The following is a 53,532-nucleotide window of genomic DNA, read 5'->3' on the forward strand; positions in this document are numbered from 1 at the left end:
GTGGTCCCACTACGCCGGGAAGCACTCACCTGGACCCCCTGCCAGCCGCTCACTCACCATCAATTCAACTCGAACGTGACGCAGCACACACCGGGTTCCCGCAAGATTGAGGGAATCGTTGTACGCCGGAAACGTGCCGAATCCCCCTAAGGTGCCCACCTGCCCTGCTCCAGCCGCAGGTCGACCCACTCGTCGCTCTCGCCGTCCAGTACATACCGGTCGACCTCGACGAACCCGCGCGCCCGCGCGAACCGGGTGCCGTCCTCGTTGACGGCGAGCACGCATGTCTCGATCACCCGGGCGCCGAGCAAACGCGCATGATCAAGACCCTTCTCGTAGAGGGCGGTCCCGAAACCCCGCCCCCGGAAATCGGGCAGCACGCGCGCGATGACGGTCGCGACGGCGTCGTCCCCCTGCGGCGGCCGCACGGTGGAACACCCCACGAGCGTGTCCCCGAGGTAGGCGTTCTCCAGCCGATTACGCCCGACCCGCTCTCGCACCTCCGCGATCCCCATGGCAGCAGGCGGAACGATCACGTTGTGCACATACCGCCACTCCTCGGCCATAGCGTCCCCGACAACGGGCTCGATCCGCAGGTCAGTCATGAGTCCCCCTCCGCGCGGCCAGCCGCTCCACCCGCTCCGACTCCATGCGCAAAACGCTACCTGGACACCCGCTCGAAGATCCCGAAAAACTGTTCGCCCTGATCACCGGTGCCATAGCGGCAAGATCGGCTGAATGTTCGACTATTCCGGGTTTTTAGCACCTATGAGCGCCTTCTGGTGATTCGACGGATCAGCCGCAGCTCGATCGCTAGCGTCTCAGGCAACCCGGACGCGCGAGGTCAGTCGCTCCCCGACCGCGAGGTCGTCGGCTGACCAGCCCCAGTCATCACGATCCGAGGATCAAGGAGGTGCCCTTGATGACTACGTTTCCTGTAGGTGAGCAGACCCACCTGGCTGTGCTTCCTCAGCAGCCCGCTCTGGAATCCGTGGGAGCAGACACCCCTGGGAGCAGGGACGAAACGGCTCACGGACACCCCGCCGCTGTGCGGGGCACCGGCAGGGAACATGGGCGAGGGGAGACCGGCGGGCTCGGCACCGGAGTCCGCCGGCGTCACGCCAAGAACGTTGCCCCGGCAGCGAAGGCGGCAGAGAACAGGAGCGGTGACGCTCCTCCGCATGATCAGTCCTACGCGGGCGGCGTCGGAGCGGGTCGGGTCTTCGTCATCTCCAGGGACGGGCACCCCCTCATGCCCTGTCATCCCGCCCGCGCCCGGGAACTCCTTGGCAAGGGCAGGGCGGTGGTCGCTCGGCAGGTGCCCTTCGTGATCCGGTTGAAGTACCGCACGCTCGCCGAGTCGGAGGTCGACGGCCTGTGCTTGCGTATCGATCCGGGCTCCAAAGGGACAGGCCTCGCTCTCACGGACGAGAAACAGGAGACCGACGCGCAGGGAGGATCGTTCACCGGCAGGCGAGGGTTGGTGTCGGTCGAGTTGCGGCACCGTGGTGAACAGATCCGGCTGTGCATGAGGCAGCGTGCGGGCTACCGGCGAAGACGCCGCTCCGCCAACCGCCGCTACCGAGCGCCGCGGCCGGACAACCGGTCCCGTCCGGCGGGTTGGTTGCCGCCCTCTCTGCGCCACCGTGTCGACACCACATACGCCGTGGCATCCCGTCTCTGCCGCTATGCGCCGGTCAACGAAATCCATGTGGAAAGCGTGGCTTTCGACGTCCACGCCATGAGCGTCGGCAGACCCCTCGCCGACGTGGAGTACCAACGAGGAACCCTGGCCGGGATCGAGGCCCGGTCCTACCTGCGCTCCAGGTGGGAAAACGCGTGCGCCTACTGCGACGCCACGGATGTGCCCCTGAACATCGAGCACCTCACCCCTCGCAGCCGAGGGGGCTCGGACCGTATCTCCAACCTCGTCCTAGCCTGTGTCCCCTGCAACAGAGCCAAGGGCAGCATGCCCGTCGAGGGTTTCCTCGCCGACCGCCCCGACCGCCTCGCGAAGATCCTCCGGCAAGCCAGGACACCGCTCGACGACGCTGCCGCGATGAACGCGACCCGCTGGCAGCTCCTGGAGAGGGTGAGGGTCCTCGGCAGACCGGTGAACCCCTGTTCAGGTGCGCAAACGCACTGGAATCGCGATGCGATGGGGTTGGGCAAGACGCACACGGTGGACGCGCTGTGCGTCGGAGCCATGGACCACGAACGCGGTGACGCGATCGTTCGGCTCCCCGACCGGGTGCTGGTCGTCAGAGCCACTGGGCGCGGCTCGTACGCACGCACCACTCCGGATCGGTTCGGGTTTCCGCGGTTGCGCCGGTCCCGCGTCAAGCGCCACTTCGGATTCGCCACCGGCGATCTCGTACGGGCCGTCGTGCCCCTCGGCAAGTGGGCAGGCGTGTGGACAGGGCGGGTCTCGGTCCGCGCCACAGGACGGCACAGCCTCACCGCGACGGAGGGCAGGATCGATGTCTCCCACCGGAATCTGCGACTGCTGCAGCGGGCCGACGGCTACGGCTACGCCTTCCGGCCCGAGGGGGCCCGTCAACATCTGGGAAAACCGGTTGAGCCGTGACCCATGGGTTCTTAGGGTGGGTCGTACCGAAGAAGGGAGGTGGTTCGGAGCATGTATGCACACCGGACGTCGGAGGTGGCTGCGGGCTAGGCCCGTCACCCACCGAGTGCGGTGCCGGACCAGCGTGTACTAGATGCACGCAGCCGGCCAATTCAACGCAGTCACCCGACCCGCGAGCTCGCCGGTAACGTCCGGCCGGCTCCCCCGCCGCAAGGTGGAGGGACCCGAGCTCGCGGGTCGTCTGCGTGTGGGGGATACCTGTCGAGCCCCGCTACAGGCTGGGGTCCACGTTCCATGCCTCGGGCAGATCGCCGCCGCAGAAGACGCAGACGAAGTAGTCCTCGCGCACGATGTTGTGCTCCTGGCAGTCGGGGCACCGTCGGAACACCACTTCATGGGTGAAGCCGGAGGGGCGGCCGAGTCCCGCACGGTCCAGGGCGCGAGCGACCCCGGGCCAGGAGGTGACGTCCGGGCAGTAACCGGTGGACTGGTTGCTGACCTCGCTCACCGTCCACCGCACCGCCCCTCGCGCGAACTCGCGCACGAAGCCCATCTCGCCTGCGCTCAGCACCACGGCACCGCCGGCGCAGGCCACATGCTCGCTGCGTCGTGGTGCCAGCCGGAGCACGCCGTCCGTGCCGACCACGTAGGTGAAGGGTTCTGCCAGCTCCGCAGCCGATCGCTCGGCGACCCAGTCGCCGAACTCGGCCGCCGAGCCGACCCGGCGCCCGCCATCGCCGTGCCGGACCCCGGCCTTCAGCTCGGCAGGTCCGACGTACCGGTAACTCCGCTCCCGCGCGCCCACGTCCGACCCGGCCTTCAGCGCCGGTAGAAGATCCGGTCCCCGTACTCCTCGAAGACCCGGTCGTTCCACTCCAGGCCGCCGTCCACGTTGCCCGAGCGCAGCAGCGGGGGGTCGATGCCGCGGGCCGTGAGGGCGGCCGCCGTCGTGGCCATGACCGCCTGGAGCAGGGCCGAGGTCACCACCGTGGAGGCCGGGGCGAAGGGGGCCGGGACGGCGTCCAGGGTGAGTTCCGCGTCGCCGACCGAGATCTTGGAGTCGAGGACGACGTCGCAGTGGTCCTTGAGGAAGGTGCCCGAGCTGTGGCGAGGCTTCGTCGCGGTGGTGTAGGCGAGGGACGTGACGCCGATGACCTTCACGCCGAGGGAGCGCGCGGTCAGGGCCATCTCCACGGGGAGCGCGTTGCGGCCGGACAGGGAGATGATCACCAGGGCGTCGCCCGCGCGGAGCGGGGAGCAGTCCAGGACCGCGCTCGCGAGGCCGTCCACCCGTTCCAGCGCGGAGCCGAGCGTGGCGGGCATGACGTCGACGCCCACCACCCCCGGCACGGTGAGCAGGTTCATGAGGGCGAGCCCGCCGGCCCGGTAGACCAGGTCCTGCGCGGCGAGCGAGGAGTGCCCCGCGCCGAAGGCGAAGAGGCGGCCCCCGTCGGCGACGGTGTCGGCGAGCAGCTCACCGGCGGCCGCGACGGACTCGCCCTCCTCGTCCCGGACCCGTTCCAGGAGTCCGATCGCGGCGTCGAAGAACCGTCCGGACAGTGTGCCGTGGCCGCCCGCGGAGCCCGTGCCGCCCATGCCTCATCCACCCTTCGTCGCCGTGTCGCGGATCACCGTGCGGTCTGGACCAGTGGGATGTCAATACGGCCCGCGCGGGATGTCGTACGGTCCGGGCGGGAGGTCGGCACGGCGCGGGTGAGGGGTCGGTAGGGCCCGCGTGCGATGTCGGCACGGCCCGCGTGCGGTTTTGTCGGCACGGCCGGATCCCGTTCGCCGCGGCCCGGTCTCACCGGCGCGGCACGCTTGTCAGTGGTATCCGGCAGAATTGAGGCCAGGGCCAGCGCACGCGCCGGGAAGCCGTCGTGCTTCCGGCAGATCTCATCGAGGGGCACGTATGTCCGGACTGATCGACACCACGGAGATGTATCTCCGCACCATCCTCGAGCTGGAGGAGGAAGGTGTGGTCCCCATGCGCGCCCGGATCGCCGAGCGGCTGGACCAGAGCGGGCCCACGGTGAGCCAGACCGTGGCGCGGATGGAGCGTGACGGCCTGGTGTCCGTCGCCACCGACCGGCACCTGGAGCTGACGGACGAGGGCCGCCGGCTGGCCACGCGCGTGATGCGCAAGCACCGTCTCGCGGAGTGTCTGCTGGTCGACGTGATCGGCCTGGAGTGGGAGCAGGTCCACGCGGAGGCGTGTCGCTGGGAGCACGTGATGAGCGAGGCGGTGGAGCGCCGGGTGCTGGAGCTGCTGCGCCACCCGACCGAGTCGCCGTACGGCAACCCGATCCCGGGCCTGGAGGAGCTGGGCGAGAAGGACGGCGCCGACCCCTTCCTGGACGAGGGCATGGTCTCGCTGGCCGAGCTGGACCCGGGTGTCGACGGCAAGACGGTCGTCGTACGGCGTATCGGCGAGCCCATCCAGACGGACGCGCAGCTGATGTACACGCTGCGCCGCGCGGGTGTGCAGCCCGGTTCGGTGGTGAGCGTGACGGAGTCGGCCGGCGGGGTGCTGGTGGGCAGCGGCGGGGAGGCGGCCGAGCTGGAGTCGGACGTCGCCTCGCATGTGTTCGTGGCCAAGCGCTGAGCGGGACCGGGTCAACTTCCAGGCTCTGCCGGGTAATTGTGGTCTCGGTTGGGGTTTCCCCGGACCGGTGCCCGGCGCCGTCCGCGGCCTCGTCGATCCGGGATTCACTGTGCGGAATCGCAGCGCTTCGACGCTTCCCGTGCGAGGCTGTCGCGTGAGGCATATGACCTGAGGGGGCGGGCGGATGTGCCGTAGACATGGGGATGGCCCCGGCACCTTGCGGCGCCGGGGCCTGTCCTCCCCTGTGCTGACCCGGAGCCCCGAGCTCCCAGGGTCATTCCCGTCGGACCGATGTCCCCGAGCGGTCCGCCTCCCGCTGCAAATCTCCCCTCGGCCGCGGCGATCATTCCTTGAGGGCGGTCACTCGAACGAGGGGTGTTGTCGCGCGAGAACCCATTTTCGAATACGCATTCGATAGTCTGCGAGTGACGGGGCGCGCGTGGCGTGCGCTGCACAGATGTACGACAGGACAGCGGCGGACAGGACAGACACCACAGGCACGGCAGGCCAAGGGGGGTGCCGATGGCGCGGCGCATCGACGTGACCGGGGCGGGCGGCGTACGTCTCGCCGCCTGGGAGTTCGGAGATCCTCCCAAGAGCGATCCGACGGACCCGACCGACCCGGCGAAGGCCGCCTCCCCACCCCCGGAGAAACGATCACCCGGGGTCCTCTTACTCCACGGCCTGATGGGCCGCGCCTCCCACTGGGCGTCCACCGCCCGCTGGCTCTCCGAGCGGTACCGGGCCGTCGCGCTCGACCAGCGCGGTCACGGCCAGAGCGACAAGCCCCCTCGGGCCGCCTTCACCCGCGACGCGTACGTCGAGGACGCCGAGGCCGCCCTCGAACAGCTCGACCTCGCCCCCGTCGTCCTCATCGGCCACGCCATGGGCGCCCTGACCGCCTGGCAGCTCGCCGCCCGCCGCCCCGACCTGGTCCGCGCAGTGATCATCTGCGACATGCGGGCCTCCGCCCTCGGCGCCGCCTCGCAACGGGAGTGGGGCGAGTGGTTCAAGGCCTGGCCGGTGCCCTTCGCCACCCTCGCCGACGTACGCAAGTGGTTCGGCGAGGACGACCCCTGGGTCGAGCGGCCCAACCCGGCGCGCGGCGAGTTCTACGCCGAGGTGATGGCCGAGTCCCCCGACGGCTGGCGCCCCGTCTTCGAACCCGAGCAGATGCTCCAGTCCCGCGAGACCTGGGTCTACGACGCCCACTGGGAGGAACTCGCGCAGGTCAGGTGCCCCACGCTGGTCGTCCGCGGCCTGGACGGCGAACTGGGCCGCGCCGAGGCCCAGGAGATGGTCCGCGTCCTGCCCCGTGGCCGCTACGCCGAGGTCGCCGACGCCGGCCACCTCGTGCACTACGACCAGCCGGAGGCGTGGCGGGCCGCGATAGAGCCGTTCCTGGACGGACTGGAGGGCCTGGAGGGCCTGGAGGGCCTGGAGTCTCCGGACGGCACGGAAAGCGACTGACACCCTGGACGGGTGGGTGCAAAGGGGCGGCTCGGGCACCTGAGCCGCTCCCCGCGCTCGGGGCGGCCCGCCGCAACCGGAGCCCGCGCCGGGTCGGACCCCTCCGTACGGCAGGGCATGCGCCCCTCCCCGCGCCCCGCGAACCACCGCGACACCGGCCCCGGTCACCCAGCCCGCGGTCGGCGCCTTCAGCCGGGCAGCGGGCCCCCGGGGCGGCGCCCTCACCCGGCCACCCGGCCCCTCGGCGGCGCCTTCAGCCGGGCAGCAGGCCTCCTGGCGGCGCCCTCACCCGGTCACCCAGCCCCGTGCAGCGCCCCTCACCCGGTAACCCAGCCCCGCGCCCCCACCCGCCATCGACCCAGCGGCGCGCTCACCCCGGTCACCCGCCCCGGCTCGGCGCCCCCATCCGCTCACCCCTTGCTGACCGCCGCAAGGATCTCCGGCAGCTGCCGTGCCGTGCGCGGGGCCGCCAGGCGCAGACCCGCGACCGTGATCATCCCGCCGTACACCGCCCCCACCGGCAGTAGCACCCAGCTCCACTCGTCGCCGCCCGCGCTGACGTTGGCCCAGATGGCCAGGGCGATCACCGGCGCGCAGAGCAGCGCGGCCGAGACCATGCCGCCGACCACGGCGGCCGCGGCGAGCCCCGACTGTCCCGGGGCCACGTTCTTGTAGCCCTCCTGCGGGATCGAGTACGGGAAACGCGCCGACGTCCACGCCCCGGTCGCCAGCATCGCGCCGAGCAGCGCGAAGGACATGCCGAGCACCTCGGGCAGCTTCGGCCAGTCACCGATCAGCGCGGTCGTCACCACGGTGACGAGGGTGGCGTACGGCAGGGTGATCACCAGCAGTGCCAGCGCACGCGCGCGCAGCTCGACGTAGGCGTCCCGCGTGGAGGAGATGGTGAGCGCGACCATCCAGAACGCCGAGGTGTCCTGCCCGAACTGGTTGTACATCTGCACACCGAGCATCCCGGCGGCGAAGCAGGAGAAGTAGATCGACCCGGTGCCCTGGAGTGCGTTGAACACCGGCACGATCAGTCCGATGGCCAGCGAGGTCACCCACGCGGCCTTGGTCTTGGGGTCGCGCCACACATAGCGCAGGCTGCGTTCCATCACGGTGCCGGTGCGCCCGCCGGGCAGCAGCCGCGCGAGCCCGGTCGAGGTCCGCTCCTTGGCGGCCCCCTGGGCGGACGGCAGGGTGGAGCCGTCGGGCGAGGTCATCAGCCGGGTGAGGTGACGCGACCAGAGGGCGAGCAGACCCGCCAACGCGGCGGCGGACAGGGCGAGTTGCAGGACGGCGGTGCCGTACGAACCCTCACTCGCCGAGTGGACCGCCCCGATCGCCGAGGCGGGCGGGATCCAGCCCAGCACCTCGGCCGGCCCGTCCAGCTGCCCGAGACCGCCCGAACCGAGGCGCTGGGCGCCGAAGTTGACGACCTGCGCGCCGACCGCGACGACCAGTCCGCTCAGCACCGCCAGATCGCGGCCCTTGCGACTGCTCAGCAGCCGGAGGTTGGCCGCGGCGACCGCCCGTGCGAGGGCCACGCACACCAGCAGCGCGAGCGGCACGGCGAGTACGGAGAGGACGTACGCCGTCCCGCCGTGCGCGACGGCGACCACCGAGCCGACGAGCACGCAGAGCGTGAACACCGGCCCGATGCCGACCAGGGAGGCCACGAGCAGCGCCCGCACCAGGGGCCGCGGCCGCAGCGGCAGCATCACCAGCCGGGTGGGGTCCAGGGTCTCGTCGCCGCCGGGGAAGAACAGCGGCATCACGGCCCATCCGACCGCGAGGACGGCGACCAGCGGGACGGCGACGGACTCCGCGTGCGCGTTGCCGCGCAGAGCGACCAGTCCGAGCAACTGGAGGGCCGAGAAGAGCAGCACGGCGACGGCCGAGCCGATCCAGGCGGCCCGTCGCCCGCCGGACTGCCGCAGACCGTTGCGCAGCAGGGACAGCTTCAGCCGTACGACGACCGGGGTGACGTCCTGCGCCACGGGGCGCGAAACCGGAACCCGGCCCGGACCCTGCCCCGAGACCAGGCCCGGACCCTGATCCGCAACCTGACCCGTACCCGGAGCGCCCTCGCCCGCAGTACCCCCGCCCGCAGAGCCGGCCGCCGTCATCGGGCCCCGCCGCCCAGCCAGTCGAGGTTCGCCCCGGCGTCCTGCCCCTGCGCGCCCACGAGTTCGAGGAACGCCCGCTGGAGGGAGGGCGCGGCACCGCGCACCTCGTCGAGCGGACCGTGCGCGCGGATGCGGCCGGCGGCCATGACGGCCACCCAGTCGCACAGGGACTCCACGAGCTCCATCACGTGTGAGGAGAAGACGACGGTGGCGCCGGAGCCGGTGTACCGCTCCAGCACCCCGCGGATGGTCTGCGCCGAGACCGGGTCGACCCCCTCGAAGGGCTCGTCGAGGAACAGCACTTCGGGATTGTGGAGCAGGGCGGCCGCGAGCCCGATCTTCTTCCGCATCCCGGTCGAGTAGTCCACGACCAGCTTGTGCTGGGCCCCCGCGAGGTCCAGCACGTCGAGCAGCTGCGAGGCCCGCCGGTCCACCTCACCCCCGGGCAGCCCCCGCAACCGCCCGGAGTAGGCGAGCAGTTCCCGCCCGGAGAGCCGCTCGAACAGCCGCAGTCCCTCGGGCAGCACCCCGATCCGGGCCTTCACCGCGACCGGGTCCCGCCACACGTCGTGCCCGACGACGGAGACGGACCCCTGATCGGGCCGCAGGAGCCCGGTCACCATGGAGAGAGTCGTGGTCTTCCCGGCCCCGTTGGGTCCGACGAGCCCGATGAACTTCCCTGCGGGAAGCTCAAGATCGATCCCGGCTACGGCAACCTGCTGCCCGAACCGCTTCCAGAGCCCCCGCACACTCACAGCCGACGTCATGGACGCCCACTCTAGGCGTGCGTCTCACCTGTCCCGACCGCACGCGTAGGCGAGCGGGGAGATCAGCTCCTCGGCGTCCGGCAGCCAGCGGTTCGCGGCGGTGGGACGGCAGGCCCACTGCACGGCTCCGGACGAGCCGTACCGGGTCGGGGGAGCGGCGACGAACGACCCCTCGCCCAGCACCACGAGGTCGAGGGACGAGGGAGCCCACCCCAGCCGGCGCACGAGGTCCGGCACCTTCGCCGTCGCGCCCGGCAGCACGAAGAAGTGCATCCGGCGGTCGGGCGTCAGCGTCACGGGACCGAGGGTCAGCTCCATGCGCTCCATGCGGGCCAGCGCGAGGAAGCCGGCCGTGTCCCGGACGGAGATCGCGTCGAAGGTCCGCCCCGTCGGCAGCAGGATCGACGCCGCCGGCTGCTTCTGCCACATCCGGCGCGCGACGGTCGCACTGCCCGTGGCCTGCGTCGCCCAGTCCTCGCGCGAGGGGTGCGCCCCGGGGGCGGCGCACGCGGTGTCGCCGCAGGAGCAGCGCTGCACCCCGTCGACTGCTTCCAGCCAGGTGCCGGGAAAGACGTCCCAGTGGCGCTCCTCGGCGTATCGTACGGCTGTCTCCAGCAGCGATTCCCCGCGCTGCTTCGGAATCTGAGCGGCCTCGGGGCCCGCGATCGTCTCTTCCACGCTCAACACAACTCCCGCGCCCACCTCGGGTTACGGCTGTAGCGCGCGCGGGGGAGGAGCATTGATTCGGCATCTGGGGCGCATGGATGCACGTGTGGGGGCGCGCGGGAGGGGCCGGGGCGTGAGCTGGGTAGCCACGAACGGGGCAGGCTTCCGCCTTTACCCCGGCAATCCTCGCATGCCTCGCATTTTAGCTGTCTCTGCGGGGCATTGATCTTCACGGCCGGATCCTTTCGTTCACACCGACGGGGCCCGGGAGTGGAAGACACGTCAACTCGGTGCGTGGGCAGGCACCGCAGCCACAGGGGGTACGCCATGGCCGCAAGGCCACTTGTCGCGCGGCAGCCGAACGAACGGCTGCAAGCGCTCATCCAGGAGGCGGGGTGCTCGAACGCCGGGCTCGCCCGCCGGGTCAACATGTGCGGTGCCGAGCACGGCCTCGACCTGCGCTACGACAAGACGTCCGTGGCCCGTTGGCTACGGGGACAGCAGCCGCGGGGCAAGGCGCCCGCGATCATCGCGGAGGCGCTCGGGCGCAAGCTCGGCCGTACGGTCACGATCGACGAGATCGGCATGGCCAACGGCAAGAACCTCGCCTCCGGCGTCGGTCTCCAGTTCTCGCCGACGGTACTGGGCGCCATCGAGCAGGTGTGTGAGCTGTGGCGCAGTGACGTGGGGCGCCGGGACTTCCTGTCCGGCTCCTCGGTCGCCGCGTCCGCGCTGGTCGAGCCGAGCCGGGACTGGCTGATCTCCTCACCCGACGCACAGGTGGCACGCCAGGCGGGCCCGCGGGTGGGCCAGTCCGACGTGGCGGCCGTGCGAGCGATGACCCAGGCCCTCGTCGACCTCGACCACCAGTACGGCAGCGGGCACGTCCGCCCGGTCGTCGTGCACTACCTCAACAGCGTGGTCTCCGGGCTGCTCGCGGGCTCGTACCGGGAGGCCGTCGGGCGCGACCTGTTCGCCGCGCTGGCCCGACTGACCGAGCTCGCCGGGTACATGGCGATCGACACCGGTCAACCGGGCCTGGCCCAGCGGTACTACATCCAGGCGCTGCGGCTCGCGCAGGCGGCCGGCGACCGCGGATACGGCGGCTATGTGCTCGCCGCGTCCATGAGCCACCTCGCCGCACAGCTCGGGAACCCGCGCGAGATCGCCCAGTTGGCGCGGGCGGCGCAGGAAGGGGCGCGGGGCCGGGTGACACCGCGCGCGGAGGCCATGTTCCTCGCGGCGGAGGCGCGCGGGCACGCGCTCATGGGTGACGTGCGCGCGACCCAGGCGGCGTCGGCGCGGGCCGTGACCGCGCTGGAGGCGGCGGATCCCTCCTCGGGCGACGACCCGGCGTGGATCGCGCACTTCGACGAGGCCTATCTGGCCGACGAGTTGGCACACTGCCACCGTGACCTCGGCCAGGCCGACGCGGCGGCGCGGTGTGCCCAGGAGTCCCTGGACGGGCTCCCGGAGAACAAGGCGCGCCGCAGGGCGATCGGTTACGTCCTGCTCGCCACCGCGCAGGTGCAGCAGCGCGAGATCGAGCAGGCCTGCAACACCGGCCTGAAAGCGGTGGAGTTGCTGGAGACCGTCCGCTCCAACCGGGGTGCGGAGTACCTCGACGACTTCCAGCAGCGCCTGGAGCCGTTCCGGGACGAGGCCGTCGTCCGGGAGTTCGGGGCCCGGCTCGACCTTCAGGCGGCCGCATAGGGAGGACGAGTACAGCGGTCAAGGGCCCGGAATCGTCACACGATCACCGGAGAACTGTTACTGCGGTCACAGGGGCGCAGGTCACGTCCTGTGCTACGTGGCACCGGGCTCGGGGGACCCGGTAGCGTTACACGACGATTCCGAAGTTCCCCCATAAGTAGGAGTCCCGGTGACGCAGAGTGGACAGGGCGAGCAGCCCTCGGCGCGCGAAGCGCGCGAAGGCATCGTGCTGCCCTCCGACGGCGGGGAACCCCTGCTGCCGGGACAGACGGGCGCCTACGGTGCCCCGCAGCCCGGTTACGGCGCCCCGCCGCAGTCGTCCGGCTACGGCGGTCCGCCGCACGGCGGGTACGGCTCTCCGCAGGCGGACCCGTCCCCTCCGGCGTCCGACGGGGCGTACGGCGGGTCCTCCGCGGGCACGGCCTACGGTCAGCCGCCCGGCGCTCAGGCCTGGGGCTCCCCGTGGGGCCCCGACCAGCAGGGGCAGACCCAGCCGCCCGCCCAGGACTGGTCGCAGCCGAGCACCCAGACCTGGAACGTCCCCCACCAGCCCGCCGACACCTCCCAGCAGCCCGGCGGCACGCCGTCCCCGTCCCAGCCGCTGCCGCAGCAGCAGCCCGCGCCGGGCTACGACACCGACGAGCCGACGTCCTACTACCTCCCGCCGGTCGGCCAGCCCCTCCCGTCGGCGCCCGCCGCGCAGTCCCAGCCGCTGCCCCCGCAGCAGGGCCAGGTAGCGCCCTACGAGGCCCCCGGCACCGCGCAGCAGCAGCCCAGGCCCGGCTACGACACCGACGAGCCGACCTCCTACTACCTGCCGCCGGTCGGCCAACCCCTCCCGGCCGGCTCGGGCCCGCCCGCCCACGAGGGCGCCACGCAGTTCATCCCGCCCGTCCCGGCCGCCGCCGACGAGGGGGCGACCCAGTTCATCCCACCGGTCCCGGCAGGTGCCGACGAAGGCGCCACGCAGTTCATCCCGCCGGTGCGCCCCGGCGCCCTCCCGCCCGAAGCGGGGCAGCACCCCCAGGCGGCCTACGGCGCCCAGCCCGGCTACGGCCCCGACGCCCAGGCCACCCAGTACATCCCGCCCGTGCCCGGTCAGGCCGGCGGCGCCGACCGGCAGCCGCCCTCCGACTTCGACAACCTCTTCCGCGCCCAAGGCACGGACGGCGGCGCCTCCTCCACCCAGCAGCTGCCGCGCTTCGACGGGCAGCAGGCCGCACCACCCGCCTACGGGGCCCCGCAGCCGTCGTACGGGGCCCCGCAGCCGCCGTACGTCCCGCCGGGCGGTGACGCGTACGACGACGGCGCAGGTGGTCGCCGCCGGTCGCGGGTGCCCGTTCTCGCCGCCGTGGGCGTCGGCATCGTCGTGCTCGGCATCGGCGCGGGCGCGCTGCTCGCCGGCGGCGGAGGCGGCGGGGGCGGGGGCGACAAGAACCAGACCGTGTCGGCGACGGCCCCGGCCGGCGAGGGCTCGTCCGCGCCGGCCGCCGACCCGGCGAAGGCGCAGGCCGTGGAGCTGGACAAGCTGCTCGCCGACAGCGGCAACAGCCGTTCCTCGGTGATCAACGCGGTGGCGAACGTCAAGTCCTGCAAGGACCTCGGCCAGGCGGCCCAGGACCTGCGGGCGGCGGCGGGTCAGCGCACCGGTCTGGTGACCCGGCTCAAGGGGCTCGCGGTCGACCAGCTCCCGAGCCACGCCGAGCTGACCGAGGCCCTCACCAACGCCTGGCGGGCGTCCGCGTCCGCGGACAACCACTACGCGGCCTGGGCCGACCAGGCGGCCGGCCGGAAGGGCTGCAAGAAGGGTCAGGCCCGCATCACGCGAGAGACCGCGGCCGGCAACCGGGACAGCGGCACCGCCAGCACCGAGAAGGCCCGGGCGGCCCGGCTGTGGAACGCCATCGCGAAGAAGTACAGCCTGACGGAGCGCTCGTCGACCCAGCTGTGAGAGGCAGGGCGGGGGCGCCTTCCGCACCCCCGCCCGGCAGTCCCGCCGGCCGCCTCAGTCGATGTCGGCGTGCCGCAGGGTCTGCGTCACGTCGGTGAAGCCCTCGTGGGCCGCCACGAGCCGGCCCTGGCGCACCACCTGGAGCGTCACGTTGGCGTTGACCATGCGGGGGAAGCCGATGGACGCGAGGTGGTTCGTGGCGTTCCAGGTGTCCCGGGGCCACCGGAGCGTCGGCGTCAGCCCACCGGTCGGCACGCTCAGGCCGTCGTTGAGCGTGCCGCGCACGCTGTCGGCGGTCACCTCGCCGCCGCCGAGCGACTCGACGGCCTTCCGGAACACCGTGTAGGCGATCCAGGTGGTCTGCACGCCCGCGTCCGCCGAGTCGATGCGGTTGTCGTCGAAGGCCTCCTCCTTGATGACCTTCTTCATCCCGTCCCAGCGGGCGTCGCTCGCCACCGGGTACCAGCCGGTGATGTACGACCCCTCGTAGGGCCCCGACGCCCCGCCGGACGCGTCGATCTCCGTCTGGTCGACGCTGCCCATCGCCATGGCCGTCCGCACCCGCGGGTACTCGGCGCGGGCGCGCCGGAAGGAGTCCATGAAGGTGCTGGTGCGGTCGCCCAGCGCGGGCACGACGCACCCCTCCTTCTCCTTCGCAGCACCGGAGCCGGCCGCCGAACCGGAGCCGGCCGCCGCACCGGAGCCCGCGAGCGCCTTCGTGGACTGCGCCGAGTACTCGCTGGCGTCGTCCGCGGCCCGCACGTCGGCGGCGGCCCGGTGCCCGCCGGTCGTCAGCCCGGAGTCCAGCAGCACCGGCAGCTCGTCGCCCGCGATGGTGTCGGGCCGTACGAGGGTCACGTTGCCGCAGTCCCGGGCGAGCTCCTTGCCGAGCCCGGCGAGCAGGGTGGGCTGGCCGCCGTTGATCGGGTAGGAGAGCGGGCTGGTGAACTCGGCGTTGGTGACGCCGTAGCCGCCGATGTAGGGGATGCCCGCGCCCTCCAGGGGCGGGAAGAAGGAGTCGGCGTACTGGCTGTAGGAGCCGACGACCGCGACGACGTGCTCCTTGACCGCGCGCCGGGCGCACTTCGCGGCGCCCACGCCGTTGTTCTTGTCGTTGCAGGTCAGGACGGTCAGTTTGCGGCCGTTGAGGCCGCCCCTGGCGTTGATCCAGCGGGCGTAGGCCTCGGCGAAGGCGGGCATGCCGGGCTTGTTGGTCGCCTCGGTGTCCGAGGGGGCCCAGGTCATGACCTTGATCGGGTCGTCCCCGGAACCCCCCGTGGTACCGGGGACCACCCCGCAACCGGTGACGAGCGAGGCACCGGCGGCCAGGGCCCCCGCCACGAGGGCGAGGGCTCGGACGGGACGGTGGTGCCGGGGGAGGAAGGTGCTGCGGATGCGTCGCCTGCCGGTCATGGGCCTACACGCTTCCGTCACACCGCCAACTCGAAAGTGACCCTGGGTCAATGAACGGTGACGTAAAGGTGAACAGCGGGGGCCTGGTGGGCACGTTCGGGCGAGAACGTACGATCGGTGACCGTGCAAGGTTCGGAGAACTCTTCCCGTCGCGGCCGTCGCTCCTCCACCATGGGCGGCATGCCACTGAACGACATGCCGTGGTGGCGCTGGCGCAGCAATGTGCGCTCCGCGCTGCACATGCTCTCCGACCCCGCGTTCCAGCAGAACGTCTGGCTGACCGGCGTCGAGGGGTACGGGGACGTCACCGACGCCGTGTACCGCCTCGTCGAGGACACCTGGCTGGACAACTGGTCCGCCGAGAAGTACGTCGGCACGATCTTCCGGGACTCCCAGGAGGCGGCCCTCGTCGACACCGCCGTGCTGCGCGTGCTGCGGATCATGCACCAGGTCGGCCCCGACGCCCCCGTCTCCGTGTACATGGAGAACCCGGGCTGGCCGGACGCGGTGCGGGCGGCGCGGGACGCGCACGTGCGGATGGCGGCGGCCGACGGGGAGGACCCGGACGCACCGCCGCGCACGCTCCAGGTGCTCCAGATCATGACCCGGTCCGCGTGACGGACGCGGTGTCTGCGGCGGCGAGGGATATGCGACCCTGTCCTGCATGAACGCGCAGTCCCCCCGGGCCGAGGCCCCGGCCGAGCAGTACGTCCTGACCCTGTCCTGCCCCGACAAGCAGGGCATCGTGCACGCCGTGTCGAGCTACCTCTTCATGACCGGCTGCAACATCGAGGACAGCCAGCAGTTCGGCGACCACGACACGGGTCTGTTCTTCATGCGCGTCCACTTCTCGGCGGAGGCCCCGGTCACCGTGGACAAGCTGCGGGCGTCCTTCGCGGCGATCGGTGACTCCTTCCACATGGACTGGCAGATCAACCGGGCCGAGGACCGGATGCGGATCGTGCTCATGGTCAGCAAGTTCGGGCACTGCCTGAACGACCTGCTGTTCCGGGCGCGGATCGGTGCCCTCCCGGTGGACATCGCCGCCGTGGTCTCCAACCACACCGACTTCGCCGAGCTCGTGGGGTCGTACAACCTTCCCTTCCACCACATTCCGGTGACACGGGAGAACAAGGCCGAGGCGGAGGCGCGGCTGCTGGAGCTGGTGCGGGAGCAGGACGTCGAACTGGTCGTCCTCGCCCGGTACATGCAGGTCCTCTCCGACGACCTGTGCAAGCAGCTGAGCGGCCGGATCATCAACATCCACCACTCCTTCCTGCCGAGCTTCAAGGGCGCGAAGCCCTATCACCAGGCTCATGCGCGGGGTGTGAAGCTGATCGGGGCGACGGCGCACTACGTGACCGCCGACCTCGACGAGGGGCCGATCATCGAGCAGGAGGTCGAGCGGGTGGGGCACGACGTGACGCCGGACCAGCTGGTGGCGATCGGGCGGGACGTGGAGTGCCAGGCGCTGGCGCGGGCGGTCAAGTGGCATGCCGAGCGTCGGATTCTGCTCAACGGGCGGCGGACGGTCGTTTTCGCCTAGGAGCTCGGGGCTGGTTGTCGTGGGGCGGCTGCGGGTCGTCTGTGGCTGGTCGCGCAGTTCCCCGCGCCCCTGAGGTACGTCCAGCTGAACTTCTTCAGGGGCGCGGGGAACTGCGCGACCGGCCCCCACCGGCCGGCAGCCGCCCACGAGACCGCAACCCGCCCCTACATACGGCTCATGCTCGCCGCCGCGTACAGGACGTCCCTGATCGCCTCCCGGTCGCCCACCTGCCCCGCCGCCGCCTCCGCCGGAGGCACATGGCCCGCGGCCAGCTGGCAGAACTCCACGCCGTCGAGGGCGACATGGGCCACCTCATGCTCCGCCGAGCCCAGTGCCGCGGGGGAGTCGAGAGGGATCAGCCACTCTCCGCCCCCGTGGCCCTCGATCTCCAGACGCAGGGTGCGGCCGGGCATGCCCGCGGGGACCAGGTGCCGTCCGTGGGCCGGTGCCGCCAACCCCTTCTGGCGCCGGTCCGCCAGCACCGCGGGAAGCATCCGCGCGGCCAGGTCGATCATGCGGTTCAGGTGGCGGGGGGACGGCGGCTCGTAGGGGTAGTCCACCGCGTCCGCGATGTCCTCCGCGTGGACCCAGCACTCGAAGGCCCGGTCCAGCATCGCGTCGTGCAGCGGCAGCGAGAAGTCGCCGTAGGGCACGGCGAGTTTGCCGGTGGTGCCGCCGGTGAAGGACACCGTGCGCACGAGGTCGTGGCTCTGCTCGCGCCAGGGGGTGCGGACCGAGCGGGTCGGCGGGAAGTGCGAGGCGCGCCAGTAGGCCTCGGTGCGGCCGGCCGGGGTGGGCGCGTCCGCGGGGGTCTCGCCCATGGGGTCGTCCAGGCCCAGCGCGACCGCGACGAGGCCGTCGACCGACAGCAGGTGGGCCATCACCCCGGCGACCGTCGTACGGCGGCTCGTGGCCTCGTCGGCGTCGAACCAGCGCAGCCGCACCGGGGCGTGCCACTCGGCGTCGCCGAAGTCCTGGAGCAGGGCGTCGAGACGGGCGGTCTCGGCGTCGTAGGGCAGGGCCCACTTGGGGATCGGGATGCGCGGTGGGCGGCGCTCCAGGCAGCTGTCCAGGACGCGGGTGCGCAGACCGGGGTCCAGGTCGAGGCTCTCCGGGCGCTGGAGCAGCCCGACGGCCCCGCGCAGCCGCAGTGCCTCCTCGGCGCAGGAGCCGCAGTCGCCGAGGTGGTCCTCCACGGCTGCGGTCTCCTCCGCGGAGCACGCGGCCAGCGCCCACGCCCCGAGCAGCGACTTCAGCACCTGGTGCTCCAGCACGAGGGGCGCGGGCGGCGGGAGCTCGTCCAGCTCGGGCAGCGGGCGGCCGGTGTCCTCGACGGAGGCACGGGGCAGGGGTATGCGGGGCGGCTGGTCCGGCCGGCCGGAGGGGTTGTCGCCGTCGTCGGTGCCGTCGCCCGAGCCGCCTTCGCTGCCGTGGCCTGAGCTGCCCACGGGTGTGCTCCGCTCCTCGATGTCGTCGCCGGTCCCCTTGTCGGGATCCTCGTCGTGCTCGTCGTACGCCTCGAAACGGTCGCTCACGCCGCGCCCCCGTATCCCGGCGGAGCACCGGGCGCCCCGGTGTCGTGGGCGGTCGACAGGAGTTGCAGGCCGAGGCGCAGGCGGCGGCGGGCCTCGTCCTCGGTGATGCTGAGGTCGGCGGCGGCCTGGCGGTAGTCGCGGCGCTGGAAGTAGGCGAGCTCCAGGGCGGCCCGCAGCGGGGTGGGCATGGCCTGGACGATGTAGTCGGCGCGGGCGGCGACGGAGGCGCGGTGCACCTTGCGCTCGAGCTCCTCGGTGTCGGCGACCGCGCCCTCACCGCCCTGGGTGAGTGCGGCGGTCTCGGTGGCGCGCAGCCGCTGCACGGCCAGGCGGTGGGTCAGTCCGGCGACCCAGGAGCGCAGCGGGCCCTGCTGGGGGTCGTAGGTCTCGGGGTGCTCCCAGACGTGGGCGAAGACGTCCCGGGTGATGCCGTCGGCGGCGCGTTCGTCGCCGAGCACGCGGTGGGCGAGACCGTGCACAAGTGAAGCGAAACGGTCGTAGAACTCGCCCAGGGCGGCCGCCTCACCGCGTGCGAGCCGCTGCTGCATCTTGCGGTCCCAGCGGGGTGGTGCGTCCTTCTTCGCCATACGGCCCCCTCACCCCTGGAGTGTCCGAGTCAAGCCTGAGCCCACCGTCTCCTCGAATGTAGTCGGCACCCCCGACAGCGCACGCCCCTTTGTTCCAATGCGCGCCCCCCGAGGGCCCGCGAGTGGTAGTGGACCTTGCCTACCCTGTCGCCCTCTGATCAGACACGATCGAACAGGATCGAAGTCGACTAAAACAAGCCTCTTTCAAACGATTTCTGTTTCTCGGTCTGTGTTTCAGGGAACGGCCGCTGGGCAGCAGCGCTGCACGGAAGCGTAGGTGTGGCCTCCGTTTGTTTACCGGCGGATGAAGGGCATGGTGGTGGCGTTCAAGGTGACCGGCGACGAGCAGGGCGACTGGGCCGTGCTCAGGGTGTCGGGCGAGCTGGACCTGGTGACCTCACCGGTGCTCCGCCAGCACGTCCACGACGTGGTGGCCGAGGGCCGTCACAGTCTCGTCCTCGACCTCTCCGACGTGTACTTCTGTGACTCCAGCGGTGTGGGTGTCCTCATAGCCTCCCGCCGCCTGATCCGCTCCTGCCAGGGCGAACTGCGCCTGATCCTGCCGGCCGAGGGCGCCCCCGACGGCTCCCACGTCAACCGCGTCCTCGGGGCGCTGGGCGTGCGCCGCCTGTTCGACGTCCACCCGGACGTGGACTCGGCGACCGACGAGGAGGCGGGACCACTGTCCGCATGAGGTCCCCCTCTGCCGCACGGTTGTCCCTCTGCCACACGGTTGTCCCGAAATTCCCCCGGTCCTGGCACAACGGCCCCCTTCCGGCCCCCGGGGCGTCACGCGCGTCGTACGCTCCGAGCGAGATGCCCCCGATGCGATGTGAGGCGGTCCGAGAAGACATGGTCAGCAGCGAGTACGAGCGCAGGATCGCCGGCCGGTTCGTCACCTTCGACCAGGACGGCAACGGCTACATCGACCGCGAGGACTTCAACGTGGCGGCCAAGGCGCTGCTCGCCGAGTTCGGCACCACGGCACGCTCCGACAAGGGGCAGGCGCTGTACGCCGGCGCGGAGGCGTTCTGGCAGGGGATGGCCGGGATCGCGGACCGGGACGGCGACCAGCGGATCACCCGGGACGAGTTCGTGAACGGCGCGGTCAAGCGGCTGCGCGACAACCCGGACCGGTTCGCCGAGATCGCCCGCCCCTTCCTGCACGCGGCGATCGACGTGGCCGACCAGGACGGCGACGGACGCGCCACCGTGGCGGACACCGCGCGCGTGCTCAGGATCCTGGGCGTCACCGAGGACCTCGCGGGCACGGTCGCCGCCGCCCTGGACACCGACGGCGACGGCAAGATCGGCGAGACAGAGATCGTGCCCGCCTTCGCCCGCTACTGCACAGTCCCCGAATAACCCCACCGGGGCCTGCCGGCCGGATCGGGCCGACTGGGGGAGGGCCCTGACGTGCGTGAGCGGGATCCGATGCGCCGCGACCGCAAGGCGGCACGTCCCGGACGGGCGGTGTCGAGGCGGGGCCCTGACGGGCGGGCGGTGCCGAGGCGGGCCTCTGACGGACGGGTGGTGTCGATGCGGGCCTCTGACGGACGGGTGGTGTCGATGCGGGCCCCTCCCGGTCCTCCTGCCCTGCCGGCCCTCCCGGACGGGCGGTGTCGATGCAGGCCCCTGACGGGCGGGCGGTGTCGAGGCGGGGCCCCTCCCGGCCCTCCTGCCCTGCCGGTCCCCCCGGGCGAGCGGTGGTCGATGCGGGGCCCCTCCCGGCCCTCCAACCCTCCCGATCCGCTCGGCCCTCCCGACCCTCTCGGCCCTCCCGACCCTCTCGGCCCTCCCGGCCAGGCGCCGGGGTGTCGGCGACCGGCAGGGGTGCGGCGGATCGGTGCGTCCAGCCGCGCGTCGTCGGCGTGGTCCGTCCGGCGGGCGCTAGGTCGCCAGTCCGCCGAAGCGCTCCCGCAGCTTGTACTTGAGGACCTTGCGCAGGGTCTCGTTGCGTGGCAGGGCGTCCACCACCTCCAGCTGTTCCGGCAGCTTGTGCGTCGACAGCCCTTGCGCGCGCAGGTACTCCGTCACGGTGTCCAGGGTCAACTCCGAGGCTGACTCGGGCTGTTCCACCACCGCACACACGCGTTCCCCGCGCTCGGCGTCCGGCAGGCCGATCACCGCCACGTCCCCGACGGCCGGATGCGCGGCCAGCAGGTCCTCGATCTCCTTCGCCGAGATGTTCTCGCCCTTGCGGATGATCACGTCCTTGAGCCGCCCGGTGAGCACGAGATGGCCGGTCGCGGTGAGATGCCCGAGGTCGCCCGTACGCAGATAGCCCTCCTCGTCGAAGGCCTCCGCCGTCTGCGCCGGATCCAGATACCCCTGGCACACGGCCTCCCCCTTCAGCCGCACCTCCCCGTCCACGATCCGCACGGACATCCCCTCCGGAGGCCTGCCCTCGGTCGTCGCCAGGTTCTCCACCGTGTCGTCCGGCGCCCCCATGGTGATCATCGGCACCTCGGTCATGCCGTACCCGTGGGTGAGCTGCACCCCCAACTCCCGTACGACGGCGTGATAGACCTCCGGCGGCTTGGGCGCCCCGCCACCGGCCAGCAGCCGCAGACTCGGGATGATCCTCTCGGCGGGCCGCTTGCGCTGCTCGGTGAGGAACATCGAGTAGAACGCCGTCGAACCGCCCGCCACCGTCACCCCGTGCCTGCGGTAGCCCTCCAGCGCGTCCGGCAGCGCGAACTGCTCGAACATCACCGCCGGGAAGCCGTACAGCAGCAGCATCACGGTGTAGTCAGGGCCCGCTATGTGGGCGTAGGGGAAGGCCATCGACCCCACGTCGTCCGGCGTCAGGTGCAGCGCATGCGCCAGGCAGGAGCCGCCCGCGATCAGCGAACGGTCCGTGTGCAGCACGCCCTTGGGGTCGGAGGTGGTCCCCGAGGTCCAGTAGATCCACCGGACCGCGGTGCCGTCGGCGGGCGGGGCGGGCAGCACGGCCGGATCGCCGTCCGGGAGGTCGTCGTACGCCTCGAAGATCCCCTTGGCGCCGAGCCGCCGGGCCATCTCGGTGTGGTCGAAGCCGCGCCAGACGCCCGGCACCGCGAAGAACTCCGCCTTCGACTCCCGGAGGGCGAAGCCGACTTCGCGGTCCCGGTAGAAGGGGATGACCGGCGACTGCACCGCGCCCAGGCGGGCGAGCGCGAAGGAGAGCAGGGCCGTCTCGATACGGGTGGGCAGCTGCCAGGCGACGACCGTGCCGGGGCGTACGCCCATGTCGTACAGGCCGGCCGCCACCCGCTCGGCCCGCGTGCGGAGTTCGCCGAAGGTGAGCGTGCGGTCGTCCTGGAGGAGGACCGGGCGGTCGGGGGTCAGGTCGGCGCGGCGGGCGACCAGCTCCCACAGGGTGCGGGACGCGCTGAGCGCATGGGCGGTGTCGGTCACGGCGGCCCCCTCGTGCGGTGACAGATCTGACGGGCAGTCAGATCGTGGCAGAGCGTAGGGCTCGACGCCTTGTCGGTCCAGGGGTGCGGGACTTAGCCTGCCAGAATCTGACGATTCATCAGGTAGGGGCGGCTGTCATGGACCTCGCGTACACGCCGGAGGAGGAGGAGTTCCGGGCGCGGCTGCGCGAGTGGCTCGCCAAGGCCCTCCCCACGCTCCCGCCGAAGCCGTCCCCGCAGGACTGGCCCGGACGCAGGGCGTACGACCTCGGCTGGCAGCGCATGCTCTACGACGCCGGGTACGCGCACGTGCACTGGGACGCCTCGCCGACCACGCGGCTGATCTTCCTGGAGGAGACCGAGACCGCGGGCGCCCCCTATGTGGGCGCAGGGTTCGTCGGACTGCTGCACGCCGGGCCGACCGTCGCCGCGGAAGGCACCGCCGAGCAGCGGGAACGCTGGCTGCCGCCGATCCTGCGCGGCGAGGAGGTCTGGTGCCAGGGCTTCAGCGAACCGGACGCCGGCAGCGACCTGGCCGCGCTGCGCACGCGGGCCCGCAGGGACGGCGACGACTACGTGGTGACCGGGTCCAAGATCTGGACCTCGCACGCCGAAGTGGCTGACTGGTGCGAGCTGTTGGTGCGGACCGATCCGGCGGCCCCGAAGCATCGCGGGATCACCTGGCTGGCCATGCCGATGTCCGCGCCCGGGGTCGAGGTACGGCCCCTGCGGACGCTCGCCGGGTCCACCGAGTTCGCCGAGGTCTTCCTCGACGAGGTGCGGGTGCCGGTCGCGAACCGGGTGGGCGAGGAGAACGACGGCTGGCGCGTGACCATGGTGACGCTGTCCTTCGAGCGCGGGACGGCGTTCGTGGGGGAGGTGGTCGCCTGTCGGCGGGTGCTTCGGTCCGTTGCGGCTGAGGCTCGGGACAACGGGTGGTGGGACGACCCTTCTGTGCGGCGGCGGTTGGGGCGGCTCAACGCGGAGTTCCGGGCCCTGTGGCGGCTCACGCAGTGGAACGTGAGCGAGGCGGAGGCGAGTGGTGGGGTGCCGGGGGTGGGGGGTTCCGTCTTCAAGCTCCGGTATTCGCATGCGCGGCAGGAGTTGTACGACGTGGCGGCGGAGGTGCTGGGGGTGGAGTCGCTGGATCTTGAGCGTGGGTGGGTGCTCGAGCGGCTGTCGTCGTTGTCGTACACGATCGCGGCGGGGACTTCCCAGATTCAGCGGAACATCGTGGCCGAGCGGGTTCTTGGGTTGCCGAAAGGGCGGTGAGTGCGGGGTGCGGTGGTTTGGCGAGTGCGGGCCGGTGGGGGCTGGTCGCGCCCACGCGGCGGAGCCGCATATCGATACAGCCCCGCGCCCCTGGGGAGGTCACCGCGACCAGCGTTGAGAAGGGGCCTGGGTGTGCGGTTTCAACTGACTGATGATCAGGTGGCGTTGCGGGACGGCGTGCGGGGGTTGCTTGCCCGGCGGTTCGATGGGGCGGCGCTGCGGGATGCTGTGGAGGCTCCCGGGCTGGACCGTGGGCTGTGGCGGGAACTGGGTGCCGCTGGGTTCTTTTCGCTGCGGGTGCCCGAGGCTGACGGCGGGGTCGGACTCGGTCTGCCTGAGGCCGTGTTGGTCTTCGAGGAGGCCGGTCGGGTGCTGTTGCCCGGACCGCTGGTGGCGACCCACCTCGCCGCCGGTGTCGTGGAGGGGGCCGCCGACGGGGAGGTCGTGGTGGCCGGTGTCGATTCCGGTGGGCTCGTGGAGTGGCTGGACGCGGCGGACGTCGTGCGCGGCGATGCCAGCGGGGCCGTACCTCTGACCTCGGTGGATCCGCTCACCCCGCTGCACCGGGTGCCCGGGGCAGGCGCGCGTGCCGTCGATCCGGTCGCCGTGCTGCTCACCGCCGCCGAGCAGCTGGGCACGGCCACGCGTGCGTGCGAGCTGGCCGTCCAACACGCCCGGACCCGGGAGCAGTTCGGGCAGCCGATCGGGGCGTTCCAGGCGGTCAAGCATCTGTGCGCGGGGATGCTGGTGCGGGCGGAGACGGCACGGGCCGCGGTGTACGCGGCCGCCGTGACCGCCGACCCGGTGGACATCGCCGCGGCCCGGCTGCTGGCCGACGAGGCGGCCGAACGGGGGGCCCGCGACTGCCTCCAGGTGCACGGTGGGATGGGGTTCACCTGGGAGTGCGAGGTGCAGCTGCTGTTGAAGCGGGCCTGGGTGCGGGCCCGGCGGGGCGGCGGCGGTGCGGAGAGCGAGGAGTCGCTCGCCGCCGATCTGTTGGCCTGAGGCGGCCCACGGACTGCCGGTCTCCGGTGCGCCCGGTGTGGATGTCGCGGATTGTGGCATACCGGAATCACGGAGCGTTGATATCGGGTTGTGTCCTATGTGTGACTCGTCACGTCCTGGAGTCGGCGGCCTGCTCCGGTACCTTGTGTGAGATGCGAGTGGTTCGGAGCCTGAGCCATGCCGGTGTTGCCGAGGGGGCCGCGCCGGACCCGCCGGTGCGCGCCGCTGCTCGCAGGTCGGACAGGCCTGGACCTGCCGCCTGTTCGACTCCCCGCCGCGAGCGTCGCACAGTATCCCGCACGGGTACTCCTTCGCGCTGGAATATGCCCGAAGCGCTTGTTGGGGTGACTGTACGTCAACCATGCTGTCTCGTAAGGGACTCACGTTCTGTGACCCCGGCTTTGGCCATTGTTCTGGCCATGAAAAAAATGGCTACGATCGTGGCCCTCGTGAGGCGCGAGGCCATGGGCCCGCCGGTTCGGATGGTGTGAGCGGTGCAGGTGCTTCAAGTGCAGTTGGAGATCCGGCCCGACCCCGCAGAAGTGGGGCGAGCCCGGCGGTGGGCCCGCGCGCGGCTCGTCGGATCCGGGGTGGGGGCCGACGAACCGCTTGCCGAGACCCTGATCCTGCTCGTGTCCGAACTGGTCACCAACGCCGTGGTGCACACCGGTCGGCCTGCCGTGCTGCGGCTGTCCCTGCCGGGCGGGGAGGCGGAGGCGGAGACGGTACCCGTCCGCCTGGAGGTGGCCGACCGCAGCGGTCTGGCTCCGGTGCCGCGGTGGGTGGACGGCGACGCGACCGGCGGCCGCGGCCTCGCTCTGGTGGACGGCCTCGCCGACCGCTGGGGCTGGAGCCGGGAGGGCGCCGGCAAGAGCATCTGGTGCGAACTCGACCGCTGTGAGCGGCCGCAGCAGGACACGAAGGTCTACGACATCGAGGCGGCGGCCTATGAGGGGCTGGCGTTCGAGGCGGTGTGACCGGAGCGGGGGCCGCCCCGGGGAGTGCTCGTCGTAGTGACTGGTCAGGGCTTGCCCGTCGTGGTGGCTGGTCAGAGCTTGCCCGTCGTGGTGTCCGGGGCCTGCCCGCGGGGGTGTTCTGGGCGTGCTCGTGGCGATGGTCCCGGGCCCACCCATGGCGATGTCCCCGGGGCCTGCTCGTCGTATGGTCGCCCGCCGTTCGCATGGTCGCGGACTGCCCGTCGTACGGTGGTGGATCTGCCTGGCTGGTGGCGGGGGACGTGCCCGGCCCTTGGCCGCCAACTTGCCTGGCTCGTGGGCGCCGACCCCAGGGCCCGGGGGCGTGGACTCGCCCAGCCCGTGGTCGCCAAACCGCCAGCCCGCCGCCAACCCGTACGGCCCGTGGTCGTTGACTCGCCCAGCCTGTGGCCGGCAATCCGCCAACCCAGTACGGCCCGTGGTCGTGCACTCACCCAGGCCCTGGCCGCCACACCGCCAGGCCCTGGTTGCCAACCCGCCCAGCCCGGAGGTCGCCAACCCACCCGGCCCCCGGTCCCGGAAGCCCCCCGGCGCACAGGGCGTGGCGCTCGCCCCCCGCCCAGGGAATCGCCCGGCGCATGGTTGCAGAAAGCCGCCCCGGCCCTCCTCGCGGTGTGCCGGTGCGCCGGGGGGTGCATCGGTGCGCGGCGGTGCGAAACCGGACGTAAGTCACTATTCGGCTGTGCGGTGTTGACGCACTGTGTTCGATTGATCACGCTGGTGTCAGCGATTCGCCGCGAGGGGACGCCGAGGGCCTCGGTGACGGAGGTCCTCGACGAGAGTGGATCGTGAGGCGGTGTCGACTCCCCCAGGGCACAGGGGAGTCGATGACGGCGGCGCGCGACGTCGAGCTCGGGGCGGGCCTGCGCGCGCCGCCGACCGACCCCTCAGAGGACCGCCACCGGGGCCACCGGCGTACCGGTGCCGCCGACGAACGGCTCGGGCATCGCCGACAGCAGGAACGCGTAGCGGCCCTCTTCTCCACAGGCTGTGGACAATTCCTCCAGGTTCCAGTTCTGGCCCTGGAGCATCCCCATCTCCACCAGGTCCAGCGCGTGCACCGGCAGCCACAGGTCCTCGATCTCCGGCGGGAAGACTTCGAAGGTCAGGGTGTCATTGGCGACCGCCGCGACATCGCGCGCGTGGAACCACTCCGGAGTACGGACCGACAGGCCCGGCGAGGGGTAGGCGTAGGCCTCCCTGTCCCCTGCCAGGTACGCCTGGATCTGCCCGGTCCGTACGAGCACGACGTCACCGGCACGCACCCGCGTGCCCGCGAGTTCCTCCGCCGCCTCCAGGTCTTCCGGCGTCACCGCGTGCCCCCCGTCGAGCCGCGCCACGCCCCGCGCGCGGGCCACATCCAGGAGCACCCCGCGCGAGACGACGTGCCGCGCCTTGTCGATGCCGCTGAACTCGGCGCCGCCGTGCGGGGTGATGGTGCCGGCCGGGCGGCCGTTGTAGAGCATCCCCGAGTGCGAGGCGTGGGTGAGCGCGTCCCAGTGGGTGGCCGCCTGGAGCCCCATGGTCACCACGTCGTCGCTGCACGCGACCGTCCCCGGGCCGAAGAGCTCCTGGTTGATCTGCACCATCGTGTGCAGGGGGTTGACCCGGCCCGGCATCACCCCGGTCTGCACGCCGTCCTGCTTCAAGGGGAGCGCCAAGGGGACGCGGCGCCCGGTGCGGACCGTCGCCACCGCCTCGCGGACGACCTCGTCGGTGATCAGGTTCAGGGTGCCGATCTCGTCGTCGGCGCCCCAACGCCCCCAGTTGTTCACGCGCTTGGCGATGTCGTGGAACGCGGCCGGAAGTGACATCGGGCCCTCCCCGGGGCTTGTGTCCGCACATCTGACGGGTCATAAAATCTAACGGTCCGTCAGAAACCGCGGGAAGGGGCCGGGCGTGGGGAACTTCTTGGCAGGCAAGGTGGTCGCCGTTACCGGCGCGGGGCGGGGGATCGGACGAGCGGTGGCCCTGGCCGCGGCGGCCGAGGGGGCCAAGGTCGTCGTCAACGACTACGGCGTCTCCGTGGACGGGGCGTCCCCCACGAGCGAGGTCGCCTCCGCGGTGGTGAAGGAGATCGAGGCGGCCGGGGGTGAGGCCGTCGCCGTGGCCGACGACATCTCGACCATGGCGGGCGGCCAGCGGGTCGTCGACACCGCGCTGGCCTCCTACGGGCGGCTCGACGGGGTGGTGTGCGTGGCCGGGATCCTGCGCGAGCGGATGCTGTTCAACATGTCCGAGGAGGAGTGGGATCCGGTCCTCGCGACCCATCTCAAGGGGACGTTCACCGTCTTCCGGGCGGCCTCCGCGGTGATGCGGCAGCAGCGGGCCGGGACGTTGATCGGGTTCACCAGCGGAAACCACCAGGGGTCCTTCTCGCAGGCCAACTACAGCGCCGCGAAAGGCGGGATCATCTCGCTCGTGCGCAGCGCGGCCCTCGCGATGCACAAGTACGGGGTGACCGCGAACGCGGTGGCGCCGGTGGCTCGTACGCGGATGTCGGCGAACGTCCCCTTCGACCTGGCGGAGATCGGGGAGCCGGAGGACGTGGCCGCGATGGTGGTGTATCTGCTGTCCTCGCGGGCCCGGGAGATCACCGGGCAGGTGTACACGGTGGCGGGGTCGAAGATCGCGGTGTGGGCGCAGCCGCGGGAGGTGCGTGCCGCGTATGCCTCCGGCGGGTGGACGCCCGAGTCGATCGCGGAGTTCTTGCCGGGGTCGGTGGGGGTGGATCCGATGCCGTTGCTTTCGGGGCCGGGCGCCTAGTCATTGAGGGGTGCGCGTCGAAGGGCGGCTGCGGGTCGGTTGTGGCCGGTCGCGCAGTTCCCCGCGCCCCTGGGTGGGACTCCGGGGCCTGAGCGGAGAGGAGACCTTCGTGGAGTTCGGGTTCACCGAGGAGGACGAGGCGTTCCGTACCGAAGTGCGGGAATGGCTCGCCGGCCACACCAATGACTGTCAGGACCGCCGTAGCTGGGAACGCACCCTCGGCAAGTCCGGGTGGATCGGGCTCGGTTGGAGTGAGTCCGGATACGGCAACCGGACCGCCACCCTCACCCGACAAGTCGTCTGGGCCGAGGAGTACGCGCGGTCCGGGGCGCCCGCGCGGTCCGGGCACATCGGGGAGAAGTTGCTGGCGCCCACTCTTCTCGCGCATGGCAGTGAGGAGCAGAAGGCCCGGTTCCTGCCTCCCGTCGCCGCCGGGGACGAGTTGTGGTGTCAGGGGTACAGCGAGCCCGGGGCCGGGTCCGATCTCGCCGGGGTGCGGACCAGGGCCGTGCGGGACGGGGACGGGACGTACCGGATCAGTGGGCAGAAGATCTGGACCTCGCTGGCGCACGAGGCGGACTGGTGCTTCGTGCTGGCCCGTACCGATCCCGGGTCGAGCCGGCACCGCGGGCTGTCCTTCCTCCTCGTCCCCATGGATCAGCCGGGGCGCGTCGAGGTGCGGCCCATTCGGCAGATGACCGGGACCAGCGAGTTCAACGAGGTCTTCTTCGACGGGGCGCACGCGCGTGCGGAGCATGTCGTCGGGGGTGAGGGGAACGGCTGGCGGGTGGCCATGAGCCTGCTGGGCTTCGAGCGCGGGGTGTCCACCCTGGCCCAACAGGTCGGGTTCGCGCAGGAGTTGGACCGGGTGGTGCGGGCCGCCGTGCGCAGTGACGCGGTCGCCGATCCGGTCGTACGGGGCCTGCTCGTGCGGCAGTGGGCCGAGTTGCGGGTCATGCGGTGGAACGCGCTGCGGACGCTGGGTGGTTCGGGGGACACCGGGGCGCCCAATGTGGCCAAGCTGCTGTGGGCGGGCTGGCATCAGCGGCTCGGTGAGCTGGCGCTGCTCGTGCGCGGGGCGGAGGCCGCGGTCGGGCCCCGGGAATGGTCCCCCGAATCACCGTACGAACTCGACGAGTTGCAGTACCTGTCCCTGTTCTCGCGGGCCGACACCGTCTACGGCGGCTCGGACCAGGTCCAGCGCACCATCATCGCCGAGCGGGTGCTCGGTCTGCCCAGGGAACCCAAGGGGGTCGTCTGATGCGCGGCGTGCTGTTCGACGGGAGGCACCTCCAGGTCGTCGACGATCTGGAGGTGCGGGAACCGGAGGCCGGGGAGGTGCTGGTCGCGATCTCGGCGGCCGGGCTGTGCCACAGCGATCTGTCCGTGGTGGACGGGACCATCCCGTTCCCGGTGCCGGTGGTGCTCGGACACGAGGGCGCCGGGGTCGTGGAGGCTGTGGGGGAGGGGGTCACGCATGTCGGGCCCGGCGACCACGTGGCCCTGTCCACGCTGGCCAACTGCGGGGCCTGCGCCGACTGCGACCGGGGGCGGCCGACCATGTGCCGCAAGGCCATCGGGCGGCCCCGGAAGCCCTTCTCGCGGGGCGGGGAGCGGGTGTTCCAGTTCGCGAGCAACTCCGCCTTCGCGCAGCGGACGGTGGTGAAGGCCGTCCAGGCGGTCAGGATCCCGAAGGACATCCCGCTGACCTCCGCCGCGCTCATCGGGTGCGGAGTGCTGACCGGGGTGGGAGCCGTCCTCAACCGGGCCCGGGTGGACCTCGGGGACAGCGTCCTGGTGATCGGGACCGGCGGGATCGGGCTCAACGTCATCCAGGGCGCGCGGATCGCCGGGGCCTCGCGGATCGTGGCCGTGGACGCCAACCCGGCCAAGGAGGCGGTGGCCCGGCAGTTCGGGGCGAGCGACTTCCTGACGTCGGTGGAGGGGGTGCGGGAGCTGCTGCCGTACGGCGTGGACCACGCCTTCGAGTGCGTGGGGCGGGTCGAACTCGTGCGGGCCGCCATCGACCTGCTGGACCGGCACGGACAGGCGGTACTGCTGGGGACGCCGGCGGCGGGCGCGGAGGCGTCCTTCGTCGTCTCGTCGATGTTCCTGGACAAGTCCGTCCTCGGCTGCCGCTACGGGTCGTCGCGCCCGCAGCGGGACATCCCGAGGTACGCCGAGCTCTACCGCCAGGGACGACTGCTCCTCGACGAACTCGTCACGGAGACCTACCCGATCGAGGACTTCGAGAAGGCGGTCGGGGACGCGGAGGCGGGGCGGGTGGCACGGGGGGTGCTGACCTTCTGAGCCGGCGGTCCCGGGAGTGCCGACCTCCGACCCACCGGTCCGGTCTCGAACCCGGACCCGGCCCGGAAGGTGCGGCGGTACGCGGTCGGGGTGACGCCGAGGGCCGCCTGTAGGTGCTGGCGCATCGACTGGGCCGTGCCGAAGCCCGCGTCGTGGGCCACCTGGTCGACGGAGAGGTCGGTGGACTCCAGCAGGTGCCGGGCGCGCTCCACCCGCTGCTGGGTGAGCCACTGGCCGGGGCTGACGCCGACCTCCTCGCGGAAGCGGCGCGTGAAGGTGCGTACCGACATGGCCTCCTGAGCGGCCATGTCCCGCAGCTGGATCGGCTCGTGGAGGCGGCCCAGCGCCCAGGCGCGCGCCGAGGTGGTGGTCGACGCCTGGGGGTCGGGCACCGGGCGGTGGATGTACTGCGCCTGACCGCCGTCCCGGTGCGGTGGTACGACGGTGCGGCGGGCCACCTCGTTGGCGACCGCCGTGCCGTGGTCGCGGCGGACCATGTGCAGGCACAGGTCGACGCCGGCCGCCACGCCCGCGGACGTCAGGACGTCGCCGTCGTCGATGAACAGGACGTCCGGGTCGACCCTGATCTGCGGGAAGAGCTCCTGGAGCCGGTCGGAGTCGGCCCAGTGCGTGGTGGCGGGGCGGCCGTCCAGGAAGCCGGCGGCGGCCAGGACGTAGACGCCGGTGCAGATGGAGGCGAGCCGGGTGCCGGGGCGGATGTGGGCGAGGGCGGCGGCCAGTTCGTCGGTCAGGACGCCCCGCTCGAAGACCGGGCCCAGTTCGTACGAGGCCGGGACGATCACGGTGTCGGCGGTGGCCAGGATCTCCGGGCCGTGCTCGACCTGGACGGCGAAGTCGGCGTCGGTCCGCACCGGGCCCGGCGGCCGGATCGAGCAGGTGACGACGTCGTACAGCAGCCGCCCCTGGGCGTCCCTGGGGCGGCCGAAGATCCGGTGCGGGATGCCCAGCTCGAAGGGGAGGACCCCGTCCATGGCGAGGACGACGATGCGGTGCGGGCGGAACTGAGGGTCACGCGGTCCTCGACTCATGGCCCGATCCTAACGAATGCTGTCCTTCGGGCCAATGGCTCCGCCGGGCCGCAGGTCGGATGCTCTATGGCGTGACCCAGACAAGCGAAGCCGCAGCCGTCGAGGAAACCCGGTCCCCCGGGGGATTCCGCATCCACCGCGCCTGGTTCGTCGCCGCCGTCACCTTCGTGACGATCATCGGCGCCGCCGCCTTCCGTTCCCTGCCCGGCCTCCTCATCGACCCCCTGCACCAGGACTTCGGCTGGTCACGCGGCACCATCGGCGCGGCCGTCTCCGTCAACCTCGCGCTGTACGGCCTGACCGCGCCCTTCGCCGCGGCCCTGATGGACCGTTTCGGCATCCGGCGGGTGGTCGCGGTCGCGCTGACCGTGATCGCCGTCGGGTCCGGACTCACCGTGTGGATGACGGCCGCCTGGCAGCTGATGCTCTATTGGGGCCTGCTCGTCGGTCTCGGCAGCGGCTCGATGGCGCTGGCGTTCGCCGCGACCGTCACCAACCGCTGGTTCACCGAGCGGCGCGGCCTGGTCACCGGCATCCTGACCGCCGCCTCCGCCTCCGGCCAGCTGATCTTCCTGCCGCTGCTGTCCTGGATGGTGGAGAAGCACGACTGGCGCCCGGCGGCGATCACGGTCGCGCTCGCCGCCCTCGCGGTCGTCCCCTTCGTCTGGCTGCTGCTGCGCGACCACCCGGCCGACGTGGGCCTCAAGCCGTACGGGGCGCAGGAGTTCGTGCCGAAGCCGGCGCCGGTCCAGGGGGCCGCGCGCAGGGCGGTCACGGTCCTGTTCAAGGCCGCCCGCACCGGCCCCTTCTGGCTGCTCGCCGGCACCTTCGCGATCTGCGGGGCCTCCACCAACGGCCTGGTCCAGACCCACTTCGTGCCCGCCGCCCACGACCACGGCATGCCGGTCACGGCCGCCGCCTCGCTGCTCGCGGTCATCGGCGTCTTCGACGTGGTCGGCACCATCGCCTCCGGCTGGTTCACCGACCGCTTCGAACCCCGCCGTCTGCTCGCGGTGTACTACGCCCTGCGCGGCATCTCGCTGCTGTTCCTGCCGATGCTGCTGGCGCCGAGCGTCCACCCGCCGATGCTCTTCTTCATCGTCTTCTACGGCCTCGACTGGGTCGCCACCGTCCCGCCCACCGTCGCCCTGTGCCGCGAGCAGTACGGCGAGGACAGCGCGATCGTCTTCGGCTGGGTCCTCGCCTCCCACCAGGTCGGCGCGGCCCTGATCGCCTTCCTCGGCGGAGTGGCCCGGGACGTGTTCGGCACCTACGACATGGTCTGGTACGCCTCGGGGGCGCTGTGCGCGGCGGCGGCGCTGATGGCCCTGGTGATCCGGCGCCGGCCGGCCGTCCCCGCCCCTGCTCCCGGCCTCGCGACTGCCTGAGGCCGGGGCTAGAGGTCGCCCTCCAGGACCGTCCGGGTCATCGGCGGCCGGTCCCACAGGGCGAGGAGTTCGTTCGCGAGGTCGACGACCGGGAGCGGATGGTGTTCGCCGAGGACCTCGATGCCCGCGGCGAGCAGGCTCCTGGGGACCGCGTCGGCGTCCAGGAGCGTGCGCCACTGCTCCGGGGCGAGCTCCAGGTACTCCAGGCCGGTCAGCCAGCCGATCTCCAGCGGGTTGGCGAGGGTGCCGGGGTAGGCGCTCAGGGTGCGCAGCCGGGGGAGTCCGACCACGGGGGCCAGGCTGACGGCGGCGCCCTCCGGCAGCACACCGATGGACAGGACTTCGAGGGCCGGATGGGCGGCCTCCTCGATGCTGCCGACGCTCCCGACGTTGACGTACGCCACCTCCGGAGCCTCCCGGCGGCGGGCGCGCTCCTCGTGCTCCCCGTTGTGCACCAGGTCGGTGAGGGAGGCGGCGAGCAGGTCGGCGCCGATGTTGTCCTCGTGACCGATCAGGACGATCTGGCCCCGGTGCCCGCGCGGACCGGGCGTGAGGTCCACCGCGAGCCGGTCGCCGCCGCCGTTGTCGCCGAAGACGATCCAGCCGGGGGAGCCGACGACCCCCTGCACCTTGGCGTCGGACGGGGTGACGACCGCCTCCATCGCCGCGAACTGCCAGGAGCAGCGGCGGGTGGACGCCTCGGCGACGTACAGGCGGTCCAGCGGGAGCAGCTCGCAGCCCACCGCGTCGTAGACCTGCTCCGCCTTGTCGTAGTCGCCGTCCCAGTCCTCCCAGCGCGCCCGCGTGACCCGGTAGAGGGCCTTCAGCTCCTCGGGCAGCGCGAGGCCGAGGCGCTTCTCCGCGGCCTCGATCTCCTCCTCGGTGGCGCCGATCGCGTCGGGGAGCCGCTCGCGCAGCGTCCGCTCCAGCGCGGCGGGGTCGGCCGCGGGATCGGGCGAGACCGAGTCGGCCGGGTCGGGCAGGCGGCGCCAGGGTTCCGGTACGGCGCCCTCGACCAGCAGGATCGGCCCCGGGTGCGGTCCGCCGATGCCGGGCTCCACGGCGGGCCCGGTCTCGATGAGATGCAGTACGGCCCGGCCGGCCGGCGAGATCTCCGCGACGAACGCGACCCCGTCGACCCCGGACTCGGCGAGCGCCGTGTGCACCCGCCCCACCGCGTCGTACTCCTCCTGCATGTCCTCGATCTGCGAGGCCTGCCCGGGAGGGGGCGACCGGCGCCGCACCGGCACGCTCCACGCGCCCTGGCTGATGTGCCCGGCGACATGGCCGCCCGGCGCGGCGAGGCGCTCGGAGTTGTCCTGGTACAGGAGCCACAACAGCGGTTCCCAGGTGGCGAGTTCGTAAAGAGAGGACAAGGCGGGCTCTCCGTCGCTCCGGCGGTCGTGGCGGAGCGATTATCACGGAGGCCACTGACATCCGGCCCCGCGGACCGGGTCCCTCAGATGAACCGTCCCCGGTGGAACAGCAGAGGCCGCTCGCCCTCCCCGGTGCCCAGCGCCTCCACCCGCCCCACCACGATGAGATGGTCCCCGCCGGTGTGCACCGCGTGGATGGTGCAGTCGATCCACGCGAGCGTGCCCGCGAGGCGCGGGGAGCCGGAGACCGGGGCCGGTTCGTGCCGCACCCCCGCGAACTTGTCGGCGCCGCTGACCGCGAACGCCCGGCACAGCTCGCCCTGTTCGGCGCTCAGGACGTTCACGCAGAAGACGCCCGCCCGGGCGATCCGCGGCCAGGTCCCCGACCCGCGGCCCACCATGAACGCGACGAGCGGCGGATCGAGGGAGAGCGAGGAGAAGGACTGGCAGGCGAAGCCCGCGGGCGGTGTACCGGGGGCCGTGATCACGGTGACTCCGGTCGCGAAGGTGCCCAGCACCCGCCGGAACTCGGTCGGGTCGAGCGGCGCGCGCTCGTCCTCGCGCACACACCGCAGCTCGGGCCGGGGCAGCGCCTCCACCGGCCGTGCCCCGGTCGACCTCAGGTACCGGACGGCCGCTTCCGCCGTCCCCGCTTGTCCCATCACATTAACCATTGAAGCTGACGGTGTGTCAGATGGGAAGGGTCGGGGAACGGGTACGAAACGCCGCACGTACGCTGCGTCCATGGGGTGGGGGAACAAGCGGCTCAACGAGGCCGCAGCGGTGTGTGCGGCGCAGTTTCCGGCGATCGGGCTGGGCTGGTGGATCAAGGGCCAGCTGGGCGACGACTACGCGTACGGGGGTGCCTACGGGGCCTTCGCCGTGTTCGCCCTGGCGTGCCTCCTGGCCGTGGCCCCGCTCGTGCTGCCGGTCCTCGGTCTCGCGCACGCCCTCCTCCAGGTGCTGCCGGCGGAGGCACTCGCACACCGGGTCGCCGGGCGCCTGCGGGGGCCGGTGTGGGCCTGGCACCTGCTTCTCGCTTCGCTGCTCGGCGTGATCTGGGCGGTGATCGCCCTCTTGCTGTGGGACTGGCCGTTCACCACCACGGCCCCGCTCTTCGCCGTCCTCGGTGTCTTCCCGGTGCTCGGTCTCGGGTGGCTGCGCAGACGGACGCGGGGCTTCTGGGGCATCTGGCTGCCCGCGCTGTTCGCCTCCGTCGGACTGTTCCTCCTGGTGTTCGTCGGCGGGGTGCTGGCCACGGTCACGGGAATCCTTGAGGAGTACGAGCCGCCGAAGCTGTCCGCCGCGCAGCTCGCCGGCGAATGGCACGGCAGCGACGGCGCGGTGCTGCGCCTGCGTCCGGGCGGCGAGGCCGAACTCACCGCCCTGCCCGCCGAGACGGAGCCGGCCGACTCCGAGACCGACCCGCCCTTCGCGGTGTGCGACGGCACCGCCACCTGGCAGCCCGACGCCAAGGGCGGCAACGACCCCTACACCGACGGCCCCGAGGGGCGCCCTGGTGTCGTCGTACGGCCCACCGCCGGCTGTGGGCGTCGGACGTACTGGAGGATCGGCGGGACGGCGGCAGCGCCCGAGCTGTTCGTGCCGTTCGGGGACCCGGACGCGCCGGACGTGCGGATCCTCAAGCGGGTCCCCTGAGCCTCGACATGGGATTCTGAAGCAGGTCCCGTGAGCGTCACCGCCCGCGGTACTTGGGGCTTCTGCGTTCCACGAAGCTCGCCACTCCCTCCTGCGCGTCGGCCGTCGTCATGTTGATCTCCTGTGCGGTGGCCTCGGCGGCGAAGGCGGTGGCGCGGTCGCTGTCCAGGGAGGCGTTGACGAGCTGTTTCGTCAGGGCGAGGGCGCGGGTGGGGCCGGCGGCGAGCCGGGCCGCCCACTCGCGGGCCGTCTTGTCCAACTCCCTGTCCGGGACGACCCGGTTGACCAGGCCGAGCCGTTCCGCGTCGGTGGCGGAGAGCGCGTCGCCGAAGAACATCAGCTCCTTGGCCCGCTGCGGGCCGACGAGACGCGGCAGGAGGTAGGCGCCGCCGCCGTCGGGGACCAGGCCCCGGCGCACGAACACCTCGATGAACCGGGCCGATTCGGCGGCCAGCACGAGGTCGCAGGCCAGGGCCAGGTGGGCGCCGAGCCCGGCCGCCGTGCCGTTGACCGCCGCGATCACCGGCTTCTCGCAGTCCAGGACGGAGGCGACGAGCCGCTGGGCGCCCTCGCGGATCATCCGGGCCACGTCACCGGCGACCCGCTCAGCGCGCCCGTCACCGGCGCCCTGCTCGCCTGCCGTCCGTTGGCCCGACCCGTCACCGGAGCCCTGCTCGCCTACCGCCCGCTGGCCCGACCCGTCACCGGCGCCCCGCTCGCCGGCCGTCCGCTCGCCCGACCCGTCACCCGCACCCCGCTCGCCGGCCCCCGTGCCGCCCCGCAGGTCCGCGCCCGCGCAGAAGCCTCGCCCGGTGCCGGTGAGGACCACGGCCCGGATGTCGGGGTCCGCGGACGCCTCGCCGAACAGCTGGATGAGACGGTCCCGTTGGGCGGGTGTCAGTGCGTTGAGCGCTTCGGGGCGGTTGAGGGTGAGGTACGCGACCTGGCCGTCGACGACGTGCAGCACCTCGCTCACCGGCACACCACCAACGCGTCCAGCGCCACCGCGCCCTGCCCCCTGGGCAGCACCATCAGCGGGTTGACGTCGAGTTCCGCCAGCTCGTCCCCGAGCTCCACCACCATCCGCTGCACCCGCAGCACCACTTCCACGAGCGCGTCCAGGTCGGCCGGCGGCCGTCCCCTGACCCCGTCGAGGAGGGCCCGCCCGCGCAGCTCCGCCAGCATGTCCCGGGCCTGCTCCTCCCCGAAGGGCGGCACCCGTACGGCGGTGTCGCGCAGCACCTCGACCAGCACCCCGCCGAGCCCGACCGTCACGGTCGGCCCGAACAGCTCGTCGTGCACGGCCCCGACGACCATCTCGACGCCCCGCTCGACCATCTGGCAGACCAGGACGCCGTCCAGGGTCACGTCCTCGTAGCGTGCGATGTCGGTCAACTCACGGTAGGCGTCGCGTACTTGGCTGGCCGAGGTCAGACCGATCCTCACCAGGCCCAGCTCCGTCTTGTGGGCGATCCTGGCGCCGGACGCCTTCATCACGACCGGGTAGCCCACCAGGCCCGCCGCCCGTACGGCCGCCGCCGCGCTGGTCACCAGCTGCTCGCGCGGTACCCGGATCCCGTACGCCCGCAGCAGCTGCTTCGCCGCGTGCTCGCTGAGCTGCTGGCCCGGGCGCATCAGTGCCTGCGCCTTGCGGAAGGAGGGTGAGGGGGTGCGCGGGGCCTCGTCGAAGGGGGAGCGGTAGCCGCTGACGAAGCGGTGGTGGTCGAGGTAGGCGCGGACCGCGTTGATGCAGTTGCCGACCGTGCGGAAGGTGGCCACCCGGGAGGAGCCGAGCAGGACCTCGCGGTAGGCCGGTTCGGTGCCGACGGGCGAGCCCCACACCACGCAGACCAGCTTGTCGGTCTGCTCGGCGGCGTCCACCAGGTCCTGGACCAGCCGGTCGCTCAGCGGCGGGAACGGGCCGGTCACCGGACAGATCAGCACCCCCACGGACGGGTCGGCGAGGATCGCGTCGATGATCTTCCGGCCGCGCCAGTCGCCGACCGGGTGCCCCCCGTTGTCCACCGGGTTGGCGACGCTCAGGAACTCCGGTATCCACTGGTGCAGTTCGTCCTGCTTGGCCTGAGACAGGGTGGGCAGCCGCAGCCCCGCCTCGGTCGCCAGGTCGGCGAAGTGGGCGCCGGTGCCGCCCGAGATCGAGTACACCACGACCCCTTCGGCACGCGGCGGCCTCGCGCGGGCCAACAGGGCGGCGGTGTCCTGGAGTTCGTCGAGGCCGTCGACACGGATCACGCCGTACTGCCGCATCGCCGCGTCCACCACCGCGTCGGCGCCGGTGAGCTTGCCGGTGTGGGAGGCGGCCGTGCGGGCGCCGGTCTCGGTGCGGCCGACCTTGACCGCGACCACGGGTACCTTGCGGCGGGCGGCCCGGTCGGCGGCGAGCAGGAAGGAACGGCCGTCCTTGAGGCCCTCGACGTAACAGGCGATGGCTCCGACCTCGGGCCGTTCCGCGAAGTACGAGAGGAAGTCGGCGGTCTCCAGGTCGGCCTCGTTGCCGGTGGGCGCCCAGTGGGTGAGGCGGATGCCGAGTTCCTGGAGGGCGTAGACCGGGCGGCCCTGGTGGCCGGACTGGGTGATCAGGGCGATGCCGGGTCCTTCGAGGTCCTCGCGGAAGGAGGAGAAGGCGTTCAGGTTGGTGTTGGGGCCCAGCAGCCGTATCCCGGACTCGGCCACGGCGGCCGCGAGCCGTTCCTGTGCCGCCGCCCCCTCCTCGCCGGTCTCGGCGAAGCCGGAGGCGAAGACCACCGCGAACTTCACCTTGGCCTCGGCCAGTTGCTCGATCACCGGCAGCGGGTCCGCGACCAGCAGGACGGCCAGGTCGACCTGTTCGGGCAGGTCGGCGACCGAGGTCACGCAGGGGATGCCGAAGACGGCCGGGCGGGTCGGGTGCACCGGGTGCAGCCGGGCTCCGACCCGTCCGGCCCAGTCGATCAACTGCCGGGTGATCCCGGTGTTCGGGCGGCCCTCGGCGTCCGAGGCGCCGATCACGGCGACCGACTCCGGCCGGAAGAAGCGGTCCAGATCGGGGACGTCCGTATACAGCGGACGCCCGCCGACGTCGAGGTCGTCGACGTCGGCGGGTCTGCCGTGGACGGCGGGGCCGGGTTGCTCGCCGCACGCGATGACCCGGGCCCGGCGGGAGTCGGTGGTGAGGGTGCCGTGGGTTGATCCAAGCATCGGTCCGCCCGCTCCTGTGTGACAGCGTGAATAACTGACGCTCTGTCAGATTACAGAACTGACGCTGCGTCAGGAACGGGCGTGCACGCAAAGTTGACGAGCGGACTACAGCACCGCGAGGACCTCCTTGGCCACCCGCTCACCGGAGCGGACGGCTCCGTCCATGAAGCCGTTCCAGTGCAGGGAGGTCTCCGTGCCCGCCCAGTGGATGCCGCCCACCGGGGTGCGCAGGGCGGCGCCGTACTGGGTCAGGACACCGGGCGCGGCGATGGAGACCGGGCCGCCGCGGGCGTAGGCCTCGTTGTTCCAGCGTTGCAGGACGAAGGAGGTGGGGGAGGCCGCTTTCGAGCCGAAGTAGGTCACGTAGTCCTTGAGGACGGCCGCCTTGACCTCGGCCTCGCTCGCCGCGTCGAACTTGCGGGCCTCGTCGGCCTCGATGAAGCCCATCAGGGCGCCGTAGGAGGCGTCCGGCGGGGAGTTGTCGAAGGTCGAGCTGATCACGCCGGAGTCGCTGACGACCTGGCCGTTGAGCCCGTCGGCCCGCCAGAAGGGGGTGTCGTAGATCGCGATCGCCTTGCCGACCGAGGCCATCGGCAGCCGCTGGGTCAGCTGGTCGCGGGCGGCCGGCAGCAGCGGGTCGTAGGTGATGCGGGCCGCGAGCGGCGGCGGTACGGCGACCACGACCCGCTTGGCGGTGACGGTGATTCCGTCGGCCGTGACGACGTACTTCGAGCCGGACTTGGCGATCGTGCGCACCGGGGCGTTCAGGACCACCCGGTCGCCGAGGGTGGCGGCGAGCTTGATCGGCACCTGCTGGGAGCCGCCGACGAAGCGCAGCTCCTGGGCGCCGCCCGCGGTCTCGGTGAGGCGCTCCAGGGTGCCGGGGGTGGTCTCGTTGCCGGCCGCGGCTATGTAGAACAGCACGAACAGCAGCGAGAGTTCGCGGGGTTCGGCGGAGAAGATCGAGGTGCAGGCCACGTCCAGGAGGAACTTGGCCGACGGGATCACGGCGTTGGCCCGCAGCCAGGTCTCGAAGGTCTGCCGGTCCCACTCGTCGGCCTTGGGAGCGGTCCAGGGCGCGTCCAGCGGGACCTGCTTGGCCATGTCGTCGAGGGAGGCCTGGACGATCGCCGCGTTGGCGAGGCCTGCCGCGTCGACGGGCGGGACCGAGCCGAGGAGGCCGTCGGTGGCGTACGGGGTCCTCTTGCCGTCCTTGTAGAGCAGGTTGTTGCCGGTGTTGTAGGTGGGGAAGGTGCCCACCCCCAGCGAGTCGGCGAGGGCCTTGATGCGGTCCTGGGTGGGGCCGATGAACTCGCCGCCGCCCTCGGTGACCCCGCCGTTGGCCAGCTTCAGGTTCAGGACCCGGCCGCCGACGCGGTCCCGGGCCTCCAGGACGGCGACCGTCTTCCCGCCCGCGACCAGGTCACGGGCGGCGGTGAGTCCGGCGAGGCCGCCGCCGACGATCGCGACGTCCACGTCACGGGTCGTCGCGGCGGAGGCGGGAGCGGCGGCGGTGCCGGTGAGCGCGACGGCACCGGCCGCGGCGGCGGCACCGCCGAGCAGGGAGCGCCGGGAGAGGGGGGAGAGCGGGGAGAGCTGTCTTTCGCGTGCCACGTGCGTCCTCCGTGGTGGAGAGAGTGTGGAGCTAGAACATGAGAGTTGTTCACATTCTGGCCCCGCGCGACGGCACACGACAACGCTCCTGTCACATCTCTCGCAGATGTAACAGGAGCGCTGGTGAAGGGAGTTGGGGTCCCGGGCGCCGGACGGGCAGTCGCAGGTGCGTCGGACGGGTAGCCGGAAGCGGGTCGGACGGGCAGTCGCAGGTGCGTCGGACGGGTAGCTGGAAGGGGGTCAGACGGGCAGTCGCGAGAGGCGGCTCCCGCCGCCCTTCTCCGCGGCCTTCGCCGCCTTCTCGACGGCCTTCGCGATCCTCTCGGCGTCCATGGCGACCTCCCGGAAGGTGCCGCTGATGGGCGTGACGAACCCGGAGAAGTAGAGGCCGGCGGCGTTCTTCGGGGCACGGGCCCCGTTGACCACCGGACCCCCGCGCCCGTCGAGGACGTCCAGGCCGCCGACCAGACCCTCCAGCGAACGGGCGTACCCCGTGGCCGCGATCACCGCCTCCGGGGTGATCCGGGTGCCGTCGGCGAGCAGGACCTCGTCGCCCTCGAAGCCCTCGACGGCGGCCACCACCTCGATGCGGCCCTTGCGGATCGCGTCGATGAGGCCGACGTCCTGGACCGGGATGGCGCCCGCCTTGGCCCGGCTGTAGAGGCCGGTGTCGGGGCGGGGCAGGCCGTGCGCGGAGAGGTCGGGGACGCTGAGCTTCGCCAGGGGACGGGCCAGGCGGTCGACGAGGCCGACCGGCAGCCGTCGTACGAGCACGCCCGTGTACTGGGCCGCCCAGCCGGCCGTGGAACGGCGGACGATGTGCGGGGCGGTGCGCACCGACAGCCGGACCCGTGCGGCGCCGCCCTCGACCAGGTCCACGGCGATCTCGGCACCGGTGTTGCCGACGCCGACGACCAGGACGTCACGGCCCGCGTAGGGCTCGGGGTTGCGGTACTCGCCCGCGTGCCGCAGCTCGCCCTTGTACTCCTCGCGGCCCGGCCAGTCCGGCAGCAGCGGGGTGTGGTTCCAGCCGGTGGCCACGACCACCGCGGCGCCGGTCAGTTCGCGGCCGCCGGTGGCGTGCAGCAGCCAGCCGCTGCCGTCGGGGGTGCGCTCGATGCGGGAGACCTCGACTCCGGTGACCGTCTCCAGCTCGTGGTGCTCCGCGTACTTCTCCAGGTAGCGCACCACGTCGTCGCGCGAGACCCAGCGGCCGAAGCGGCGGGGCATCGGCAGTCCGGGCAGCGCCGACAGACGGCGGGTGGTGTGCAGGTGGAGGCGGTCGTAGTGGCGCCGCCAGGACGCGCCGACGTGCTCGGACTTCTCCAGGACGACCGCGCGGATCCCCCGGGCGCGCAGTGCGTACGCGACGGAGAGTCCGGCCGGGCCGCCGCCGACCACGTACACGGGGTGGTCGGCGGTGCTGGTGGAGAGAGAGGAGTCGCCCATGAGCGCGAGCGTAATCAGACAGCTCGTTGATAGGTCTCGGTCAAGACGGGAATTGGTTGCGGATCGATCACGCCTGTAGGAGAAGTGCGTGGGTCGCGTGACGTAGCCCACACGGAAAACTCCAGAGTGCCGGACCGGCCGGCCGACAGGGTTCCCGGAACCCTCCATCTGACGTACCGTCAGATTTCATGGACACGATCTGGCTCACCGGGGCCGAGTGGCTTGCCGTCCTGCGCATCGGTCTCGGCCTGTGGTGGCTGGAGAGCTGGCGGCACAAGGACAAGAAGACGTGGTTCAAGGGCGGTGGCATCACCTGGGCCGCCGACATCGCCGCCAAGCACCGCTGGACCCCGGTCCGCAGCGGCTTCGACGTGGTCGTCGCACCCCGTCCCAAAACCATGGCCTACGTCGTCGCGTACGCCGAACTCGCCCTGGGACTCGGTCTGATCCTCGGACTGCTGACGCCGGTCGCCCTGGTCGGCGGGCTGCTCCTGAACGTCCTCTACTTCACCCTGATGATCCACGACTGGGCCGAGCAGGGGCAGAACTCGATGATGGCCCTCATCTCGCTCGTGGCCCTGTTCGGGATGTCCTGGCAGACGTGGTCGCTCGACGCCGCGCTGGGCTGGTTCCGGTGACCGGGACTCCGGCGACCCCGCGGTACGACCTGCCGGAGGCGGACGCCTTCACGCGGACCTACTGGGACGCGGCATGGCAGGGGGTGCTGCTGCTCAGGCGCTGCGGGGCGTGCGAGCGGGTCCACCACTACCCGCGCGAGTTCTGCCCGCACTGCTGGAGCGAGGACGTCTCCTGGTTCGCGGCGACCGGCCGGGCCACCCTGCACACCTGGTCGGTCGTCCACCGCAACGACCTGCCGCCGTTCAAGGACCGCACCCCCTACGCCGCCGCCGTCGTCGACCTCGCCGAGGGCCCGCGGATGATGACGGAGATCGTGCACTGCGCCCACGAGGACCTGCGGCCGGGGCTGGAACTGGAGGCGGTCTTCCCGGAGGGCGTCCCGAAGTTCAGGCCGCGGGGAGGGCCGACAGGGGCTTGATTGAATGGCCCGGTGCCCCCTCTCGACGATCAGCACCCCACCAGCCACCCCTTCCCCGACCTGCACGGTCACGGCCTGTGGCTGCGGCCGTGGGACCCGGACAGCGACGCCGACGCCGAGAGCTGGCTACGGGGCGTCACCGACCCGGACTTCGCCCTCTGGAACACCCCGCTCACCCTGATCGACGACCTCGCCGGCGCCCGCGAGGCGCTGCGCCGCAAGGGCGGCATGGCGGCGGACGGCACCAGCGCGTCGTACCGGATCGATGACGAGTCGAGCGGTACGACACTGGGGCACGTCGGAGTCGACGGCATCAACCACGTCTTCAGCACCGCCCGCGTCGGCTACTGGGTCCTCCCCGAGGCCCGCGGCCGGGGCGTCGCCACCCGGGCCCTCCGCCTTGCCTCCCACTGGGCGCACACCGAACTGGCCCTCCACCGCCTTGAGTTGGGTCACGGCGTCGGCCACGAGGCGTCCTGCCGCGTCGCCGAACGCTGCGGCTTCCGCTACGAGGGCACGCTACGGGGATCGATGTTCGAGGCGGGCCGCCACGACGCCTTCCGCGACGCCCATCTGCACGCCCGACTGGCGAGCGATCCGGAGCGGGGGTGAGGGGCGGGCGGCGAAACCCGGGGCGACCGTAGCCCTGGGCACCGCCCTCACCCATCCCCTGGGCGCCGCCCTCGCCCGTCCTCCCGGTGGACCTGGCGGTGGGCCTGCCGGTGGACCTGCCGGTGGGCCTCCGGTGGACCTGCCGGTGGCGCTCCCGGTGGACCGGTTCAAGCCCACGCCGTCCCGGGCGCGACGGGCGAGCGGGCCGAGATGTCGCGGCCGACTCTTAACTCGCCCTTTGCCGAAGCCCGTTGTCCCGCCGGACGGCCCTTGCCAGCATGCCGGGATGCGTATCTCCACCGCCTACGAGGGCGCCCTCGGCGACTACTTCGCCGGCAACGCGACCGACGGCCCCTACAACGCCCACACCGACCGCCCCGCCATGCTCGAACTGGCCGGGGACGTCACGGGTCTGCGGGTGCTGGACGCCGGCTGCGGGGCCGGGCACTACATCACGGAACTACGGGCCCGCGGCGCGGCCGAGGTGGTCGGGGTCGAGGGCAGCGCGAGACTGCTGGACCACGCCCGGGACCGCGTAGGTGACGACCCCGCCGTCACGCTGCACCACCACGACCTGGAGGAACCCCTCGCCTTCCTGCCCGACGACTCCTTCGACCTCGGCGTCGTGGCCCTGGTCCACCATCACCTGGAAGCCCGCCGGGAGTTGCTGGCGGAACTGCACCGCGTGCTGCGCCCCGGCGGAACACTGCTGCTCTCCACCGTCCACCCGACCGCCGACTGGATCTGGCACGGCGGCTCCTACTTCGACGAGGACCGTGTGGAGACCCGCTTCGGGGACAGCGGAGCCACCAACTCCTACCGCCGTATGACGATGCAGACCTTCCTCGGCGAACTCCTCGACACCGGATTCGCCCTGGAGCGGCTCGTGGAGCCCCGCGCCACGGAGGCGGCCCGCCGGGTCGACGAGGCCCGCTACCTGAAAACCCACCAAACGCCGTTCTTCGTGGCGGTGCGCATGCGCAAGGACGCCGGGTGAAATTCGCGAGCATGTTCCGGCACCCCGGAGGACGATGAGGCATGCGCCCCGAGACCCCGCCGCCTCCCCCGACTGCCGACTCCTGGCACGTCACCGAGGACCTGGACGCCTTCCTCTCCCAGGCCGGCACCTTCCTCCGCTCCCGCCCCGACCTGCACACCCTCGTGCTCACCGTGGTCGAGACACTGCGCAACGGCGGAGCGCGGACGTACGGCGAGCAGGCGCCCTGGTTCGGGGTGCTGGAGGAGGCCGGGCAGGTGCGGGCGGCCTGCTTCCGGACGCCGCCGCACCGGCTGGTGACCACCGCGCTCACCCCCGCACAGGCCGACGCGCTCGCCGCCCGTCTGCTCGCACTGGGACGCCCGGTCTCCGGCGTCAACGCGGTCCGCGAGACCGCGGACGCGTTCGCCGCGTCCTGGTCTCGCCGTACGGGCGCCACGACCGGCCCCCGCCCGCACGGCACCCGACTCCACCGGCTCGCCGCACTGACCCCACCGGACCCGGCACCGCCGGGGCGGGCCCGGATCGCGGGACAGGCGGACCGGGAACTGCTCGCCCTCTGGTTCGGCGAGTTCCAGGAGGCCATCGGGGAGCCCGGCCGGCAGGACGCCAGCGCCTGGACCGACACCCGGCTCGCCTACGGCGGTCTCACCCTCTGGGAGACCCCCGACGGCACCCCCGTCTCCATGGCCGGGATCAGCCCCCTGCTCGCCGGCATGATCCGGGTCGCGCCTGTCTACACCCCGGCTCCCCTCCGCCGCCGCGGCTACGCCGCCGCCGTCACCACCGCGATCACCCGCACAGCCCTCGACCGCGGCGCCGACCAGCTCCTCCTCTTCACCGACCTGGCCAACCCGACCAGCAACGCCCTCTACCGGCGCCTCGGTTACCGCCCGGTGGCGGACTTCACGGCGTACGACTTCACAGAGCCGTCCTGACGCCCCGCCCCCGACCCCACCTCGTCCCCAGGGATCACCAACCATGCGCCCCGAAGACTGGCACCTCACCGACGACCTCGACGACTTCCTCGCCCGCGCAGGTGACTTCCTGCGCTCCCGCCCCGTCGCGCACATCATGCCGCTGACCTGGGCCGCACGACTGCGTACCCGGGGCGCGGCGGCCTACGGCGCGGAAGCCGCGGTCTTCGGGCTGCTGGAGCGGGACGGCGAGACGCGGGCCGCCTTCTACCGCCTCTCACCGTCCCGCGGCATCAGCCTCACCCCTCTCACCCCCGAGCAGGCCGACGCCCTCGCCGCCCGACTGGCCGCCCTCGGGCACACGCTGCCCTCCGTCAGCGCGGACCATGACACCGCCGCCGTGTTCGCCGAGGCCTGGCGGCGGCACACCGGTGCCACGCCGACCCTGCGCGTACGGCTCCATCTGCACCGCCTCGGCACGCTCACCCCGCCGTCGCCGTTCCCCGAGGGCCGGGGCCGGTTCGCGGGAGAGCAGGATCTGGAACAACTCATGGGCCTGTGCAGGGGGTTCGCCGCCGACGTGGGGGAGGACGTCACCATCGACGCCGAGTCCTGGCCCCGCACCCGCTTCTCCGACAAGAACTACGTGTTCTGGGAGACCCCCGACGGCACCCCCGTCTCCCTGGCGGGCCTGAACCCGATGGTCGCCGGCCTGAGCCAGGTGGACCCCGTCTACACCCCCGCCGACCGGCGCGGCCACGGCTACGCGGCCGCCGCCACGGTCGAGGTCAGCCGGGCCGCGCTCGCCGCGGGCGCCACCGACGTCGTGCTGTTCACGGACGCGGCCAACCCGACCAGCAACGCCCTCTACCGGCGCCTCGGTTACGTCCCGGTCGTCGACTGGTCCGGGTACGACTTCGCGTAGACCGCAGTCACCCGAGTCACGGCCACAGCAGTTGCCGCTCCCAGCCGCCGTCCGTGCGGCGGTAGGCGAGGCGTACGTGCTGCCTGCGCTCGTCGCCCTGGAAGAACTCGACCTCCTCGGGGGCGAGCCGGTACAGCGTCCATGAGGGGACGGGTGCCGCGGGTTCCCGTTGCGCTCGGTCCCAGGACTGCTCGGAGGCCCGCGCCAACTCGTCCAGGGAGCCCAGTACTTCGCTCTGCCGCCCGGTGAGGGCCGCCGCCAGCGCACCGGTCGAGCGGGCGTGCAGGTCGGCCTGGCCCTCTCCGGAGGGGGCCGCGGTCACCGGACCCCGTACCCGCACCTGCCGGCCCAGCACCGGCCAGTAGAAGCCGAGCGCGGCGTACGGCCGGACCGCCAGGTGGCCGCCCTTGCGGCTGTGGGCGTGGCTCGCGAAGGCGAAGCCGTCCGCGTCGGCGCCATGCAGCATCACCGTGCGCACGTCCGGCCGCCCCTCCGGGTCCGCCGTGGCCAGGGACATGGTGTGCGGCTCGGTCTGCCCGGCCGCCACCGCCTGAGCGAACCAGGTGGTGAACAGCTCCAGCGGGGCCGCGGGCGCGCCGGCCGGGTCGAAGGCGGGCAGCGTGGTGACCTCCGGGTCCCACACCCGCAGCGACCTGAGCAGCTCGTGAAGATCGGTTGCCATGCCCCAGACGGTACCGACGGGTGCGCCCTACCTCTGGGAGAGCTAGACTTAGTCCATCGCTTAGTCCACCCGTGACCTTACCGTGAGGCAGCCATGGAAGCAGCCCGTCAGTACAACGTCCATGAAGCCAAGACGCACTTTTCGCGGATTCTGGAGCAGGTTGCGACCGGTGAGGAAATCGTGATCAGCAAGGCGGGAGAGCCGGTGGCGAAGGTGGTGCCGCTGCGCCCCAAGGTGAAGCGGACCGGCCGGGGCTCGCTCCGGGGGCAGATCCACATCCCGGACGACTTCGATGAACTGCCCGACGACATCGCCGACGCTTTCGGGATGCGCTGATGAGGCTGCTGCTCGACACCCATGTCGTTCTGTGGTGGTTGGGCGACTCCATCGAGCTGTCCGGTGAGGTCAAGGATCTGCTCGACACGGAACCCGCGGTGTACGTCAGTGCCGTATCACCGTGGGAGATCGCCATGAAACAGTCCCTCGGAAAACTGGAAGGCCCGGAGGACCTGGCTGAGCGGGTGCGCGACAGCCAGTTCACCAGCCTGCCCGTCACAGCTGGGCACGGCGTGCGTGCGGGCCGGCTCCCGGCGCACCACCGGGACCCCTTCGACCGGATACTGGTCGCCCAGGCGCAGATCGAGGGGATGACCCTGGTGACGCGGGACAAGTGGATCCCGCAGTATGACGTGCGGGTCATGCCCGTGTGAGAGGAATCCGGCGGCGACGCGGGTTGTGCCCTAACGCCCCAGCACCACCGTCCCCGACGAGCAGAACCACCCGCCCGTCCCCGACGCCACCGCCAGCCCCGGCGCGGACCCGTCCCGGCGTCTGACCTGCCGGGCGCCCGCCTCCCCGCGCAGCTGCCGTACCGCCTCCACGAGCAGGAACAGTCCGCGCATGCCCGGGTGCTGGGCGGACAGGCCGCCGCCGTCGGTGTTCACCGGCAGGTCGCCGCCCTCGACCAGCAGCCGCCCCTTCTCCACGAAGGAGCCGCCCTCGCCCTTCGCGCAGAAGCCGAGGTCCTCCAGGGTCACCAGCGTCATGTACGTGAACGCGTCGTAGATCTCGGCGAGTTCGACCTCCTCCGGCCGCACCCCGGCCCGCTCGAAGGCCAGCCGTCCGCTCACCGCGGCCGGGGACACCGTGAAGTCGGGCCACTCGGACATGCTGACGTGCGAGACGTACTCCCCGGTGCCGAGCACCCAGACGGGGGCGGTACGGCAGTCCCGTACGTACTCCTCGGCCACCAGCAGCACCGCCGCGCCGCCGTCGGAGCGGATGCAGCAGTGCAGCTTGGTGAAGGGGTCCGCGATCATCGGGCCCGCCAGGACGTCGTCCACGGTGATCGGGTCGCGGAACATCGCCTCCGGGTTCAGCGCCGCGTTGGCCCGTGCCTGTACCGCGACGGACGCCAACTGCTCGATCGTCGTACCGTGTTCGATCATGTGACGGCGGGCCGCCATCGCGTACTTGGCGATCAGGGTGTGGCCGTACGGCACCTCGAACTGGAGCGGGCCGCGAGCGCCGAAGGAGAGCGTGCCGGTGCGGCGGCCCGCCTTGATGTCGGCGCGGGCCATGGAGCCGTAGACCAGGAGCACCGCGTTCGCGTGTCCGGCGGCGATCGCGTCGGCCGCGTGGGCCGCCATGACCTCCCAGGTGGAGCCGCCGACGGAGGTCGAGTCGACCCAGGTGGGGCGCAGGCCCAGGTACTCGGCGATCTCGACGGGGGCGAGGGTGCCGGTGCCCGCGGAGGCCAGGCCGTCGACGAGGGACCGGTCCAGGCCCGCGTCCGCCAGTGCGCGGCGGGCGGCCTGGGCGTGCAGCGCGTAGGGGGTCGTGTCGTCCACGCGGCCGCAGTCCGCGAGGGCCACGCCGGTGATCGCGACTTTCCGGCTCCCGGGGGGCATGAGGGGCCTCCTGCCTCTGGGCAACTGGTGCGGGCGCTCCTAATATGACGGACCGTCAGATCCGGAGGGAAGAGGAAGAGCCATGGACGCTCGCTTCACCGCCGAACAGGACGAGATCCGGGGCGCGTTGTGGGATCTGCTGCGCAGGCGATGCGGCCCGCGTGAGCTGCGGGAGGCGCTCGACACCCCGGCCGGCCACGACCCCGACCTGTGGGCGGCCCTCGCCGGACAGCTGGGGCTGCCGGGACTGGCCCTGCCCGAGGAGTACGGCGGTGTGGGCTGCTCGGCGACCGAACTGGCGCTGGCCTGCGAGGAGACGGGCCGGGTGCTGGCGCCCTCGCCCCTGCTGGCGACGGCCGTCCTCGCCGCCCCCCTGCTGCTGGCCCTGGGCACGGAGGCCCAGCGAGCGGACCTGCTCCCCCGCCTCGCCTCCGGCACCCTGACCGCCACCCTCGCCGCCCCACCGGCCACGGCCCTCGCCCTCACCTGCGGCAACGAGGGGGAGTGGGCCGGGGGCGGGCGCGCGGGGGGAGTGCAGGCACGACTCGTCCGCGGTACGGGAGGCGACGCCACCGCAGGGCCGGGCGCGCCGGGAGGTGGCGCCGGCACGGTCTGGCGGCTCTACGGCCAGGTCGAGCAGGTTCTCGACGGGCATACCGCCGGTCTTCTGGTCGTCGCCGCGCACGCCGGGGGGTTCGCCCGGTCCCGCACTCTGCTGTTCCTGGTTTCCAGTGACGCTCCCGGGCTCGTCCGGACCCGGCAGACCGCTCTCGATGCCACCCGGCCCCGGGCGTGCATCCAACTACGGCACGTGGAGGCCGAGTTGCTGGGCGGGGACGACGAGGCCGACGTGCTGGAGGCGCTGGCCCGCCTCGGTGACACCGTCGCCGCCGTGCTCGCCTGCGAGGCCGTCGGGGCCGCCGACCGGGCGCTGGAGCGGACCGTCGAGTACGTGGGGCAGCGGGAGCAGTTCGGGCGGGCGATCGGGTCCTTCCAGGCCGTGAAGCACCGGCTGGCCGATGTGTACGTGCAGCTCCAGGCGGCCCGCTCGGCCGCCTACTACGCCGCCTGGGCCGTCGGACAGGGCGAGCAGCGGGTCGGCGGTCTCGCCCTCGCCCAGGCCCTGGAGGCGCTGCGCACCGCGGCCGCCGAGGGCATCCAGCTGCACGGCGGCATCGGGTTCACCTGGGAGCACGAAGCCCATCTGTACTTCAAGCGGGCGACCGGAGACGATCTGCTCTTCGGGCCCGCGCACCGGCTGCGGGCGCACGCCGCCGACGCGGCACGGCTCTTCGAGCGGACGGAGGTGACGGTGTGATCGGGGAACGGATCGTGCAGAAGGTGTCGTCCACGCGCGGCTTCGCCAAGGTGGCCCCCCATGTGATTCCCGCGCTGGACCGGGCCGTGCACCGGCTCACCCGGGGGAAGGTCCTGCTCAGCGCCCAGATGCTGCCGGGGGTGATCCTCACCTCCACCGGGGCGAGAAGCGGGCTGGCCCGCCGGACCCCGCTCGCCTGCATGCCCGAGGAGGAGGGCCGCTCCTGGATCCTCATCGGCTCGAACTTCGGCCGCGAGGGCCACCCCGCCTGGACCGGCAACCTCATCGCCCACCCCGACGCCGAGGTCAGCTGGAAGGGTGCGGACATCCCGGTGCGGGCGACCCTGCTGACGGGGGAGGAGCGGGCGGCCGTGTGGAAGACCGCGCTGGCGTTCTGGCCGCCGTACGCCACCTATCAGGCGCGGGTGGAGCGGGAGATCCGGCTCTTCCGGATCGTACGCGCGACGGGCGGCCGTCCACCCGAGTGAAAGCCGCGTACGCACGACAGGCGGCCGTCCACCCGAGTGAACAGCCGCCTGCCTGACAGGACTTGAGACCGGTGAGCCGAGAAAGAGGGGACGCGCTACTTCGTCGGCTTCTTCCCGGTGACGCCCAGATGCACCAACAGCGCCAGGTTCGGCTTGAGTTCAGCCTGCTTGACGCCCCACGTCTGGAAGCCCTTCTGGTGCGAGGCCACCGCCGCGAGCATCGCGACCAGGGAGCCCGCCACCGCGGCCGGGTTGACGTCCTTGTCGACCTTGCCCTTGGACTGGAGCTCGGCGACCGCGTCCGAGAGGGAGTTGTTCACCGAGTTCAGGATCTTCATGCGGATCTTGTAGAACCGCTTGTCGCCCTCGGCGGCACCGAGGTCGACCACGCGCAGGATCGCGTCGTTCCTGCGCCAGAACTCGAGGAAGCCCTCCACGAGTTCCTGCGCGGTCTGCCATCCCGCCTTGCCGACCCATGACCGGCCTTCGAGCAGCTCGGTCAACTGGCCGCCCTCGGTCGCCATTTGCTCGGCGATCTCCAGGACGGCGCCTTCGACGTCCGGGAAGTACTGGTAGAAGGTCGCGGGTGAAGTGCCCGCCTTCCGGGCGACATCGATGACTTTGACGTCCCGGTAAGGGGAGGAGCTGAGCATCTCGCTGAGGCAGTCGAGCAGCTTCTGCCGGGTCGCCTGCCCACGCCGACCGGCCACACGGCCGTCGACGGTACGCACTTGTCCTGTCATGCCGTCAGCTTACCGAGGGGTGATCGGAGCGCGATTCGGCCGACTGCAAATGGGGTGCGAGGGGTCCGGGAGGCGGGTGTGCCTGGTCCTGCGGGGTGCGTGCGTCGCCGTTACTTTGACGGTATGGCCGAAAACAGGGCATCCGCAGACGGAACGGGTTACGGCGAGGGCGTCCCCTGCTGGGTGGACGCGCAGCTGCCCGACGTGGCCGCCGGGCAGCGGTTCTACGGTGAGCTCTTCGGGTGGACCTTCGAGGAGGCGCCCGGCGGCTCGGTGTGGGCCCTGCGCGAGGGCGAACCGGTCGCCGGGCTCGCCCGCAAGACCGACGGGCGGATGCCCACCGTGTGGACGGTGTACTTCGCCACCCCGGACATCGAGGGTCTCGCCGACCGGATCTGGGCGGCCGGCGGACAGGTCGTCACCGCTCCCGTGCCGGTCGCGGAGCTGGGCATGTCCGCGCTGGTCACCGACCCGGAGGGGGCCGTGTTCGCGCTGTGGGAGCCCGGCAGTCACCAGGGCTTCGGGGTCCGGCACCGGCCCGGCACCTTCGCCTGGGCGGAGCTGTACGCCCGGGACACCGAGGCCGCCAACACCTTCTACGGCGGCCTCTTCCACGACGCCCTCTTCGGCCCGGACGCCCACCCCGACTTCGGCCGCGCCCCCGTCGCCGACGTGTTCCCCGCCGAGATGCCGCCCCATTTCCTCGTCCACTTCCAGGTGGAGGACTGCGAGGCGGTGCTCGGGACGGTCGGCCGGCTCGGGGGGCGGGTCCAGGCGCCGCCATTCGAGACGTCGTACGGGAAAGTGGCGGTCGTCACCGACAATCAAGGGGCGTCGTTCGCGGTTCTGGAGCGGACGGAGCGGTAGAAGATACCGGTTTGATGTGAGACACCCCATTTGACCCCGGGTTCGCCACCAGGCCTCCGGCCAGGAAGAATCAGGGTTGCGTGCCGCCATGGCGGTGCGGTGGTGAGACGCTGCACGGGGTCGCGTACATATGTGGGTGGCGCGGCTTGTACGGGGAGGTGGCAGGCAGAGTGGTGGATCAGCTGACGCAGCACGATCCGCGCAGGATCGGGCCGTTCGAGGTGCTGGGGCGGCTGGGTGCCGGCGGCATGGGGCTGGTCTATCTCGCGCGCTCGGCTTCGGGCCGGCGGGTGGCGATCAAGACCGTCCGTACGGAGCTCGCCGAGGACCAGCTCTTCCGGGTCCGCTTCACCCGCGAGGTGGAGGCGGCCCGGGCGGTCTCCGGCTTCTACACGGCGGCCGTGGTCGACGCCGACCCGCGCGCGGCCGTGCCGTGGCTGGCCACCGCCTATGTCCCCGCGCCCTCCCTCGAGGAGATAGTGAACGAGTGCGGGCCGCTCCCGGCCCAGGCGGTGCGCTGGTTCGCGGCGGGCGTCGCCGAGGCCCTCCAGTCCATCCACGGCGCCGG

At 72.1% G+C, this 53,532-nt stretch carries 51 protein-coding genes (1 of these 51 cut by a window edge); 29 read left to right on the forward strand and 22 right to left on the reverse strand.

What is annotated here, in order from left to right:
- Nucleotides 1-29: the 5' portion of a PAS domain-containing protein gene (locus AQJ54_RS36455; RefSeq protein ID WP_062245106.1), read on the reverse strand. 1,378 nt of this gene lie to the left of the window's left edge; only the first 29 of its 1,407 coding nucleotides appear in the window; its start codon is at nt 27-29; its stop codon lies off the left edge, out of view.
- A 117-nt stretch (nt 30-146) separates the two neighbouring features.
- Nucleotides 147-605: a GNAT family N-acetyltransferase gene (locus AQJ54_RS36460; protein ID WP_062244951.1), complete on the reverse strand. Its 459-nt coding sequence runs from the start codon at nt 603-605 to the stop codon at nt 147-149.
- A gap of 623 nt (nt 606-1,228) precedes the next feature.
- Between AQJ54_RS36460 and iscB the strand changes: the two genes are divergently transcribed.
- Entirely contained in the window at nt 1,229-2,587 is a 1,359-nt protein-coding gene (gene iscB, locus AQJ54_RS36465) for an RNA-guided endonuclease IscB (protein ID WP_282959644.1), read from the forward strand.
- A 271-nt stretch (nt 2,588-2,858) separates the two neighbouring features.
- Here the strand turns inward: iscB and AQJ54_RS36470 are convergent, their stop codons facing one another.
- Nucleotides 2,859-3,392 (reverse strand): hypothetical protein, encoded by a 534-nt coding sequence (locus AQJ54_RS36470; RefSeq protein WP_062244956.1) that lies wholly within the window; start codon nt 3,390-3,392, stop codon nt 2,859-2,861.
- 14 nt (nt 3,393-3,406) lie between these two features.
- On the reverse strand, nt 3,407-4,183 hold the full coding sequence (locus AQJ54_RS36475; protein WP_062244959.1) for an SIS domain-containing protein: 777 nt from the start codon (nt 4,181-4,183) through the stop codon (nt 3,407-3,409).
- A 316-nt stretch (nt 4,184-4,499) separates the two neighbouring features.
- Here AQJ54_RS36475 and AQJ54_RS36480 point away from each other — a divergent pair, with 316 nt between their 5' ends.
- On the forward strand, nt 4,500-5,192 hold the full coding sequence (locus AQJ54_RS36480; RefSeq protein WP_062030357.1) for an iron-dependent transcriptional repressor DtxR: 693 nt from the start codon (nt 4,500-4,502) through the stop codon (nt 5,190-5,192).
- A 522-nt stretch (nt 5,193-5,714) separates the two neighbouring features.
- On the forward strand, nt 5,715-6,662 hold the full coding sequence (locus tag AQJ54_RS36485; protein ID WP_062245108.1) for an alpha/beta fold hydrolase: 948 nt from the start codon (nt 5,715-5,717) through the stop codon (nt 6,660-6,662).
- 410 nt (nt 6,663-7,072) lie between these two features.
- Here AQJ54_RS36485 and AQJ54_RS36490 read toward each other — a convergent pair whose 3' ends face one another.
- From AQJ54_RS36490 to AQJ54_RS36500, 3 genes are all read right to left on the reverse strand, one after another.
- Nucleotides 7,073-8,662, reverse strand: coding sequence for a hypothetical protein (locus tag AQJ54_RS36490; protein WP_062030355.1), 1,590 nt, complete (start codon nt 8,660-8,662; stop codon nt 7,073-7,075).
- 125 nt (nt 8,663-8,787) lie between these two features.
- Nucleotides 8,788-9,558: an ABC transporter ATP-binding protein gene (locus AQJ54_RS36495; protein WP_062030353.1), complete on the reverse strand. Its 771-nt coding sequence runs from the start codon at nt 9,556-9,558 to the stop codon at nt 8,788-8,790.
- Nucleotides 9,559-9,582: 24 nt separating this feature from the next.
- On the reverse strand, nt 9,583-10,245 hold the full coding sequence (locus AQJ54_RS36500; protein ID WP_079070168.1) for a bifunctional DNA primase/polymerase: 663 nt from the start codon (nt 10,243-10,245) through the stop codon (nt 9,583-9,585).
- Nucleotides 10,246-10,551: 306 nt separating this feature from the next.
- Between AQJ54_RS36500 and AQJ54_RS36505 the strand changes: the two genes are divergently transcribed.
- Both AQJ54_RS36505 and AQJ54_RS36510 read left to right on the forward strand, forming a co-directional pair.
- The gene (locus AQJ54_RS36505; RefSeq protein ID WP_062244965.1) at nt 10,552-11,937 is read left to right on the forward strand and encodes an NsdA family TPR-like regulatory protein; all 1,386 of its coding nucleotides are present in this window, start codon (nt 10,552-10,554) and stop codon (nt 11,935-11,937) included.
- Between the two features lie 169 nt (nt 11,938-12,106).
- Complete coding sequence (locus AQJ54_RS36510; protein ID WP_062244966.1) at nt 12,107-13,888, forward strand: hypothetical protein; 1,782 nt, start codon at nt 12,107-12,109, stop codon at nt 13,886-13,888.
- Nucleotides 13,889-13,942: 54 nt separating this feature from the next.
- Here the strand turns inward: AQJ54_RS36510 and AQJ54_RS36515 are convergent, their stop codons facing one another.
- A complete protein-coding gene (locus tag AQJ54_RS36515) occupies nt 13,943-15,301 on the reverse strand; it encodes an ABC transporter substrate-binding protein (protein ID WP_062244969.1) in 1,359 nt (452 codons plus the stop codon).
- A gap of 117 nt (nt 15,302-15,418) precedes the next feature.
- On the opposite strand from AQJ54_RS36515, the gene AQJ54_RS36520 reads away from it, so the two are divergent.
- The gene (locus AQJ54_RS36520; protein WP_078616861.1) at nt 15,419-15,919 is read left to right on the forward strand and encodes an SCO4402 family protein; all 501 of its coding nucleotides are present in this window, start codon (nt 15,419-15,421) and stop codon (nt 15,917-15,919) included.
- A 46-nt stretch (nt 15,920-15,965) separates the two neighbouring features.
- The gene (gene purU / locus AQJ54_RS36525; protein WP_062244972.1) at nt 15,966-16,847 is read left to right on the forward strand and encodes a formyltetrahydrofolate deformylase; all 882 of its coding nucleotides are present in this window, start codon (nt 15,966-15,968) and stop codon (nt 16,845-16,847) included.
- Nucleotides 16,848-17,011: 164 nt separating this feature from the next.
- Here purU and AQJ54_RS36530 read toward each other — a convergent pair whose 3' ends face one another.
- Both AQJ54_RS36530 and AQJ54_RS36535 read right to left on the reverse strand, forming a co-directional pair.
- The gene (locus AQJ54_RS36530) at nt 17,012-18,202 is read right to left on the reverse strand and encodes a zf-HC2 domain-containing protein (RefSeq protein ID WP_391147620.1); all 1,191 of its coding nucleotides are present in this window, start codon (nt 18,200-18,202) and stop codon (nt 17,012-17,014) included.
- 176 nt (nt 18,203-18,378) lie between these two features.
- Nucleotides 18,379-18,969 carry a sigma factor gene (locus tag AQJ54_RS36535; RefSeq protein WP_062030340.1) on the reverse strand — a complete coding sequence of 197 codons (591 nt, stop codon included), beginning with the start codon at nt 18,967-18,969 and terminating at the stop codon, nt 18,379-18,381.
- Nucleotides 18,970-19,282: 313 nt separating this feature from the next.
- Between AQJ54_RS36535 and AQJ54_RS36540 the strand changes: the two genes are divergently transcribed.
- Both AQJ54_RS36540 and AQJ54_RS36545 read left to right on the forward strand, forming a co-directional pair.
- Nucleotides 19,283-19,663, forward strand: coding sequence for an STAS domain-containing protein (locus tag AQJ54_RS36540; RefSeq protein WP_062030463.1), 381 nt, complete (start codon nt 19,283-19,285; stop codon nt 19,661-19,663).
- A 158-nt stretch (nt 19,664-19,821) separates the two neighbouring features.
- Nucleotides 19,822-20,334: an EF-hand domain-containing protein gene (locus AQJ54_RS36545; protein WP_062244978.1), complete on the forward strand. Its 513-nt coding sequence runs from the start codon at nt 19,822-19,824 to the stop codon at nt 20,332-20,334.
- Nucleotides 20,335-20,859: 525 nt separating this feature from the next.
- On the opposite strand, the gene AQJ54_RS36550 is transcribed toward AQJ54_RS36545, so the two are convergent.
- The gene (locus tag AQJ54_RS36550) at nt 20,860-22,368 is read right to left on the reverse strand and encodes a class I adenylate-forming enzyme family protein (RefSeq protein ID WP_062244981.1); all 1,509 of its coding nucleotides are present in this window, start codon (nt 22,366-22,368) and stop codon (nt 20,860-20,862) included.
- Between the two features lie 137 nt (nt 22,369-22,505).
- On the opposite strand from AQJ54_RS36550, the gene AQJ54_RS36555 reads away from it, so the two are divergent.
- The 3 genes from AQJ54_RS36555 to AQJ54_RS36565 all read left to right on the forward strand — a co-directional run bounded on the left by AQJ54_RS36555 (nt 22,506) and on the right by AQJ54_RS36565 (nt 25,621).
- On the forward strand, nt 22,506-23,639 hold the full coding sequence (locus AQJ54_RS36555) for an acyl-CoA dehydrogenase family protein (protein ID WP_062244984.1): 1,134 nt from the start codon (nt 22,506-22,508) through the stop codon (nt 23,637-23,639).
- A gap of 132 nt (nt 23,640-23,771) precedes the next feature.
- Nucleotides 23,772-24,644 (forward strand): acyl-CoA dehydrogenase family protein, encoded by an 873-nt coding sequence (locus tag AQJ54_RS36560; RefSeq protein ID WP_062244987.1) that lies wholly within the window; start codon nt 23,772-23,774, stop codon nt 24,642-24,644.
- A gap of 509 nt (nt 24,645-25,153) precedes the next feature.
- Nucleotides 25,154-25,621 carry an ATP-binding protein gene (locus tag AQJ54_RS36565; RefSeq protein WP_062030330.1) on the forward strand — a complete coding sequence of 156 codons (468 nt, stop codon included), beginning with the start codon at nt 25,154-25,156 and terminating at the stop codon, nt 25,619-25,621.
- A 905-nt stretch (nt 25,622-26,526) separates the two neighbouring features.
- Here AQJ54_RS36565 and AQJ54_RS36570 read toward each other — a convergent pair.
- Nucleotides 26,527-27,453 carry a cyclase family protein gene (locus tag AQJ54_RS36570; protein ID WP_062244990.1) on the reverse strand — a complete coding sequence of 309 codons (927 nt, stop codon included), beginning with the start codon at nt 27,451-27,453 and terminating at the stop codon, nt 26,527-26,529.
- 85 nt (nt 27,454-27,538) lie between these two features.
- On the opposite strand from AQJ54_RS36570, the gene AQJ54_RS36575 reads away from it, so the two are divergent.
- From AQJ54_RS36575 to AQJ54_RS36585, 3 genes are all read left to right on the forward strand, one after another.
- Nucleotides 27,539-28,405 (forward strand): SDR family oxidoreductase, encoded by an 867-nt coding sequence (locus AQJ54_RS36575; protein ID WP_062030326.1) that lies wholly within the window; start codon nt 27,539-27,541, stop codon nt 28,403-28,405.
- Nucleotides 28,406-28,514: 109 nt separating this feature from the next.
- Nucleotides 28,515-29,666: an acyl-CoA dehydrogenase family protein gene (locus tag AQJ54_RS36580; protein WP_062244993.1), complete on the forward strand. Its 1,152-nt coding sequence runs from the start codon at nt 28,515-28,517 to the stop codon at nt 29,664-29,666.
- Entirely contained in the window at nt 29,666-30,715 is a 1,050-nt protein-coding gene (locus AQJ54_RS36585) for a Zn-dependent alcohol dehydrogenase (RefSeq protein WP_062244996.1), read from the forward strand. The genes AQJ54_RS36580 and AQJ54_RS36585 overlap by 1 nt, the downstream gene beginning before the upstream one ends.
- Here AQJ54_RS36585 and AQJ54_RS36590 read toward each other — a convergent pair.
- A complete protein-coding gene (locus AQJ54_RS36590; protein ID WP_062244999.1) occupies nt 30,637-31,764 on the reverse strand; it encodes a GlxA family transcriptional regulator in 1,128 nt (375 codons plus the stop codon). The genes AQJ54_RS36585 and AQJ54_RS36590 overlap by 79 nt on opposite strands.
- 71 nt (nt 31,765-31,835) lie before the next feature.
- Here AQJ54_RS36590 and AQJ54_RS36595 point away from each other — a divergent pair, with 71 nt between their 5' ends.
- The gene (locus AQJ54_RS36595) at nt 31,836-33,152 is read left to right on the forward strand and encodes an MFS transporter (RefSeq protein WP_062030461.1); all 1,317 of its coding nucleotides are present in this window, start codon (nt 31,836-31,838) and stop codon (nt 33,150-33,152) included.
- A gap of 8 nt (nt 33,153-33,160) precedes the next feature.
- On the opposite strand, the gene AQJ54_RS36600 is transcribed toward AQJ54_RS36595, so the two are convergent.
- Together AQJ54_RS36600 and AQJ54_RS36605 are read right to left on the reverse strand one after the other, a co-directional pair.
- A complete protein-coding gene (locus AQJ54_RS36600; RefSeq protein WP_062245002.1) occupies nt 33,161-34,528 on the reverse strand; it encodes an SMI1/KNR4 family protein in 1,368 nt (455 codons plus the stop codon).
- 83 nt (nt 34,529-34,611) lie between these two features.
- A complete protein-coding gene (locus tag AQJ54_RS36605; RefSeq protein ID WP_062245004.1) occupies nt 34,612-35,190 on the reverse strand; it encodes a flavin reductase family protein in 579 nt (192 codons plus the stop codon).
- An 82-nt stretch (nt 35,191-35,272) separates the two neighbouring features.
- Between AQJ54_RS36605 and AQJ54_RS36610 the strand changes: the two genes are divergently transcribed.
- Nucleotides 35,273-36,187, forward strand: coding sequence for a hypothetical protein (locus tag AQJ54_RS36610; protein WP_248845511.1), 915 nt, complete (start codon nt 35,273-35,275; stop codon nt 36,185-36,187).
- A gap of 37 nt (nt 36,188-36,224) precedes the next feature.
- Here the strand turns inward: AQJ54_RS36610 and AQJ54_RS44210 are convergent, their stop codons facing one another.
- The 4 genes from AQJ54_RS44210 to AQJ54_RS36630 all read right to left on the reverse strand — a co-directional run bounded on the left by AQJ54_RS44210 (nt 36,225) and on the right by AQJ54_RS36630 (nt 42,448).
- Nucleotides 36,225-37,163 (reverse strand): enoyl-CoA hydratase/isomerase family protein, encoded by a 939-nt coding sequence (locus AQJ54_RS44210; RefSeq protein WP_346265475.1) that lies wholly within the window; start codon nt 37,161-37,163, stop codon nt 36,225-36,227.
- Nucleotides 37,160-39,385: an acetate--CoA ligase family protein gene (locus AQJ54_RS36620; protein WP_062245011.1), complete on the reverse strand. Its 2,226-nt coding sequence runs from the start codon at nt 39,383-39,385 to the stop codon at nt 37,160-37,162. Before AQJ54_RS36620 ends, AQJ54_RS44210 begins: the two co-directional genes overlap by 4 nt.
- Before the next feature lie 105 nt (nt 39,386-39,490).
- Nucleotides 39,491-40,999: a flavin monoamine oxidase family protein gene (locus tag AQJ54_RS36625; protein WP_062245014.1), complete on the reverse strand. Its 1,509-nt coding sequence runs from the start codon at nt 40,997-40,999 to the stop codon at nt 39,491-39,493.
- 240 nt (nt 41,000-41,239) lie between these two features.
- Nucleotides 41,240-42,448: a flavin-containing monooxygenase gene (locus tag AQJ54_RS36630; RefSeq protein ID WP_062245017.1), complete on the reverse strand. Its 1,209-nt coding sequence runs from the start codon at nt 42,446-42,448 to the stop codon at nt 41,240-41,242.
- Nucleotides 42,449-42,636: 188 nt separating this feature from the next.
- Here AQJ54_RS36630 and AQJ54_RS36635 point away from each other — a divergent pair, with 188 nt between their 5' ends.
- The 6 genes from AQJ54_RS36635 to AQJ54_RS36660 all read left to right on the forward strand — a co-directional run bounded on the left by AQJ54_RS36635 (nt 42,637) and on the right by AQJ54_RS36660 (nt 46,956).
- Nucleotides 42,637-43,086 carry a DoxX family membrane protein gene (locus tag AQJ54_RS36635; protein WP_062030308.1) on the forward strand — a complete coding sequence of 150 codons (450 nt, stop codon included), beginning with the start codon at nt 42,637-42,639 and terminating at the stop codon, nt 43,084-43,086.
- Nucleotides 43,083-43,505, forward strand: a complete 423-nt coding sequence (locus tag AQJ54_RS36640) for a Zn-ribbon domain-containing OB-fold protein (RefSeq protein WP_062245020.1) — start codon at nt 43,083-43,085, stop codon at nt 43,503-43,505. Before AQJ54_RS36635 ends, AQJ54_RS36640 begins: the two co-directional genes overlap by 4 nt.
- A 12-nt stretch (nt 43,506-43,517) precedes the next feature.
- On the forward strand, nt 43,518-44,117 hold the full coding sequence (locus AQJ54_RS36645) for a GNAT family N-acetyltransferase (RefSeq protein ID WP_062245023.1): 600 nt from the start codon (nt 43,518-43,520) through the stop codon (nt 44,115-44,117).
- 286 nt (nt 44,118-44,403) lie between these two features.
- On the forward strand, nt 44,404-45,114 hold the full coding sequence (locus AQJ54_RS36650; protein ID WP_062245026.1) for a class I SAM-dependent methyltransferase: 711 nt from the start codon (nt 44,404-44,406) through the stop codon (nt 45,112-45,114).
- Between the two features lie 41 nt (nt 45,115-45,155).
- Entirely contained in the window at nt 45,156-46,052 is an 897-nt protein-coding gene (locus AQJ54_RS36655; RefSeq protein WP_062245028.1) for a GNAT family N-acetyltransferase, read from the forward strand.
- A 43-nt stretch (nt 46,053-46,095) separates the two neighbouring features.
- Nucleotides 46,096-46,956: a GNAT family N-acetyltransferase gene (locus tag AQJ54_RS36660; RefSeq protein ID WP_062245032.1), complete on the forward strand. Its 861-nt coding sequence runs from the start codon at nt 46,096-46,098 to the stop codon at nt 46,954-46,956.
- A 16-nt stretch (nt 46,957-46,972) separates the two neighbouring features.
- Here the strand turns inward: AQJ54_RS36660 and AQJ54_RS36665 are convergent, their stop codons facing one another.
- Nucleotides 46,973-47,638, reverse strand: a complete 666-nt coding sequence (locus tag AQJ54_RS36665) for a pyridoxine/pyridoxamine 5'-phosphate oxidase (protein WP_062030296.1) — start codon at nt 47,636-47,638, stop codon at nt 46,973-46,975.
- A gap of 93 nt (nt 47,639-47,731) precedes the next feature.
- Here AQJ54_RS36665 and AQJ54_RS36670 point away from each other — a divergent pair, with 93 nt between their 5' ends.
- Entirely contained in the window at nt 47,732-47,974 is a 243-nt protein-coding gene (locus tag AQJ54_RS36670) for a type II toxin-antitoxin system Phd/YefM family antitoxin (protein WP_062030294.1), read from the forward strand.
- The gene (locus AQJ54_RS36675; protein ID WP_062245035.1) at nt 47,974-48,348 is read left to right on the forward strand and encodes a type II toxin-antitoxin system VapC family toxin; all 375 of its coding nucleotides are present in this window, start codon (nt 47,974-47,976) and stop codon (nt 48,346-48,348) included. The genes AQJ54_RS36670 and AQJ54_RS36675 overlap by 1 nt, the downstream gene beginning before the upstream one ends.
- Before the next feature lie 30 nt (nt 48,349-48,378).
- On the opposite strand, the gene AQJ54_RS36680 is transcribed toward AQJ54_RS36675, so the two are convergent.
- Complete coding sequence (locus tag AQJ54_RS36680; protein WP_062245038.1) at nt 48,379-49,548, reverse strand: thiolase C-terminal domain-containing protein; 1,170 nt, start codon at nt 49,546-49,548, stop codon at nt 48,379-48,381.
- An 82-nt stretch (nt 49,549-49,630) separates the two neighbouring features.
- Between AQJ54_RS36680 and AQJ54_RS36685 the strand changes: the two genes are divergently transcribed.
- Both AQJ54_RS36685 and AQJ54_RS36690 read left to right on the forward strand, forming a co-directional pair.
- Nucleotides 49,631-50,866 carry an acyl-CoA dehydrogenase family protein gene (locus AQJ54_RS36685; protein WP_062245040.1) on the forward strand — a complete coding sequence of 412 codons (1,236 nt, stop codon included), beginning with the start codon at nt 49,631-49,633 and terminating at the stop codon, nt 50,864-50,866.
- Nucleotides 50,863-51,354, forward strand: a complete 492-nt coding sequence (locus AQJ54_RS36690; protein ID WP_062030286.1) for a nitroreductase/quinone reductase family protein — start codon at nt 50,863-50,865, stop codon at nt 51,352-51,354. Before AQJ54_RS36685 ends, AQJ54_RS36690 begins: the two co-directional genes overlap by 4 nt.
- Before the next feature lie 95 nt (nt 51,355-51,449).
- Here AQJ54_RS36690 and AQJ54_RS36695 read toward each other — a convergent pair whose 3' ends face one another.
- Nucleotides 51,450-52,085, reverse strand: coding sequence for a TetR family transcriptional regulator (locus tag AQJ54_RS36695; protein WP_020137688.1), 636 nt, complete (start codon nt 52,083-52,085; stop codon nt 51,450-51,452).
- A gap of 135 nt (nt 52,086-52,220) precedes the next feature.
- Here AQJ54_RS36695 and kbpA point away from each other — a divergent pair, with 135 nt between their 5' ends.
- Both kbpA and AQJ54_RS36705 read left to right on the forward strand, forming a co-directional pair.
- A complete protein-coding gene (kbpA, locus tag AQJ54_RS36700) occupies nt 52,221-52,964 on the forward strand; it encodes an AfsK-binding protein KbpA (RefSeq protein WP_079070170.1) in 744 nt (247 codons plus the stop codon).
- 170 nt (nt 52,965-53,134) lie between these two features.
- Nucleotides 53,135-53,532, forward strand: a 398-nt coding sequence (locus AQJ54_RS36705) for a protein kinase domain-containing protein (protein WP_428843816.1), incomplete at its 3' end; no start/stop codon positions are given.

Source organism: Streptomyces griseorubiginosus, assembly GCF_001514195.1.
In the GTDB taxonomy this organism is placed as follows: domain Bacteria; phylum Actinomycetota; class Actinomycetes; order Streptomycetales; family Streptomycetaceae; genus Streptomyces; species Streptomyces griseorubiginosus.

Bases quoted from the DNA above. Each gene is read 5' to 3' on its own strand.
- AQJ54_RS36460 (WP_062244951.1), bottom strand. From the start codon at position 605: ATGACTGACCTGCGGATCGAGCCCGTTGTCGGGGACGCTATGGCCGAG.
- AQJ54_RS36475 (WP_062244959.1), bottom strand. From the start codon at position 4,183: ATGGGCGGCACGGGCTCCGCGGGCGGCCACGGCACACTGTCCGGACGG.
- AQJ54_RS36480 (WP_062030357.1), top strand. From the start codon at position 4,500: ATGTCCGGACTGATCGACACCACGGAGATGTATCTCCGCACCATCCTC.
- AQJ54_RS36485 (WP_062245108.1), top strand. From the start codon at position 5,715: ATGGCGCGGCGCATCGACGTGACCGGGGCGGGCGGCGTACGTCTCGCC.
- AQJ54_RS36495 (WP_062030353.1), bottom strand. From the start codon at position 9,558: ATGACGTCGGCTGTGAGTGTGCGGGGGCTCTGGAAGCGGTTCGGGCAG.
- AQJ54_RS36505 (WP_062244965.1), top strand. From the start codon at position 10,552: ATGGCCGCAAGGCCACTTGTCGCGCGGCAGCCGAACGAACGGCTGCAA.
- AQJ54_RS36515 (WP_062244969.1), bottom strand. From the start codon at position 15,301: ATGACCGGCAGGCGACGCATCCGCAGCACCTTCCTCCCCCGGCACCAC.
- purU (WP_062244972.1), top strand. From the start codon at position 15,966: ATGAACGCGCAGTCCCCCCGGGCCGAGGCCCCGGCCGAGCAGTACGTC.
- AQJ54_RS36535 (WP_062030340.1), bottom strand. From the start codon at position 18,969: ATGGCGAAGAAGGACGCACCACCCCGCTGGGACCGCAAGATGCAGCAG.
- AQJ54_RS36540 (WP_062030463.1), top strand. From the start codon at position 19,283: ATGGTGGTGGCGTTCAAGGTGACCGGCGACGAGCAGGGCGACTGGGCC.
- AQJ54_RS36545 (WP_062244978.1), top strand. From the start codon at position 19,822: ATGGTCAGCAGCGAGTACGAGCGCAGGATCGCCGGCCGGTTCGTCACC.
- AQJ54_RS36555 (WP_062244984.1), top strand. From the start codon at position 22,506: ATGGACCTCGCGTACACGCCGGAGGAGGAGGAGTTCCGGGCGCGGCTG.
- AQJ54_RS36570 (WP_062244990.1), bottom strand. From the start codon at position 27,453: ATGTCACTTCCGGCCGCGTTCCACGACATCGCCAAGCGCGTGAACAAC.
- AQJ54_RS36585 (WP_062244996.1), top strand. From the start codon at position 29,666: ATGCGCGGCGTGCTGTTCGACGGGAGGCACCTCCAGGTCGTCGACGAT.
- AQJ54_RS36590 (WP_062244999.1), bottom strand. From the start codon at position 31,764: ATGAGTCGAGGACCGCGTGACCCTCAGTTCCGCCCGCACCGCATCGTC.
- AQJ54_RS36605 (WP_062245004.1), bottom strand. From the start codon at position 35,190: ATGGGACAAGCGGGGACGGCGGAAGCGGCCGTCCGGTACCTGAGGTCG.
- AQJ54_RS36610 (WP_248845511.1), top strand. From the start codon at position 35,273: ATGGGGTGGGGGAACAAGCGGCTCAACGAGGCCGCAGCGGTGTGTGCG.
- AQJ54_RS36620 (WP_062245011.1), bottom strand. From the start codon at position 39,385: ATGCTTGGATCAACCCACGGCACCCTCACCACCGACTCCCGCCGGGCC.
- AQJ54_RS36630 (WP_062245017.1), bottom strand. From the start codon at position 42,448: ATGGGCGACTCCTCTCTCTCCACCAGCACCGCCGACCACCCCGTGTAC.
- AQJ54_RS36635 (WP_062030308.1), top strand. From the start codon at position 42,637: ATGGACACGATCTGGCTCACCGGGGCCGAGTGGCTTGCCGTCCTGCGC.
- AQJ54_RS36650 (WP_062245026.1), top strand. From the start codon at position 44,404: ATGCGTATCTCCACCGCCTACGAGGGCGCCCTCGGCGACTACTTCGCC.
- AQJ54_RS36655 (WP_062245028.1), top strand. From the start codon at position 45,156: ATGCGCCCCGAGACCCCGCCGCCTCCCCCGACTGCCGACTCCTGGCAC.
- AQJ54_RS36660 (WP_062245032.1), top strand. From the start codon at position 46,096: ATGCGCCCCGAAGACTGGCACCTCACCGACGACCTCGACGACTTCCTC.
- AQJ54_RS36665 (WP_062030296.1), bottom strand. From the start codon at position 47,638: ATGGCAACCGATCTTCACGAGCTGCTCAGGTCGCTGCGGGTGTGGGAC.
- AQJ54_RS36670 (WP_062030294.1), top strand. From the start codon at position 47,732: ATGGAAGCAGCCCGTCAGTACAACGTCCATGAAGCCAAGACGCACTTT.
- AQJ54_RS36675 (WP_062245035.1), top strand. From the start codon at position 47,974: ATGAGGCTGCTGCTCGACACCCATGTCGTTCTGTGGTGGTTGGGCGAC.
- AQJ54_RS36680 (WP_062245038.1), bottom strand. From the start codon at position 49,548: ATGCCCCCCGGGAGCCGGAAAGTCGCGATCACCGGCGTGGCCCTCGCG.
- AQJ54_RS36685 (WP_062245040.1), top strand. From the start codon at position 49,631: ATGGACGCTCGCTTCACCGCCGAACAGGACGAGATCCGGGGCGCGTTG.
- kbpA (WP_079070170.1), top strand. From the start codon at position 52,221: ATGGCCGAAAACAGGGCATCCGCAGACGGAACGGGTTACGGCGAGGGC.